45 protein-coding genes, 2 tRNA genes, 3 rRNA genes and 4 pseudogenes (2 of these 54 only partly in view) are annotated in these 56,539 nt (G+C 61.3%); 31 read left to right on the top strand and 23 right to left on the bottom strand.

Annotated elements, in window-relative coordinates; genetic code table 11:
• Both LOY54_RS21185 and LOY54_RS21180 read right to left on the bottom strand, forming a co-directional pair.
• On the bottom strand, positions 1-147 hold the beginning of the coding sequence (locus LOY54_RS21185) for a YchJ family protein (protein WP_258607814.1). 330 nt of this gene lie to the left of the window's left edge; only the first 147 of its 477 coding nucleotides appear in the window; the start codon lies at positions 145-147; its stop codon lies beyond the left edge, outside the window.
• Positions 148-151: 4 nt separating this feature from the next.
• Positions 152-646: a DUF6231 family protein gene (locus LOY54_RS21180; protein WP_093380171.1), complete on the bottom strand. Its 495-nt coding sequence runs from the start codon at positions 644-646 to the stop codon at positions 152-154.
• Between the two features lie 160 nt (positions 647-806).
• On the opposite strand from LOY54_RS21180, the gene LOY54_RS21175 reads away from it, so the two are divergent.
• From LOY54_RS21175 to LOY54_RS21160, 4 genes are all read left to right on the top strand, one after another.
• The gene (locus tag LOY54_RS21175; RefSeq protein WP_045197785.1) at positions 807-1,499 is read left to right on the top strand and encodes an OmpA family protein; all 693 of its coding nucleotides are present in this window, start codon (positions 807-809) and stop codon (positions 1,497-1,499) included.
• A 90-nt stretch (positions 1,500-1,589) separates the two neighbouring features.
• Complete coding sequence (locus LOY54_RS21170) at positions 1,590-2,309, top strand: OmpA family protein (RefSeq protein WP_258607813.1); 720 nt, start codon at positions 1,590-1,592, stop codon at positions 2,307-2,309.
• Positions 2,310-2,418: 109 nt separating this feature from the next.
• On the top strand, positions 2,419-2,694 hold the full coding sequence (locus LOY54_RS21165) for a DUF1145 domain-containing protein (protein ID WP_045197789.1): 276 nt from the start codon (positions 2,419-2,421) through the stop codon (positions 2,692-2,694).
• Entirely contained in the window at positions 2,687-3,445 is a 759-nt protein-coding gene (locus LOY54_RS21160; RefSeq protein ID WP_258607812.1) for a collagen-like protein, read from the top strand. Before LOY54_RS21165 ends, LOY54_RS21160 begins: the two co-directional genes overlap by 8 nt.
• A 70-nt stretch (positions 3,446-3,515) precedes the next feature.
• Here the strand turns inward: LOY54_RS21160 and LOY54_RS21155 are convergent.
• A pseudogene (locus LOY54_RS21155) lies at positions 3,516-3,973 on the bottom strand (CopD family protein).
• A 96-nt stretch (positions 3,974-4,069) separates the two neighbouring features.
• Here LOY54_RS21155 and dinG point away from each other — a divergent pair.
• From dinG to pdxH, 5 genes are all read left to right on the top strand, one after another.
• Complete coding sequence (gene dinG / locus LOY54_RS21150; RefSeq protein ID WP_045197794.1) at positions 4,070-6,214, top strand: ATP-dependent DNA helicase DinG; 2,145 nt, start codon at positions 4,070-4,072, stop codon at positions 6,212-6,214.
• Positions 6,215-6,294: 80 nt separating this feature from the next.
• The gene (locus LOY54_RS21145; protein ID WP_258607811.1) at positions 6,295-8,553 is read left to right on the top strand and encodes a beta-galactosidase; all 2,259 of its coding nucleotides are present in this window, start codon (positions 6,295-6,297) and stop codon (positions 8,551-8,553) included.
• 107 nt (positions 8,554-8,660) lie between these two features.
• Positions 8,661-9,806, top strand: coding sequence for a serine hydrolase domain-containing protein (locus LOY54_RS21140; protein WP_258594637.1), 1,146 nt, complete (start codon positions 8,661-8,663; stop codon positions 9,804-9,806).
• Positions 9,807-9,905: 99 nt separating this feature from the next.
• Complete coding sequence (locus LOY54_RS21135) at positions 9,906-10,886, top strand: OmpA family protein (RefSeq protein ID WP_045197802.1); 981 nt, start codon at positions 9,906-9,908, stop codon at positions 10,884-10,886.
• A gap of 18 nt (positions 10,887-10,904) precedes the next feature.
• Complete coding sequence (pdxH, locus tag LOY54_RS21130; protein WP_045197804.1) at positions 10,905-11,552, top strand: pyridoxamine 5'-phosphate oxidase; 648 nt, start codon at positions 10,905-10,907, stop codon at positions 11,550-11,552.
• Here the strand turns inward: pdxH and LOY54_RS21125 are convergent.
• Positions 11,549-11,785 carry a hypothetical protein gene (locus LOY54_RS21125; protein ID WP_038999159.1) on the bottom strand — a complete coding sequence of 79 codons (237 nt, stop codon included), beginning with the start codon at positions 11,783-11,785 and terminating at the stop codon, positions 11,549-11,551. The two genes, pdxH and LOY54_RS21125, sit on opposite strands and share 4 nt — an antisense overlap.
• A gap of 148 nt (positions 11,786-11,933) precedes the next feature.
• Here LOY54_RS21125 and LOY54_RS21120 point away from each other — a divergent pair, with 148 nt between their 5' ends.
• Positions 11,934-12,398, top strand: a complete 465-nt coding sequence (locus LOY54_RS21120) for a glycine zipper 2TM domain-containing protein (RefSeq protein WP_010221079.1) — start codon at positions 11,934-11,936, stop codon at positions 12,396-12,398.
• 67 nt (positions 12,399-12,465) lie between these two features.
• On the opposite strand, the gene nhaA is transcribed toward LOY54_RS21120, so the two are convergent.
• Positions 12,466-13,647, bottom strand: coding sequence for a Na+/H+ antiporter NhaA (nhaA, locus tag LOY54_RS21115; protein WP_045197808.1), 1,182 nt, complete (start codon positions 13,645-13,647; stop codon positions 12,466-12,468).
• A gap of 223 nt (positions 13,648-13,870) precedes the next feature.
• On the opposite strand from nhaA, the gene LOY54_RS21110 reads away from it, so the two are divergent.
• Positions 13,871-14,965 (top strand): PLP-dependent cysteine synthase family protein, encoded by a 1,095-nt coding sequence (locus LOY54_RS21110; protein WP_258607808.1) that lies wholly within the window; start codon positions 13,871-13,873, stop codon positions 14,963-14,965.
• Between the two features lie 123 nt (positions 14,966-15,088).
• Here LOY54_RS21110 and LOY54_RS21105 read toward each other — a convergent pair whose 3' ends face one another.
• The 3 genes from LOY54_RS21105 to LOY54_RS21095 all read right to left on the bottom strand — a co-directional run bounded on the left by LOY54_RS21105 (position 15,089) and on the right by LOY54_RS21095 (position 18,153).
• Positions 15,089-16,702, bottom strand: coding sequence for an NAD(P)/FAD-dependent oxidoreductase (locus tag LOY54_RS21105; RefSeq protein ID WP_045197811.1), 1,614 nt, complete (start codon positions 16,700-16,702; stop codon positions 15,089-15,091).
• Between the two features lie 106 nt (positions 16,703-16,808).
• Positions 16,809-17,483, bottom strand: coding sequence for a COG3650 family protein (locus LOY54_RS21100; protein WP_045197813.1), 675 nt, complete (start codon positions 17,481-17,483; stop codon positions 16,809-16,811).
• 70 nt (positions 17,484-17,553) lie between these two features.
• Positions 17,554-18,153: a short chain dehydrogenase gene (locus LOY54_RS21095; protein WP_045197815.1), complete on the bottom strand. Its 600-nt coding sequence runs from the start codon at positions 18,151-18,153 to the stop codon at positions 17,554-17,556.
• A gap of 107 nt (positions 18,154-18,260) precedes the next feature.
• Here LOY54_RS21095 and LOY54_RS21090 point away from each other — a divergent pair, with 107 nt between their 5' ends.
• Entirely contained in the window at positions 18,261-19,169 is a 909-nt protein-coding gene (locus tag LOY54_RS21090) for a LysR family transcriptional regulator (protein WP_093380195.1), read from the top strand.
• Between the two features lie 3 nt (positions 19,170-19,172).
• On the opposite strand, the gene LOY54_RS21085 is transcribed toward LOY54_RS21090, so the two are convergent.
• The 6 genes from LOY54_RS21085 to LOY54_RS21060 form a co-directional block, all read right to left on the bottom strand.
• On the bottom strand, positions 19,173-19,421 hold the full coding sequence (locus LOY54_RS21085) for a hypothetical protein (RefSeq protein WP_195884858.1): 249 nt from the start codon (positions 19,419-19,421) through the stop codon (positions 19,173-19,175).
• A 145-nt stretch (positions 19,422-19,566) separates the two neighbouring features.
• Positions 19,567-20,268 (bottom strand): ABC transporter ATP-binding protein, encoded by a 702-nt coding sequence (locus LOY54_RS21080; protein WP_045197821.1) that lies wholly within the window; start codon positions 20,266-20,268, stop codon positions 19,567-19,569.
• Positions 20,269-21,036: a high-affinity branched-chain amino acid ABC transporter ATP-binding protein LivG gene (gene livG / locus LOY54_RS21075; protein WP_045197823.1), complete on the bottom strand. Its 768-nt coding sequence runs from the start codon at positions 21,034-21,036 to the stop codon at positions 20,269-20,271.
• Positions 21,033-22,289: a high-affinity branched-chain amino acid ABC transporter permease LivM gene (locus LOY54_RS21070; RefSeq protein WP_045197825.1), complete on the bottom strand. Its 1,257-nt coding sequence runs from the start codon at positions 22,287-22,289 to the stop codon at positions 21,033-21,035. Before LOY54_RS21070 ends, livG begins: the two co-directional genes overlap by 4 nt.
• Complete coding sequence (gene livH, locus LOY54_RS21065; RefSeq protein WP_028943524.1) at positions 22,286-23,209, bottom strand: high-affinity branched-chain amino acid ABC transporter permease LivH; 924 nt, start codon at positions 23,207-23,209, stop codon at positions 22,286-22,288. The genes LOY54_RS21070 and livH overlap by 4 nt, the downstream gene beginning before the upstream one ends.
• Before the next feature lie 227 nt (positions 23,210-23,436).
• Positions 23,437-24,564 (bottom strand): branched-chain amino acid ABC transporter substrate-binding protein, encoded by a 1,128-nt coding sequence (locus LOY54_RS21060; protein WP_258607806.1) that lies wholly within the window; start codon positions 24,562-24,564, stop codon positions 23,437-23,439.
• Between the two features lie 362 nt (positions 24,565-24,926).
• Here LOY54_RS21060 and LOY54_RS21055 point away from each other — a divergent pair, with 362 nt between their 5' ends.
• Complete coding sequence (locus LOY54_RS21055) at positions 24,927-25,232, top strand: DUF2288 domain-containing protein (RefSeq protein WP_045197829.1); 306 nt, start codon at positions 24,927-24,929, stop codon at positions 25,230-25,232.
• Positions 25,233-25,411: 179 nt separating this feature from the next.
• Here LOY54_RS21055 and LOY54_RS21050 read toward each other — a convergent pair whose 3' ends face one another.
• Positions 25,412-27,592 carry a hypothetical protein gene (locus LOY54_RS21050; protein ID WP_045197831.1) on the bottom strand — a complete coding sequence of 727 codons (2,181 nt, stop codon included), beginning with the start codon at positions 27,590-27,592 and terminating at the stop codon, positions 25,412-25,414.
• 201 nt (positions 27,593-27,793) lie between these two features.
• Here LOY54_RS21050 and LOY54_RS21045 point away from each other — a divergent pair, with 201 nt between their 5' ends.
• Positions 27,794-28,681 (top strand): NAD(P)-dependent oxidoreductase, encoded by an 888-nt coding sequence (locus LOY54_RS21045; RefSeq protein WP_258607804.1) that lies wholly within the window; start codon positions 27,794-27,796, stop codon positions 28,679-28,681.
• Here LOY54_RS21045 and LOY54_RS21040 read toward each other — a convergent pair.
• Entirely contained in the window at positions 28,581-30,857 is a 2,277-nt protein-coding gene (locus LOY54_RS21040; RefSeq protein WP_045197836.1) for a bifunctional diguanylate cyclase/phosphodiesterase, read from the bottom strand. The two genes, LOY54_RS21045 and LOY54_RS21040, sit on opposite strands and share 101 nt — an antisense overlap.
• A 278-nt stretch (positions 30,858-31,135) precedes the next feature.
• On the opposite strand from LOY54_RS21040, the gene LOY54_RS21035 reads away from it, so the two are divergent.
• A complete protein-coding gene (locus tag LOY54_RS21035) occupies positions 31,136-32,488 on the top strand; it encodes an MFS transporter (RefSeq protein ID WP_093380206.1) in 1,353 nt (450 codons plus the stop codon).
• A gap of 116 nt (positions 32,489-32,604) precedes the next feature.
• Here LOY54_RS21035 and rapA read toward each other — a convergent pair whose 3' ends face one another.
• Complete coding sequence (gene rapA, locus LOY54_RS21030; RefSeq protein ID WP_045197840.1) at positions 32,605-35,451, bottom strand: RNA polymerase-associated protein RapA; 2,847 nt, start codon at positions 35,449-35,451, stop codon at positions 32,605-32,607.
• A 119-nt stretch (positions 35,452-35,570) separates the two neighbouring features.
• Here rapA and LOY54_RS21025 point away from each other — a divergent pair, with 119 nt between their 5' ends.
• From LOY54_RS21025 to LOY54_RS21000, 7 genes and pseudogenes are all read left to right on the top strand, one after another.
• Positions 35,571-36,257: a M949_RS01915 family surface polysaccharide biosynthesis protein gene (locus LOY54_RS21025; RefSeq protein WP_258607801.1), complete on the top strand. Its 687-nt coding sequence runs from the start codon at positions 35,571-35,573 to the stop codon at positions 36,255-36,257.
• A 91-nt stretch (positions 36,258-36,348) separates the two neighbouring features.
• A complete protein-coding gene (locus LOY54_RS21020) occupies positions 36,349-36,678 on the top strand; it encodes a hypothetical protein (RefSeq protein ID WP_045197844.1) in 330 nt (109 codons plus the stop codon).
• 76 nt (positions 36,679-36,754) lie between these two features.
• Positions 36,755-36,919: a hypothetical protein gene (locus LOY54_RS21015; protein ID WP_093380215.1), complete on the top strand. Its 165-nt coding sequence runs from the start codon at positions 36,755-36,757 to the stop codon at positions 36,917-36,919.
• 134 nt (positions 36,920-37,053) lie between these two features.
• Positions 37,054-37,170, top strand: coding sequence for a cytochrome c oxidase subunit CcoM (ccoM, locus tag LOY54_RS27480; protein WP_010221102.1), 117 nt, complete (start codon positions 37,054-37,056; stop codon positions 37,168-37,170).
• Positions 37,171-37,350: 180 nt separating this feature from the next.
• A pseudogene (locus LOY54_RS21010) lies at positions 37,351-39,336 on the top strand (FUSC family protein).
• Positions 39,323-39,528: pseudogene (locus tag LOY54_RS21005) on the top strand (DUF1656 domain-containing protein). The pseudogenes LOY54_RS21010 and LOY54_RS21005 overlap by 14 nt, the downstream one beginning before the upstream one ends.
• A gap of 11 nt (positions 39,529-39,539) precedes the next feature.
• A complete protein-coding gene (locus LOY54_RS21000) occupies positions 39,540-40,409 on the top strand; it encodes an HlyD family secretion protein (protein ID WP_093380221.1) in 870 nt (289 codons plus the stop codon).
• Between the two features lie 4 nt (positions 40,410-40,413).
• On the opposite strand, the pseudogene LOY54_RS27475 reads toward LOY54_RS21000, so the two are convergent.
• Together LOY54_RS27475 and LOY54_RS20990 are read right to left on the bottom strand one after the other, a co-directional pair.
• Positions 40,414-40,497: pseudogene (locus LOY54_RS27475) on the bottom strand (short-chain dehydrogenase); the annotation flags it as partial.
• Positions 40,498-40,587: 90 nt separating this feature from the next.
• On the bottom strand, positions 40,588-41,802 hold the full coding sequence (locus LOY54_RS20990) for an ATP-binding protein (protein WP_045197854.1): 1,215 nt from the start codon (positions 41,800-41,802) through the stop codon (positions 40,588-40,590).
• A gap of 189 nt (positions 41,803-41,991) precedes the next feature.
• Between LOY54_RS20990 and LOY54_RS20985 the strand changes: the two genes are divergently transcribed.
• Positions 41,992-42,315, top strand: a complete 324-nt coding sequence (locus tag LOY54_RS20985) for a DUF2025 family protein (RefSeq protein WP_045197857.1) — start codon at positions 41,992-41,994, stop codon at positions 42,313-42,315.
• Between the two features lie 34 nt (positions 42,316-42,349).
• Here LOY54_RS20985 and LOY54_RS20980 read toward each other — a convergent pair whose 3' ends face one another.
• Positions 42,350-43,792 (bottom strand): amidase, encoded by a 1,443-nt coding sequence (locus tag LOY54_RS20980; protein WP_258607797.1) that lies wholly within the window; start codon positions 43,790-43,792, stop codon positions 42,350-42,352.
• A gap of 105 nt (positions 43,793-43,897) precedes the next feature.
• On the opposite strand from LOY54_RS20980, the gene LOY54_RS20975 reads away from it, so the two are divergent.
• Positions 43,898-44,479 carry a TetR/AcrR family transcriptional regulator gene (locus LOY54_RS20975; RefSeq protein WP_258607795.1) on the top strand — a complete coding sequence of 194 codons (582 nt, stop codon included), beginning with the start codon at positions 43,898-43,900 and terminating at the stop codon, positions 44,477-44,479.
• Here LOY54_RS20975 and LOY54_RS20970 read toward each other — a convergent pair.
• On the bottom strand, positions 44,476-47,058 hold the full coding sequence (locus tag LOY54_RS20970) for an EAL domain-containing protein (protein WP_258607793.1): 2,583 nt from the start codon (positions 47,056-47,058) through the stop codon (positions 44,476-44,478). The two genes, LOY54_RS20975 and LOY54_RS20970, sit on opposite strands and share 4 nt — an antisense overlap.
• Before the next feature lie 58 nt (positions 47,059-47,116).
• Positions 47,117-48,190, bottom strand: coding sequence for a diguanylate cyclase (locus tag LOY54_RS20965; RefSeq protein ID WP_213604362.1), 1,074 nt, complete (start codon positions 48,188-48,190; stop codon positions 47,117-47,119).
• A 129-nt stretch (positions 48,191-48,319) separates the two neighbouring features.
• Here LOY54_RS20965 and LOY54_RS20960 point away from each other — a divergent pair, with 129 nt between their 5' ends.
• Complete coding sequence (locus tag LOY54_RS20960; RefSeq protein WP_258607792.1) at positions 48,320-49,420, top strand: MBL fold metallo-hydrolase; 1,101 nt, start codon at positions 48,320-48,322, stop codon at positions 49,418-49,420.
• On the opposite strand, the gene LOY54_RS20955 is transcribed toward LOY54_RS20960, so the two are convergent.
• Positions 49,417-50,310, bottom strand: a complete 894-nt coding sequence (locus LOY54_RS20955) for a formate/nitrite transporter family protein (protein ID WP_093380241.1) — start codon at positions 50,308-50,310, stop codon at positions 49,417-49,419. The two genes, LOY54_RS20960 and LOY54_RS20955, sit on opposite strands and share 4 nt — an antisense overlap.
• 693 nt (positions 50,311-51,003) lie before the next feature.
• Here LOY54_RS20955 and LOY54_RS20950 point away from each other — a divergent pair.
• The 6 genes from LOY54_RS20950 to LOY54_RS20925 all read left to right on the top strand — a co-directional run.
• Positions 51,004-52,540, top strand: a 16S ribosomal RNA gene (locus tag LOY54_RS20950).
• Between the two features lie 66 nt (positions 52,541-52,606).
• Positions 52,607-52,683, top strand: a tRNA-Ile gene (locus tag LOY54_RS20945).
• Positions 52,684-52,712: 29 nt separating this feature from the next.
• A tRNA-Ala gene (locus LOY54_RS20940) sits at positions 52,713-52,788 on the top strand.
• A gap of 214 nt (positions 52,789-53,002) precedes the next feature.
• Positions 53,003-55,893, top strand: a 23S ribosomal RNA gene (locus LOY54_RS20935).
• A gap of 135 nt (positions 55,894-56,028) precedes the next feature.
• Positions 56,029-56,144, top strand: a 5S ribosomal RNA gene (rrf, locus tag LOY54_RS20930).
• The 16S, 23S and 5S rRNA genes sit together here with 2 tRNA genes alongside, the layout of an rRNA operon.
• Positions 56,145-56,463: 319 nt before the next feature.
• Positions 56,464-56,539: the 5' end (the start) of an asparaginase gene (locus tag LOY54_RS20925; RefSeq protein ID WP_258607790.1), read on the top strand. Its footprint extends 917 nt past the window's final position; only the first 76 of its 993 coding nucleotides appear in the window; its start codon is at positions 56,464-56,466; the stop codon falls past the right edge of the window.

Raw genomic sequence — 56,539 nt, 5'->3', positions numbered from 1 at the left:
TAGATAGTCGACCAGCCCCAGCACGTAGGCGCTGTAGCGCGAACGCATCAGGGTCTGCGCGTCGGGGGCGGGGAGCCCAGCGTGATAATGCCCGCAGCAGGTATCGAGCAGATCGCCGCTACCGCAAGGACAAACCGAGACACTCATTGCTTCACCACCAGTACTTGCCAAAATTTTCCGGGTTGGCCCAGAACTTGGCGTTGAGCCAGTCCGGGACCTGTTTGTATTCACGTAGATCATAGGTGAACAGGTTCAAAACCTGCGCATCGCGCTGGAATTTTTCACTGGCTTGCAGGGCCAGGGCGAAGAAGTCGGTTTCTTGCCAATCGCAGGCGCTCAGGTCGGCCAGCACCGCCACGCGGCTGGCATTGAGGTTGCGGATGCCGCCGAGCAATTGCAGGCCATCGCGTTTGCTCAGGTGCTCGAGGCAATCGACCAGCAGCGCCAGGTCGAAGCGTTGCGCCGCAAGCTCGGCCGGCAGAGCGCCGGGGTTGGCCACGGCGATTTGCGCCTGCGGGTGCGCCTGGGCGAAAGCCTCCAGAGCCGGAAAGCGCTCACCTATCAATAGCAGGCGTTGTGGCGCATAGCGATCAAGCAGGGCGGCCAGGGCCTGTTGCGGGGTGCGCTGGGAAAAACCGTCCATCATCGGGAATCCTCGGTCAGATGGGGCAAGACTAACGGTCTGGCGCCACTTGGCATAGTGCCGCGGCGCCGCATCATGGCCTATTGCTGGCGGATATCAATGAGGCGGTCTTTACTCCCAGAGCATCGGTTTTGCACCGATTCCCCCTAGGAGATGCAACAAAATGAGCATAGTACGCACAGCATTACCTCTGGTTCTGCTAACCAGCGTGTTGACTGGTTGTGCAGGTTTGCAAAAAACCGACTGGCCGAAGTGTGCTGCCGTCGGGGGCGTAGGCGGCGCAGCCCTGGGCGCTATCGAGAGCTCCAGCTGGGCAGGCTGGGGCGCGCTGCTTGGCGCGGGCATGGCCGCCGGTTACTGCTGGGCCCACGGCGATGGCGACGAAGACGGCGATGGCGTGCCGGACAGCCGCGACAAGTGCCCGGGCACGCCACGTGGCGTGCAGGTCGATGCCAACGGATGCCCGCCGGAGCCTGTCGCCGTGGTCGAAGAAGTCGCCGTGGTCAAGGAAGAGGTCATTGTCATTCGCGATGTTCACTTCGAGTTCGATTCGGCCAAGCTGACCGCAACCGACAAGGAGCGCCTCAATACCATTGCCACGCGCCTGAAAAACGAAGCGGCGAGCGCGCGCTTGAGTGTCACTGGCCACACCGACAGCAAAGGCTCCGATGCCTATAACCAGAAACTCTCGGAGCGCCGCGCGCATTCGGTCACCGAATACCTGATCGAGAGCGGCGTGCCACGTGCCAGCTTCGTCTCGGTGCGCGGTGCCGGTGAGACCCAGCCGGTTGCCGACAACGCCACTGCCGATGGCCGGGCGCAGAACCGTCGTACGGAAATTCGCATCGAGCGCTGAAGCGCCAGCGGCCTGCGGCTTGAGAAGTACCGCAGGCCGGTCTTTACTCCTGTGTGACCGGTAGAGGCCGGTGACACAGGAGCAATTCTCATGAGTGTTCTCTTAAAGGCCACACTGCCGGTCCTTCTGGCCGCAAGCCTGCTCTCCGGTTGTGCGACCCACAGCGATGGCAGCGCCCCACTCAATCAAAGGACCTGGCCTATCTGCAGCCTGCTTGGCGGTCTGGTCGGTGGCGGTCTGGGTGCCATCGAAAGTTCCGCCTGGGCAGCCGGTGCCGGTGCTGCCGGCGCGATTGCCGGCGGCCTGATCTGTTATGCCCAGGACGGTGACGAGGATGAAGACGGCGTGTTCGACCGTCGCGACCTCTGCCCCGACACGCCGGCCAACACCCCGGTCAGCCATACCGGTTGCCCGCTGCCGCAATACCCGGCGAGCCAGAAAGCGCCGGAGCCTGCACCGACCTCGGAAGTGATTACCCTCAGCGACCAGGGCGCGGTGATGTTCGCCTTTGACTCGGCGCAGTTGACCAGCGCGGCCCAACAGCAGTTGCAGGCGCTGACCAGCAAGCTCAATGGCGCCAATGTAACCAGCGTCAAAGTCGTCGGCCATACCGACAGCCAGGGCTCGGACGCCTACAACCAGGCGCTGTCCGAACGGCGGGCCAGCAGTGTTGCCGAGTACCTGATCAGCCAGGGCCTGTCGCCCGCCAAGGTCACCAGCCAGGGCCAGGGTGAAAGCCAGCCGGTTGCCGATAACGACACTGATGCCGGGCGGGCGCAGAACCGCAGGGTGGAACTGCACCTTAATTGATCGGGCCACTGACACAAGGACTGGCACAAGGAGCGTGTCAGCCGTTACTGTTGCAGGCGATGCCAGCACCCCTGGCATCGCCACCGAAAAATAACAACGGGGGGCGCCTATGCAAGGGTTACTGGGGCTGGCCAAGGCCCTGACCGTGGTGTTCTGGTGGGTGGTACTGGTCAATCTGCTGATACCGCTGGAGCACCCCTTCCACCTGCTGATCAATGCCGCCGGTGCCGCCCTGCTTGGCCTGCACTTGCTGGAAGTATTGATGTTCAATGGTTGCCTGCGTGAGCGCAGCCATCGTTGGTTCGATCGCTTGCAGATCCTGCTGGTCGGTATTTTTCATGTTCTTTCAATTCCGGCACCCCGCAAGGAAGCTGCTAATGCGTAAATTGATCATTCTGGCTGCATTGTTCAGCCCCCTGGCCCTGGCCGACGCCATCAGCGTGGCGGCCCATTCGGTGCTGCGCCTGCCAAACAAGGCCAGCGTCGTGCATTTGCAGCGCCTGGAGGTTGCTGATTCCGCCACTCTGGTGCTGCCCGCCAGCTTGGTCGATCTCAGGGTCGATGAGTTGCACCTGGGCCAGGAGGCGCGAATTGCCATCGTGCCGGCCGAAACCACCCTGCAGCTTGAAGTGCAACGGGCCAGCTTAGGCGAGGGCAGCCAGATCGTTGCCCATGGTGCCCCGGGCACTTACGAAAAAGCGGCAAAGGCCGGGCGCAACCTGGAGCTGCAACTGCATGAACTCAAAGCCTCGACCCTGGCCATTGATGCCCGTGGCGGCGCCGGTGCGCCGGGTTATGTCGGCCTTGATGGCGCCAATGGCAAGCCGGGGGGCTGCACCTGGGGCCAGGCCAGCCGCGGCGCCAATGGCGACAACGGTGGCAATGGCCATGACGGCGCGCCGGGTGGCCGGGTGCGGCTGGCGTTGCCGGCAGGTTTTCCTGCTGAGCGCATCGTGGTCCAGCTTGATGGCGGTGCGCCAGGCGTGGCGGGTGCAGCCGGCAAGCCGGGGGCCGGTGGCGCAAGCAAGGGCTGCCTGGTGTACAGCACTGCGGGTGGTGCGGCAGGCAAACCTGGGGCTGCGGGTCAGCCGGGAGCGGCGGGTGCAGTTGGAGAGTTGATCTTGCAGCGCCTGTAAAAGCACGCGCCGGCCCCTGTTGGAGCCGGCTTTGCCGGCGACGGGCTGCAAAGCAGCCCCTTGACCTGGTTCACCACAGCACCCCACCCGACAACACCACCGCAATCCCCAGCACCAGGTTAAGCCCGACCATCCGCCGAATCCTCGCCATCACCGCCGCACCCGCCGGCCAGTCCTCAGCCTGCACCGCCTGGCGCAGTTCCGGGTACAGCAACGACTGGACACGAAAGAACACGGCAAACATCGCAATCGCACCGCCGATCATCACCTGGACATGCCGTGGCGTGGTCTCGAAGCTGGCAAAACGGGTGTTGACCATGAACATGCCGCTGATCGCCAGCACCGCGATTGCGATCCATACCCAGCCAAAAAAACGCTGAAACACTTCTACCCACAGGCGTAGGCGAGCGGGGCCTTCCAGGGCTGCAACCGCCGCCGGGCGCAGGATCAGCCAGGCAAAGAACATCCCCCGACCCACACCAGGGCGGCCAGAACATGCAGGCTGTAAGACAGGGCAAAGACGGGCATGGGGATCTCCATTCGGCGCAAAGGGCAATAGCGGGGTATGATAGCGACCCAATCGAAACACTGAAAATTTATCCAGCCCTTCGGGCGCCCGACACCATGATCAGCAACGAACTCAAAACCACGATTCAGGGCGCCTATTCGCGTTTTCTCGAAGCCAAGAGCCTCAAGCCGCGCTACGGCCAGCGTCTGATGATTGCCGAAGTGGCCAAGGTGCTTGGCGATATCGACTGTGACGACGAAGGCCGGCGCGTCGGTGAACCAGCGGTGGTCGCGGTCGAGGCCGGCACCGGTACTGGCAAGACAGTGGCCTATAGCCTGGCCTCGATTCCGGCGGCCAAGGCGGCCGGCAAGCGCCTGGTGATCGCCACTGCCACGGTTGCCCTGCAGGAGCAGATCGTCTTCAAGGACCTGCCCGACCTGATGCGCAACAGCGGCCTCAATTTCAGCTTCGCCCTGGCCAAGGGCCGTGGCCGCTACTTGTGCCTGTCGAAACTCGACGTGCTGCTGCAGGAAGGCCAGGCGCAATCGGCCACTGCCCAGCTGTTCGAGGAAGAAGGCTTCCGGATCGAGGTCGACGAGGCCAGCCAGAAGCTGTTTACCAGCATGATCGAGAAGCTCGCCGGCAACCGCTGGGATGGCGATCGTGACAGCTGGCCCCAGGCTCTGGAAGACCAGGACTGGGCGCGCCTGACCACCGACCACAGCCAGTGCACCGGGCGCCATTGCCCGAACTTCGGCCAGTGCACCTTCTACAAGGCCCGCGAAGGCATGGGCAAGGTCGATGTAATCGTCACCAACCACGACATGGTTCTCGCCGACCTGGCCCTGGGCGGCGGCGCCGTGCTGCCGGACCCGCGCGACACCATTTATGTATTCGACGAAGGCCACCACCTGCCCGACAAGGCCATCGGCCATTTCGCCCATTACACCCGTTTGCGCTCGACTGCCGACTGGCTCGAGCAAACCGCCAAGAACCTGACCAAGCTGCTGGCCCAGCATCCGCTGCCGGGCGACCTGGGCAAATTTATCGAGCAGGTGCCGGAGCTGGCCCGTGAGATCAAGGCCCAGCAGCAGTTCATGTTCAGCGCCTGCGAGCAGGTTGCCGATTTCCGCCCGGGCGAAGACATGGAAGGCCGTGAGCGGCCCCGTCATCGTTTCGAAGGCGGCGTGGTGCCTGAGCACATGCGCGAGATGGGCATCGAGCTGAAAAAGGGCTTTTCGCGCCTCAGCGACCTGTTCACCCGCCTGACCGAGCTGCTCAAGGAAGGCATGGATGGCGAGGTCAATATCGGCATCGCCAGCCATCAGGCCGAGGAGTGGTACCCGCTGTTCGGCAGCCTGCTGATGCGCGCCCAGGGCAACTGGGAGTTGTGGACCGCCTTCACCGCCGAAGACCCGGAAGACAGCCCGCCCATGGCCCGCTGGCTGACCCTGGCCGAAAGCGGCGCGTTGTTCGATATCGAGGTCAATGCCAGCCCGATCCTTGCCGCCGAAATGCTCCGGCGCAACCTGTGGAACGTCGCCCACGGCGCCCTGGTGACCTCGGCGACCCTGACGGCACTGGGCAAGTTCGATCGTTTTCGCATGCGTGCCGGGCTGCCCAAGACCGCCGTTACCAGTGTTGTGCCGAGCCCCTTCCACCACGTTGACGCCGGCGTACTGCGGGTGCCAGACCTGCGTGCCGACCCGCGCGATGCCGCCGCCCACACCGCGGCGATCATCCGCGACCTGCCGGAGCTGGTGGAAGGTTCGCGCGGTTCGCTGGTGCTGTTTTCCTCGCGCAAGCAGATGCAGGACGTGTTCGATGGCCTGGACCGCGACTGGCGCAAACAGGTGTTCATCCAGGGCAACCTGTCCAAGCAGGAAACCCTCAACAAGCACAAGGCGCGGGTCGATGGCGGTGATTCCAGCGTGCTGTTCGGCCTCGCCAGCTTCGCCGAAGGCGTCGACCTGCCGGGCGCATATTGCGAGCACGTGGTAATCGCCAAGATTCCTTTCGCCGTGCCGGATGACCCGGTCGAAGCCGCCCTGGCCGAATGGATCGAGGCCCGTGGCGGCAACCCGTTCATGGAGATTGCCGTGCCGGACGCCTCGTTGCGGCTGATCCAGGCCTGCGGGCGGCTGCTGCGCACCGAAGAGGACCGCGGCACCATCACCCTGCTTGACCGGCGGGTGGTCACCCAGCGCTACGGCAAGGCTATTCTCAATGCGTTGCCACCGTTTCGCCGGGAAATTTCCTGAAAACCCGGAGCGCAATGCTCCGGGCGTTGTCTATCACTCAGTTCAAGGCCCCATGGGCCCTCAAGGAGAGCTCCAGCCCTATGATTCGCCGTACCTTGCCTGCCGTATTCGCACTGTTGTTCAGCACGCCGTTGCTGGCTGGGCAACAGACGCTGTTCAGCTTCGTTCGCCCGGCCGCCGTGGTCAATGTGCTGACCGAAGATGCCAGCCTGCCGCAGTACAATGCAGAGCAGACGGCCGAGGGCGAGGTGCTGCGCCGCGTGGTGTTCAACCCGGTGGCGCAGCCCAAGCTGCGCCTGACTCCGCAGGCCGGGGCCTGGGACTGGTCCAGCGCCACGGCCCTGACCTTGCGTCTGCAAAGTGCCATGGACTGGGCACTGACCGTCGATGTCACGGTGCTAAGCAGCGACGGCAAGACCCTCACCAGCCGCATCGACCTGCCGGCGGGCCCGGCGCAAACCGTCTATGTGCCGCTCAAGGCCAGTTCGCCGCTGAGCCAGGGCATGCGCGCCGGGCCGCCGATGCCTTGGGTGCACGAGGGCCAGAGGGTACTGCTGACCAGCAGCGCTGGCGAGGTCGATCTCAAGCAGGTGGTGTCGGTGACCTTGTCGATGAACAAGCCCAACGTCGCCCAGAGCATCCTCATCGAGCGCGTCGGCACCCAGGATGACGAGCAACTGCAAAAGGCCGTGTACACCGGCCTGATCGACGGCTATGGCCAGTCGACCCGCGGTCGCTGGCCGGAAAAGATCGTCAGCGATGACCAGCTCAAGGCCGCCGCCGGCCGCGAACAGCAGCAGCTCAAAGGCTGGCTGGGCGAACGCAGCAAGCTCAAGCTCGACAAGTTCGGTGGCATCAGCGAAGGCCCGGCGTTCGAGGCCAAGGGCTTCTTTCGCACCGAGAAACGCGAAGGTCGCTGGTACCTGGTGACCCCCGAAGGCCATCCGTTCTATTCCCTGGGCGTCAACACCGTGGCAGCCGACGGTGGCCGCACCTATGTAGCAGGGCGCGAGAGCATGTTCAGCGCACTGCCGCAAGCAGGTGAGGCGCTGGCGCAGTTCTACGGTGAAGGCAACAACAACGACGGCAATGGCTCGGCCCGTGGTCGCAACTTCAACCAGGGGCGCTGGTTCGACTTCTATGCCGCCAACATCGAGCGCAGCCATGGCACGCCGTGCACGCCGGTGGCAGCCAGCGACAAGGCGCCGGCGCTGGAATGCCCGCCCGCGGGCCTGGACAAGCAGCGCTGGCAGGGCCACACCCTCGACCGCCTGCAGGCCTGGGGCTTCAATACCCTGGGCAACTGGAGCGAGCCGACGCTCGGCCAGGCCAACCGTATGCCGTACACCTTGCCGCTGTCGATCGTTGGTGACTACACCAGCATCAGCACCGGCATGGACTGGTGGGGCGGCATGCCTGACCCGTTCGACCCGCGCTTTGCCATGGCCACCGAGCGTGCGGTGGCGATTGCCGCCCGCGATCACCGCGACGACCCCTGGCTGATCGGCTACTTTGCCGACAACGAGCTGGCCTGGGCCGCCCCCGGTGACGATCCCAAGGCCCGCTACGCCCTGGCCTACGGCACCTTGCGCCTGACCACCGATGTACCGGCCAAGCGTGCCTTCCTCAAGCAGTTGCGCGACAAGTACCGCAACCAGGCCGGCCTGTCCAAGGCCTGGGGCATCGATCTGCCCGCCTGGGAGCTGATGGAAGACCCAGGGTTCGAACCGCCGCTGCCAAGCCCTGAGCACCCGGAAATCGAGGCCGACTTCAAATACTTCCAGAAGGTTTTCGCCGAAACCTATTTCAAGACCATTTCCGACTCGCTGAAGTGGCATGCGCCCAATCATCTGCTGCTTGGCGGCCGTTATGCCGTGAGCACCCCGGAAGCAGTCGGCGCCTGTGCCGAGTACTGCGACGTCATCAGCTTCAATTTCTACACGCCCAAACCGCAGGACGGCTACGACTTCAACCAGCTCAAGGCGCTGGACAAGCCGGTGCTGGTCTCCGAGTTCCAGTTCGGTTCCCGCGACCGTGGCCCGTTCTGGCCGGGGCCGATGGAGGTGGCCAAGGAAGAGGGCAGGGCGCCGGCCTATGCCAGCTTCATCAAGGCCGCGCTGGATGAACCGTCAATCGTCGGTGTGCACTGGTTCCAGTACCTCGACCAACCTGCCAGCGGGCGCCTGCTCGATGGCGAGAACGGCCATTTCGGCCTGGTCGGCATTACCGATGTACCGTTCCAGGGCTTTGTCGACGGCGTGCGCAAGAGCAATCTGCAAACCCAGGAACAGTTCGGTAAAACCCTGGTGACCCCGGAAAAAGCGCCGAAGACTCCCTGACACCTGCTGCCGGGCATGCACCGCCCGGCTTCTGTCTGTTCCCAAATCGTGCGCAGGCTGAAACAATGCACAGCCATTTGATAAGCCGGTTTCGCGGGAGTTGCTGGGTGCAGATTCAGGGTCATTACGAGCTTAAGTTTGAAGCGGTACGTGAAGCCTTTGCGGCGCTGTTCGACGATCCTCAGGAGCGTGGCGCGGCGCTGTGCATCCAGGTTGGCGGCGAAACCGTCATCGACCTCTGGGCCGGCAGCGCCGATAAAGACGGCGCCGAGGCCTGGCACAGCGATACCATTGCCAACCTGTTCTCCTGCACCAAGATGTTCACCGCCGTGACCGCCCTGCAGCTGGTCGGCGAAGGCAAGCTGGCCCTGGATGCGCCGGTGGCGCGGTACTGGCCGGAGTTCGCCCAGGCCGACAAGCAATCGATCACCTTGCGGCAACTGCTCAGCCATCGCGCCGGTGTGCCGGCCCTGCGTGAGCTGATGCCGGCCGAAGCCCTCTACGACTGGCACGCCATGGTCCAGGCACTGGCTGGCGAATCACCGTGGTGGACCCCGGGTACGGCCCACGGCTATGCGGCCATTACCTTTGGCTGGTTGATCGGCGAACTGATTCGCCGTGCCGATGGCCGCGAGCCAGGCGAATCGATCGTTGCCCGCACGGCCAGGCCGCTGGGCCTGGACTTTCATATCGGCCTTGGCGAAGAAGACTTCCCCCGCGTTGCGCATATCGCCCGCAGCAAAGGCAACATGGGCGACGAGGCGGCCCAGCGCCTGCTCCAGGTCACCCTGCGCGAGCCGCAAGCCCTGTCGACCCGGGCCTTTACCAACCCGCCGGGGATGCTTACCAGCGTCAACAAACCCGAGTGGCGGCGCATGCAGCAACCGGCGGCCAACGGCCACGGCAACGCCCGCAGCCTCGCCGGTTTCTACGCAGGCCTGCTCGATGGCAGTTTGCTGGAGTCGGAGCTGCTCGATGAGCTGACCCGCGAGCACAGCCTTGGCCAGGATCGGACTTTGCTGACCTCGACCCGTTTCGGTCTTGGCTGCATGCTTGACCAGCCGAGCGTCGCCAACGCGACCTTTGGTCTGGGCGCGCGGGCCTTCGGTCACCCGGGGGCGGGCGGTTCGGTGGGCTTTGCCGATCCGGAACACGATGTTTCCTTTGGTTTTGTTACCAATACCCTGGGCCCTTACGTGCTCATGGACCCTCGGGCGCAGAAGCTGGTGCGGGTATTGGCCAGCTGCCTTTGATCGGTTAACCCCCATGGGGCCTGAACCCTTTGGCTATTCTGAATTCCAAAGCCCTGCATTGCTGGGCCAAATTTCTTTCATTTTCATGGTGTATCGCTGATGTCTTCGCATAAATCCTTAGCTCTCGCCCTGTGCCTGGCCGTGACCGGCTGCGCGCAGCATCCTCAGAAAGATGGCGCCGCAGATGCCGGCTTCAACTGGTGGCCGTTTGGCTCGGACCAGGTCGTCGACAAGGAAGTTAAGGAAGTGGTCACCGAAAAAGTCGCCAAGGCCGACGCCAAGTCGGAAAGCGCCAGCCGCTGGTGGTGGCCGTTTGGTGACGACGCCAAGGGCAAGACCGCTGCCGTACCGAAAATCGACCACAAGGCCACCCAGGCCTGGCTGGACAGCTACGAGCCAAAGCTGCGCGAAGCGATCAAGGACAGCAAGTTCGAAGTCGAGCGCCGTGAAGACGTATTGGTCGTGACCGTGCCGGTCGACAGCTCCTACAACCCGGATCGCCCAGCGATGCTGCTGCCGGTCACCCTCGGCCCGATCACTCGCGTAGCCAAAGCCGTCGAGGCCGACAAGCAGACTGCCGTGCTGGTCCTGGGGCATGCCGACACCAGCGGTGTTGCCGCCGCCAACACCAAACTCAGCCAGGAGCGCGCCGGTTCCGTGGCGGCGATCTTCCGCCTCAGCGGCCTGGAGCGTGATCGCCTGATGCTGCGCGGAATGGGCTCGCAAATGCCGCGTGCAGCCAACGACAGCGTTGAAGGCCGTGCCTTGAACCGTCGCGTTGAACTGGTACTGACCCCGCAGAACACCATGGTTGCCCTGCTGGCCAAGTACAAGCAGCCAACCCCGAGCCCGGCCGAACTGGTTGCCGTACAGGATGCCAAGGCTCCGGCCAAGGCTGCTGCGAAACCGGCTGCCAAGCCTGCAGCCAAGGCCCCAGCGAAAAAGGCCACTGTGGCCAAGAAAGCCGCGCCGGCCAAGGCCGCTGCCAAGAAGCCTGCCGCCAAGCCTGCGGCGAAGAAGGCGGCGGCACCGGCGGCGAAAAAAGTCGCCGCCAACACCAGCCCTGCGAAGACTAACTGATCGTCAAGGAACGCAGTAATGACCCAGTCCCTGGCCGATATGCGCCGCGATTACACCCGCGATGGCCTGACCGAAGCCCAGGCTCCGGCGCAGCCGTTCGCGTTGTTTCGTCAATGGTTCGATGATGCCCTGAACACCGAGCAGCCACCGGTGGAAGCCAACGCCATGACCCTGGCGACGGTGGATAGCGAAGGCCGCCCGCATTGCCGGATCGTTCTGCTCAAGGGCCTGGACGAGGAGGGTTTTACCTTCTTCACCAACTACGACAGCGCCAAGGGCCAGCAGCTGCTGGCCAACCCGTTCGCGGCCATGACCTTCTTCTGGCCGGCGCTGGAGCGTCAGGTGCGTATTGAGGGCCGGGTGGTCAAGGTCAGCCCGCAAGAATCGGACGAGTATTACCAGGTGCGCCCGCTGGGCAGCCGCCTGGGCGCCTGGGCCTCACCGCAGAGCCGGGTGATCGCTAACCGCGCCGAGCTCGAGGGCCTGGTCAAGGCCACCGAACAGCGCTTTAGCGACAACCAGCCACACTGCCCGGAGCACTGGGGTGGCTACCGCCTGCTACCCGAGCGCATCGAGTTCTGGCAGGGCCGCGCCAGCCGCCTGCACGACCGCCTCAACTATCGCTTGCAGCAAGGTAACTGGCTGCGTGAGCGCCTCGCGCCTTAATCGGCCTGGTAACCGGCGGCCTCGCGTTCCAGCCAGGCCGCCAGTTCACTGCGTTTGACCTTTTGCGCCTTGGCGCTGTCCAGACGTTGTAGCATGAAGGCTTTCTTGCCTTCGTCCTGGCCTGCCAGCGACAAGGCCAGGTCACGGTCCATCCAGCGCTTGATGCGAACGTAGATCCACCAGTGGAAGTACAAGCCTGCCACGGTGGTTATGACGACGATGAAGTAATCCATGTCTATCCTTGCGCTAGAAGTTTCTACAGGCTGCCCCGATAGCAACAGGCTGTACGGAAGCTGAATGGAAGCAATTTTACCCCGCATGTGTCGTGACAGTCGTCAATGCGCGGAGTCTAATGAGCATCTGTCTTACGGAGATCATCCAATGCGTAAATCTGTTCTGCTGGTGGCAAGCTTCACCACAATGTCGCTGCTGCTTGGTGGTTGTGCCTCGAGCCTGACCGGCGATTCGTACTCCCGTGATGAAGCGCGCCGTGTGCAGACCGTGCGCATGGGCACCATCGAGTCCCTGCGGCCGGTAAAAATCGAAGGGACCAAGACCCCGATCGGCGGCGGCGCCGGTGCCATCGTCGGCGGCGTCGCCGGCAGTGCGGTAGGTGGTGGCCGCGGCAGTATCGTTGCCGCCGTGATCGGCGCCGTGGCCGGTGGCCTGGCAGGCTCCGCTGCCGAAGAAGGCCTGACCCGCACCCAGGGCGTGGAAATCACCGTGCGTGAAGATGACGGCAGCATGCGCGCCTACGTGCAGGCCGTGCAGCAGAACGAGATCTTCCGCGTCGGCGAGCGTGTGCGGATCATGACCGTCGACGGCACCAGCCGCGTCACTCACTGAGTTTTGCACCACCCATTAAAAACCCCGACTCGGCAAAGCCGGTCGGGGTTTTTTATTGCCTTGAGACTCAGGCCGTGACGGGCTTGCGACTCGACAGCGCGGTGATGCCATAGCCGATCAGCGCGGCCAGAATGGAACCGGTGAGAATGCCCATGCGGTCCATGCCGGCGTATTCGCTGCTACCCGGCACGAAGGCCAGGGAGCCGACAAACAGGCTCATGGTAAAGCCGATGCCGCAGAGAATCGCCACACCCAGCACCTGGCCCCAGTTGGCACCCGCCGGCAAGGCGGCCATGCCGGCCTTGATCATCAGCCAGGCGAAGCCGAACACGCCGAGGGTCTTGCCCACCAGCAAACCTACGGCAATGCCCATCGGCACGTGATGGGTGAAGCTTTCGAGGCTGACCCCGGCCAGTGACACACCGGCGTTGGCGAAGGCGAACAGCGGCAGGATGCCATAGGCAACCCAGGGGTGCAGGGCGTGCTCCAGGCTCAGCAGCGGCGAAGGCTCGGCGTTCTTGGTGCGCAGCGGAATGCACAGCGCCAGGGTGACACCGGCCAGGGTGGCGTGCACACCGCTCTTGAGCACGCAGACCCAGAGGATCAGGCCGACCACCATGTACGGGCCAAGCTTGACCACGCCCATGCGGTTCATCGCGATCAGTACCAGCAGGCAAGCTGCCGCCAGGCCCAGCGACAGGCTCGACAGGGTACCCGAGTAGAACAGGGCGATAACGATGATCGCCCCCAGGTCGTCGATGATCGCCAGGGTCATCAGGAACAGCTTGAGCGAAACCGGTACGCGCTTGCCGAGCAAGGCCAGCACGCCGAGGGCGAAGGCGATGTCGGTGGCCATGGGGATTGCCCAGCCAGCCACGGCAGCCGGGTTGTCCTTGTTGAGGAACCAGTAGATCAGCGCCGGTACCACCATGCCGCCGATAGCGGCTGCGCCGGGCAAGACGATCTGCGAAGGCTTGGACAGATGCCCGTCGACCACCTCGCGCTTGACCTCCAGGCCAATCAGCAGAAAGAACAGGGCCATCAGCCCGTCGTTGATCCACAACAACAGGGGCTTGGCGATTTTCAGCGCGCCAATCTGGGCGACTACGGGAACATCCAGCAAGCCGTTGTACAGGTACGACAAGGGCGAGTTGTTGATGATCAAGGCCAGGGCAGCTGCAGCAATCAGTAATAGACCGCTGGCAGCTTCCAACTGAAAGAAACGAGTGAAAGTGCTACGCAGGGGCAAGGGCGCTCTCCATCCTGAAGGTTCTGATAGGGGCACACCCTACCCTGTGGTGATATTCTTTAAAACAAAAACTATATTCGTTTTTGTTATAAGCTGTAACCAACTCACGCCATGCAGCCTAGCAGTTGCAGTCGATAATTCACCGTGGCTGTATCTGTAGCAATTATCGGAATTTTCCTAACATGTTCTGCTGAACTTCGAACTTTTTGCCCGAGAATCGACCATGACCGATCACCGCCAGTGGGCCCGTGAAGCCATCCGCATCATCGAAGCGGACTTCCAGCGCAGCGCCGATACCCACCTGATCCCGCTGCCGCTGCCTGGGTTTCCTGAGGTTGAGCTGTATTTCAAGGATGAGTCGAGCCACCCCACTGGCAGCCTCAAGCACCGGCTCGCGCGTTCGTTGTTTCTTTATGCCCTGTGTAACGGCTGGTTGCGTCCGGGCGCGCCGGTAATCGAGGCGTCGAGCGGCTCGACGGCGATTTCCGAAGCCTACTTTGCGCGCTTGCTTGGGCTGCCCTTCATTGCCGTGGTACCAGCCAGTACCTCGCAGGAAAAGATCGCCCAGATCGCCTTCTATGGTGGCCAGAGCCACCTGGTGCAGGATCCGACGCAGATCTACGCCGAGTCCGAGCGTCTGGCCCGGGAAAGCGGCGGACACTTCATGGACCAGTTCACCTATGCCGAGCGCGCTACCGACTGGCGGGCGAACAACAACATCGCCGAGTCGATCTTTGCCCAGATGCGCTTCGAGCAATTTCCCGAACCGAGCTGGCTGATTTCCAGCCCCGGTACCGGTGGCACTACCGCGACCCTGGGCCGTTACGTGCGTTATCGCCAGCACGCCACCCGGGTGTTGTGCGCCGATGCCGAGCGCTCGGTATTTTTCGACTGCTATAAGAGCGGTGACCGCTCGCTGCGCCTGGACTGTGGTTCGCGCATCGAAGGCATCGGCCGACCGCGGGTCGAGGCGTCGTTCCTGGCGCAGGTGATCGACGCCATGGTCAAGGTGCCGGACGCCCTGTCACTGGCGGCCATGCATTACCTGGCTCAGCGCCTGGGGCGGCGGGTCGGCGGCTCCAGCGGCACCAACCTGATCGGTGCCCTGGCGGCGGCGCAACACATGCGCGCGGCGGGGGAGGCCGGCTCGATCGTGGCGATCCTCTGCGACGGCGGCGATCGCTACGCCACTACCTACTATGACCAGGACTGGTTGAGCGGGCAGGGGTATCAGCTGGAGGGGATGATTGCGGCGGTGACGGCGTGTGTCGAGCGCGGTGAAGCGCTGCCGGCGTCGGTATTGCGCGAGGGTGTTTGAAGGCGGGCTGCCTTGCAGCCCATCGCGGATCACGTCGAGTCGTCGCACCGCCGTTCCCACAGGATTGCAGATATCTCTGTGGGAGCGGCGGTGCGGCGACCCGACTTGACCCGCGATAGCTACTTAGGCCTGCAGACCGAGCATGCTGCGCGCCACCGCTTCAGCAATGCGAATCCCGTCGACACCTGCCGAAAGGATCCCGCCGGCATAACCAGCACCTTCACCCGCCGGGAACAGGCCCTTGAGGTTCAGGCTCTGCATGCTGGCATCACGGGTGATGCGCAGCGGCGATGAGGTGCGGGTTTCGATCCCGGTCAACACCGCGTCTGGCAGGTTGTAGCCCTTGATCTGCCGATCGAAGGCTGGCAATGCTTCGCGAATGGCTTCGATGGCAAAATCCGGCAGGCTTGGCGCCAGGTCGCCGAGGTTCACCCCCGGTTTGTAGGACGGCTCGACACTGCCGATGGCGGTGGACGGCCGCCCGGCAACGAAGTCACCGACCAGTTGCGCAGGTGCCTGGTAGTTGCTGCCGCCCAGCACGTAAGCGTGGGCTTCGAGTTTTTCCTGCAGCTCGATACCGGCCAGCGGGCCACCCGGGTAGTCCTGCTCGGGGGTAATGCCGACAACAATACCGGAGTTGGCATTGCGCTCGTTACGCGAGTACTGGCTCATGCCGTTGGTGACTACCCGGCCCGGCTCGCTGGTAGCGGCAACCACGGTGCCGCCCGGGCACATGCAGAAGCTGTAGACCGAACGGCCGTTCTTGGCGTGGTACACCAGCTTGTAATCGGCTGCACCGAGTTTCGGGTGGCCGGCATACTTGCCCAGGCGCGCCTGGTCGATCAGCGATTGCGGGTGCTCGATCCGAAAACCGATGGAGAACGGCTTGGCTTCCATGAACACGCCACGGGCGTGCAGCATGCGGAAGGTGTCACGGGCACTGTGGCCCAGGGCCAGGACGACGTGGCGCGAGTGCAGCTGTTCGCCACTTTCCAGGACTACGCCATTGAGCTGGCCGTCGTCCATCAACAGGTCGGTGACCTTCTGTTCGAAGCGTACTTCGCCGCCCAGTGCCTGAATTTCCTGGCGCATGTTTTCGACCATGCCGGTCAGGCGGAAGGTACCGATGTGCGGCTTGCTGACGTAGAGGATCTCGTCCGGTGCACCGGCTCTGACGAACTCGTGCAATACCTTGCGGCCGTGGTGCTGCGGGTCCTTGATCTGGCTGTACAGCTTGCCGTCGGAGAAGGTCCCGGCGCCGCCTTCGCCGAACTGCACGTTCGACTCGGGATTGAGCACGCTTTTGCGCCACAGGCCCCAGGTGTCCTTGGTGCGCTGGCGAACTTCCTTGCCGCGCTCGAGGATGATCGGCTTGAAGCCCATCTGCGCCAGCAGCAGGCCGGCGAAAATCCCGCACGGGCCGAAGCCGACCACAATGGGCCGCTCCTGCAGGTCGGCAGGTGCTTGGCCAACCACTTTGTAGCTGACATCGGGGGCGACGTTGACGTTGTGATCGTCGGCGAACTTTTGCAGCAGTTCGGCTTCGTTGCTCGCCTGCAGGTCGATGGTGTAGATGAACAGCAGCTCGCTGTTCTTCTTGCGCGCATCGTAGCTGCGCTTGAACAGGGTGAAGTCCAGCAGTTGCTCGTCGCTGATCCCAAGGCGTTGCACGATGGCCTCGCGCAGGGCTTCATCAGGATGATCCAGCGGCAGCTTCAGTTCGGTGATTCGTAACATGGCAGGGTCCAGTATCCCGGCCATGAACGGCCGGCGGCTTTACACAAACCGCCAAGTATAAGCTGTTCGCCGCCTTTGCAGGCAGGTTAAACGCAGGCGCCGATGATCAGTCGTTGCGTGAGCCACCGTAGTAGGCGCAGCCGCGCAGGGTCTGGCCGTCCACCCGTAGCTCGGCGATCAGATGCTGGACACTGCCGGTGGCGCTGTCGACGCAGCGTTGCGGAGCGACCCAGAGCTCGACTTTCTGGCCGTTGGCCTCGGTGTTGAGGCTGAAGCGCCCGTCGGGCAGCTGTTCTTCCAGGAAAGGGACCGCCAGTGTTGGCTGGCCGAGGCGTTCGAGGACCATGCCCTTGCCGCCGGCCTTGAGGTTCCAGTCCGGCTCGTGGCCACTGGCGCGCAGGGTCAGGCGCTTGAAGTTGGGGTCGCTGCAGGCGCTGCTGGAGTGTTCGATGCGGTACAGGCGTTGTACGTTCAACTGGCCGTCGTTGCCGGCCTTTGCGCTGGCCGACAAGGTACCGCGCACGTCGGCGAACAGGGTGCCGGGGGTGGCCGCCAGCGCGCTGGCTTCCTGCAGCAGGCCGGTGTTGCCGCTGTCGGTCACGGCAAAGCGGCGGGTCTCTTCGCAGGGCTTGAACAGCAGCTGTCCGCCCTGGGCCGTCAGTTCGCCCTGCATGCGGGTCTGGCCGGCGGTAGAGGCGGCTTGCGGTTTTTCAGCCAGCATCTGGCAGCCGGCGAACAGCGGCAACAAGGCGACAAGCAACAGCGAAGGGGCGGCACGCATCAAGCAAACTCCAGCATCTCGAGCAAAAGGTGCCGCCACGTTACGCAGGCTGGTCGCCGATCACAAGGCCTTAGCCCACCTGGTAGGTCTGGCCGGTTTGCAAACCTTCGACGCTCTTGGCATAGGCCAGCGCCACGTCGGCGGCCGGAACGGGTTTGAATCCGCGAAAATATGGCGCATAGGCCGGCATGGCTTCGACCAGTACAGTGGGGCTGATGGTGTTGACCCGCAGGCCACGGGGCAGTTCGATGGCGGCAGCTTTGACGAACGCATCGAGGGCGCCGTTAACCAGCGCGGCCGAGGCCCCGGTGCGAATCGGGTCGCGGTTGAGGATGCCGCTGGTAAAGGTGAACGAGCCGCCATCATTGATGAACTCGCGGCCGATCAGCAGCAGGTTGACCTGGCCCATGAGCTTGTCGTTCAGGCCCAGGGCGAAGTGCTCTGCGTTCATTTCATCGAGGGCGGCGAAGGTGACATTGCCGGCGGCGCAGACCAGGGCATCGAAGCGGCCGGTTTGCTCGAACAGGCGCCGGATCGAGGCACTGTCGCTGATGTCCACCTGATAGTCGCCGCTGCTGCGGCCGATGCGCAGCACTTCATGACGTTGCTCCAGCTCTTTGGCAACCGCCGAACCGATGGTACCGCTGGCGCCGATCAACAGGATTTTCATTGAGCCATTCCTCGTAGGGTGTGTAGACAAGGCTCAAGTCTAGGGTGGATTTTTCTGTAGATAAGCGTGCTAATAGGCAACCTTTGGTTTTCATCTGGAAACAATCCATGAGCGACCTCGATGACCTGGCGGCCTTTGCCGTGCTGATGGATGCCGGCAGCTTTACCTTGGCCGCGCAACAACTGGGCTGGAGCAAGGGGCAACTGTCCAAGCGCATCAGTGCTCTTGAGGCCAGCCATTCGGTGAAGTTGCTGCACCGCACTACCCGGCGGCTGAGCCTGACTGCGGCTGGCGCCATGTTGCTGCCCCAGGCGCAGGCACTGGTGCGGCAAATGGAAGGGGCGCGGCAGACCCTGGCCATGCTCAAGGACGAACTGGCGGGACCGGTGCGAATCACCGTGCCGGTGTCGTTGGGCGAGACGTTTTTTGAAGGATTGCTGCTGGAGTTCGCCGCTCGCTACCCGGACCTGCAAGTGGAGCTTGAGCTCAATAACGGCTATCGCGACTTGTTGGGCGACGGCTTTGACCTGGCGATTCGCACCGATGTCCAGGATGACGCGCGACTGGTTGCCCGCCCGGTGCTGGCCATGCAGGAGCTGACATGCGCCAGCCCGGCCTACTTGCAGCGCTATGGCGAACCGATGGTGCCGGGCGAACTGAGCAGCCATCGCTGCCTGCTCAACAGCCATTACAGCGGCCGTGAAGAGTGGTTGTATCACCAGCAGCACGAACTGTTGCGGGTGCAGGTGGCGGGCAGCTTTGCCAGCAATCATTACAGTTTGCTGAAGAAGGCGGCGCTGCTGGGCGCCGGGGTCGCCCGTCTGCCGTCGTACATGCTCCATGCAGAACTGGCTGACGGCCGCTTGCAGTGGTTGCTGCGCGACTATCAGACGCGCAGCGTGCCGTTGTTCCTGGTGCACCCCTATCAAGGCGGGATGCCGCAGCGGGTCCAGGTGCTGGCCGATTACCTGCTGGCCTGGTTCAGGCGCAGCAGCCAGGCCTTGCGGACCCTGTAGGGGTTACATCTTGTCGTCGTGCATTTCGTTTTTCATCATCTTGTCGTTCTTTTCCATCTTCTTTTCCATCTTCATGTCGTTGCTCATGTCCATCTTCTTGTCGTCGGCCATTTTCTTGTCCATTTTCATGTCTTTCTCCATGCTTGCTTCCTTGCTCATTTTCATGTCGTCGGCGGCGTGGACAACAGGCAGGAAGGCCAGGCTCGAGCCCAGGGAGAGGATAAGTGCGGCGGCGCTGAGGGACTTGTTCATGATGAGGCTCCAGTAGTAAGGGGAGGTTAGAGCCAGCGCTTCTGGCCCACCTGCAGCACTAGAGTCCGGTGCCCTGGAGGCGTTACAGCAGGCAAGAAAAAAGGCCCGAAGGCCTTTTTTCATTTGTGGCATATAGCGTCTGGCATCAACCGCCCAGGTAGGCGTCGCGGACTTTCGGGTCGGTCAGCAGCGCTTCACCGGTGCCTTCCATCACCACCCGGCCGTTTTCCAGCACATAGGCACGGTCGGCGACTTTCAGCGCCTGGTTGGCGTTCTGTTCGACCAGGAACACCGTTACGCCATCACGGCGCAGTTGCTCGATGATGTCGAAGATCTGCTGGATGATGATCGGTGCCAGGCCCAGCGATGGCTCGTCGAGTAGCAGCAGCTTGGGTTTGCTCATCAGCGCCCGGCCGATGGCGAGCATCTGCTGCTCGCCGCCGGACATGGTGCCGCCACGCTGGCTGAAGCGCTCCTTCAGGCGCGGGAACAGTTGCAGGACCTTGTCCATCTGCTCCTGGTAATCGCCCTTGTCGGTGAAGAAACCGCCCATGGCCAGGTTTTCTTCCACGGTCAGGCGGGCGAACACGCGGCGGCCTTCAGGGACCACAGCGATGCTCTTGCGCATGATGTGCGAGGACGGCTGGCCGACCAGCTCTTCACCCAGGTAGCGGATGCTGCCGCTGCTCGCTTGCGGCGAGCCGCAGAGGGTCATCAGCAGGGTCGATTTGCCGGCACCGTTGGCACCGATCAGGGTGACGATCTCGCCCTGGCGGATCTCGACGTTGACGCTGTGCAGTGCCTGGATCTTGCCGTAGAAGGTGGAAACGTTTTCGAACTGCAGCATTTACGCTTCCCCCAGGTAGGCTTTGATCACTTCAGGGTTGTCGCGGATCTGTTCCGGCGTACCGTCGGCCAGGGGCGTGCCCTGGTTGATCACCACGATGTGGTCGGAGATGCTCATGACCAGTTTCATGTCGTGCTCGATCAGTAGCACGGTGACGTTATGCTCTTCACGCAGCACGCTGATCAGCGCCTTGAGGTCTTCGGTCTCTTTCGGGTTGAGCCCGGCCGCCGGTTCGTCGAGCATGATGATCCGAGGACGGGTCATCATGCAGCGGGCGATTTCCAGGCGCCGTTGCTGGCCGTAGGCAAGTGTACCGGCAGGGCGGTTGGCGAACTCGAGCAGGTCGACCTTCTCCAGCCAGTACCGTGCGTACTCTTTTGCTTCGAGCTCGCTGCGGCGGAAGGACGGGGTCTTGAGCAGGCCGGCGAAGAAGTTGGTGTTCAGGTGCCGGTGCTGGGCGATCAGCAGGTTTTCCAGGGCGGTCATCTCTTTGAACAGACGCACGTTCTGGAAGGTCCGCACCACACCCTTGCGGGCGATCTGATGGCCGGCCAGGCCCTGGATCGGCTGGCCGTCGAGCAGGATGCTGCCGGCACTCGGCTTGTAGAAACCGGTCAGGCAATTGAACACCGTGGTCTTGCCGGCGCCGTTCGGGCCGATCAACGCCACTACCTGTTTTTCCTTGACGGTCAGGGCTACGCCGTTGACCGCCAACAAGCCGCCGAAGCGCATGCTCAGGCCGCTGACTTGCAGAATTTCGCGGCTCATCGACGCAGCTCCATATGTGGACGTTGCATAGGCAGCAGGCCTTGCGGACGCCAGATCATCATCAACACCATCAGCGCACCGAACATCAACATGCGGTATTCGCTGAATTCACGCATCAGCTCAGGCAGCAGGATCATCACGATGGCCGCAAGGATCACGCCCAGTTGCGAGCCCATGCCGCCGAGCACGACGATGGCGAGGATGATGGCCGATTCGATGAAGGTGAACGACTCCGGTGTCACCAGACCCTGGCGTGCGGCGAAGAAGCTGCCGGCAAAACCGGCGAAGCAGGCACCCAGGGTGAACGCCGAGAGCTTGATGATGGTCGGGTTCAGGCCCAGTGCGCGGCAGGCGATTTCATCTTCACGCAGGGCTTCCCAGGCGCGACCGATCGGCATGCGCAGCAGGCGGTTGATCACGAACAGCGCCAGCAAGGCCAGCAGCAGCGCCACCAGGTAGAGGAAGATCACCTTGTTGATCGAGTTGTACTGCAGGCCGAAGAACTCGTGGAAGGTCTGCATGCCCTCGGCGGCCTTGCGTTCGAAGGTCAGGCCGAAGAAGGTTGGTTTCTCGATGTTGCTGATCCCGTTGGGGCCGCCGGTAAGACCGGTGAGGTTTCGCAGGAATAGGCGGATGATTTCACCGAAACCCAGGGTCACGATGGCCAGGTAGTCACCGCGCAGACGCAATACCGGGAAGCCGAGCAGGAAGCCGAAGGTTGCCGCCATCAGGCCGGCAATCGGCAGGCAGATCCAGAAGCTCAGGCCGTAGTAGTGCGACAGCAGGGCGTAGCTGTAGGCGCCGACGGCATAGAAGCCGACGTAACCCAGGTCGAGCAGGCCAGCCAGGCCGACCACGATGTTCAGGCCAAGGCCCAGCAACACGTAGATCAGAATCAGGGTGGCGATGTCGACCGCGCCGCGTGAGCCGAAGAACGGCCACACCAGTGCAACCATGATCAGGCCGATGATGATCCAGCGCTGGGTCTTGGGCAGGGTCAGGAAGTTGCTCATGGCCGGCGAGATCAACTTACGGCCCGAACGGCGGCTGGTTGCCGCGCTCCATTGCTTGTCGAACAGCACGCGCAAGAACATCAGCACCGAACACACGGCGATGACCGTGAGGGTGAAAGGCCCTTGGCTGTGAACGATCAGGTTGATGCCGTCGATGCTGAGTTTCAGGCCCAGCACCGGGAAGGCGACAGCCCAGACCAGCAAGGCGCTGAAGAACGCCTGTTTAAGATTTTTGTTCATACTTTTTCAACCTCCGGACGGCCGAGGATGCCGGTCGGACGGAACAACAGCACCAGAACCAACAGGCCGAATGCCACGACGTCCTTGTACTGGTCACCGAAGATATCGGCGCCAAAGGCTTCAGCCACCCCCAGCACCAGCCCGCCGAGCATGGCGCCCGGAATGCTGCCGATGCCGCCCAGCACCGCCGCGGTAAAGGCCTTCAGGCCCACCAGGAAACCGGCGTTGGGGTTGATCACCCCGTACTGCATGCTCAGCAGCACGGCCGCCACGGCCGCCAGGGCGGCACCGATGACGAAGGTCAGGGCGATGATGTTGTTGGTGTTGATGCCAAGCAGGTTGGCCATCTTGATGTCTTCGGCACAGGCCCGGCAGGCCCGGCCCAGACGCGAGCGGGAGATGAACAGGGTCAAACCGGTCATGGCCACCAGGGTGACTACGAAAACCAGGATCTGCATGTAGGAGATCAGCACTTCCTCTGCGCCGCCCGGGCCGAAGGAGATACTCCCAGGGATCAGGTTGGGGATGGACTTGTCCTTGGAGTCCTGGGATAGCAATACGGTGTTTTGCAGGAAAATCGACATACCGATGGCAGAAATCAGCGGGATCAACCGGTTGCTGTTACGCAACGGACGGTAGGCGACCCGTTCGATACTGTAGCCATAGGCACTGGTAACGAAGATCGTGGCGACGAAGGCGACGGTCATCAATATCGGCAGTGAATCGATCCCCATCATGGCCAGGCCCGCAAGGGCGATGAAGGCCACGTAGGAACCGATCATGTACACCTCGCCATGGGCGAAGTTGATCATTCCAATGATGCCGTAAACCATTGTGTAGCCAATGGCTATCAAGGCATAGGTGCTGCCAATGGTCAGACCATTAACCAGCTGTTGGAAGAAGTGATAGATCTCAGGCATTACAGCGCTCCTAAAAACCTGATACGCATTTCACTGGTGGGGATGCCCCCGGCCTGGTCTTGTGGTCTTGGCCACTTCGGCACAGGCAACTGCCAGCGAACCGCTGGTGACGGTTTTAAGATTTTCAGGTGAACCTGCTCCCGGATCGCGGGAATCAGGCCCATGAACCTCGTAAAACAAAGCCCACTGCTCGCACAGTGGGCTTGTAGTCATATAGTCAGACGGGATTACTGAGGGGAAACTTCGGTTTTAGGTTTGCCGAAATGCCATTCGTAGACCACGAATTTGAAGTCTTTCAGGTCGCCTTTGGCGTCGTACGACAGGTCGCCGGTCGGGGTCTTGAAGGTGCCGGCATGGATGGCTGCAGCCACTTTGTCGGTGTCTTCGGACTTGGCCGCCTTGATGCCTTCGGCGATCAGTTCGACAGCCGAGTAGGCCGGGAACACGAACGGGCCGCTTGGGTCTTTGCCGTCAGCCTTGATGGCATCGGCGATGGCCTTGTTCGCAGGGTCGGCGTCGAAGGATTTCGGCAGGGTCACCAGCAGGCCTTCGGAAGCGCCTTGGGCGATCTGCGAGATGGAGTCGTTACCGACACCTTCAGGGCCCATGAACTTGGCGTTCAGGCCTTTCTCTTTGGCTTGGCGCAGGATCAGGCCCAGCTCCGGGTGGTAGCCGCCGTAGTAGACGAAGTCGACATTGGCTTGCTTGAGCTTCTGAATGATCGAGGAGAAGTCCTTGTCGCCGGCGTTCAGGCCTTCGAACACGGCAACCTTGACACCTTTGCCTTCGAGGGTGGTTTTGACCGCGCTGGCGATGCCTTCACCGTACTGCTGTTTGTCGTGCAGTACCGCAACCACTTTCGGTTTCACATGGTCGGCGATGTAGTTGCCAGCCGCAGGGCCCTGGGCGCTGTCCAGGCCGATGGTGCGGAAGATCAGCTTGTAGCCGCGGGCGGTGATTTCCGGGCTGGTGGCAGCCGGGGTGATCATGATCACGCCTTCGTCTTCGTAGATGTCGGACGCAGGCTGGGTGGAGCTGGAGCACAGGTGGCCGACCACGTATTTGACGCCGTCGTTGACCACTTTGTTGGCGACTGCCACGGCCTGTTTAGGGTCGCAAGCGTCATCGTATTCTTTGGCTTCAAGCATCTTGCCGTCGACGCCGCCCTTGGCGTTGATGTCCTTGATGGCCTGTTTTGCACCGATGAACTGCATGTCGCCGTACTGAGTGACCGGGCCGGTTTTCGGGCCGGCGATGCCGATCTTGATGGTATCGGCTGCAAACGAATGGCTGGCAACCCCGGCCAGAACCATTGCGGCAAACAGTTTGGAAATCTGCTTAGTAGCCTTACTCATAGTGCTCCACTCATTCTGTTGTAATTTTTATAGTCCTGGCGGCCAGAGCTTGAGGACCGGATCAGGTTCCATGAGAGGCCACGCCTCGTCACGGACCCGGATAACCCCCGGAACGGCCCTGGCAACTGTACCGGCACAGTGTAGAGCGCTGCTTTGTCGCTTGAAAAGCAGGCCCGCCGGGGCAAAAACCAGGGGTGTCGCCTAATCGACAGAAAGTTATAGAAAAACGCCGTTGTTTTGCCAGTTTCTCTGGTCAAACCCGGGCATTTACTACCTTGTCGATCAATTACTTATTTTGAAACTGGGTTTTTCTGCAAAAATACCGACCTTTATCGCGGTCGAATTATTTCTGGTAGGAACCCATGACAGATCAACCAAGCACCCTCTATGCCAAATTGCTCGGCGAGACAGCAATAATCGAGTGGAAAGCGCTGGAGCGTTTTTGGGCCAAGGGTGACCTGATTTGGGTCGAGCCGACCCTGGACCTGATCGATGTTGCACAGGCAATGGCCGAAAACCGTAGCGAAAGCGTCGCTGCATGGCGTAATGCTGGCACTGTCGGAGCGGTCACTGCAGAGCAGGCACTAGACCTTCAGAGCCGCGATCCAGAGATCTGGGCCGTGGTGGTCTCGCCGTTTATTGTGATTCAGGAAAAGACCAACGGCTGATCACGCGCCAAAATGGTGCGTGAAAATGCACAGCGGGATGGTTTTGGTGCGCGGGACTGTTCAGCCGGGGTGGCTGTTGGTAACAGTTGGGTGTGCCAAGGCAGTGCGGTAACAGTCTGATCGCGGGGCAAGCCTGCTCCTACCGATGTAGGAGCGGGCTTGCCCCGCGATGCTTTCGATCAGTAATCCACTTTGCCGGTATGGCTGTTCAACGAGATCACCCGGGTCTTGCCGATGCGGTGACGGTAGATCTCACGCAGGTATTTCACCGCTTTCTTCACGCATTCGCGTGATAACCGGATGTCATTGATCGAGACGAACTTGCTCTTGTCGTTGATCAGCTCGCGGTATTTCTTCTCGTACATCGGTTTGATCGCGTACCAGTTGGTATCGAGGATCTTCGCCGGGTTCTCGAACTCGTTGAGCAGGTCATCGATGCGGTCTTCATCGAAGGCATCGCTGGTGATGAACTCAAGGATGGCATTGTCCAGAGTATCGTCGAAGCGGTACGGGTTACGCGCAAAACAGCGCTTGATAAAGGCCACGATCAGGGTCAGGAAGTCGTCCGACAGGCACGGGCTCTTGGCGATCAGGGTGGTCAGCGACAGGTTCGCCGAGGCACCGATCACCAGCGCATAGCGTTTGAGCGTGGTGTTGGGGAACAGGCTGTTGAGGTGAGTCTTGAGCCGGTTCAGGTCCATGTACGACAGCTTGTAGTCCTTGGGCAGCGACACGATCGACACCACCGACGAGCAGTTCTTGAAAAAATGCAGGTCGTGCAGCGCCGCCGCGTCGTAGCCGGAGGCCTGGTATTGCTCAAGGGCGGCGCGGTAGCGGCGGGATTCAATCGGCAGCAGGCTGATGCCTTCGATCGCCTGGGTCACCTTGTTGAAGTGCGGCAGGTCGATGGAGCGGAAGAACAGGTCGTCGATATTCAGCCGCGGCTGCTCTTTCTCGAACACCTTGAATTTGTCCGAGCTGGGCGAGGGCTGTTCCGGCACTACCGATTCGGCGTAGGCGATGGCCACGGGGCCTGCCAGGCTCATGAACAGGTCGTTGGCATCCAGGCGGATGGTTTCGCCGATATCGATGCCGGCACGACGGAAGTAGTTCTGGTCGTAGTCGGTGGTTACTGCCTGGGCGGTGAGGATGTTGAAGATCTGCTGGGAGATGTACTGGTTGGCGTGCTTCTCCATGGCGTTGACGTCGATGTTCTGGATGTTGCCGTCATCGTTCTCTTCGGCGTAGCGCATGATGTCGTTGGAGATCAGCATCATCGCGTTCCACGGGCGGATGCGGCCCATGACGCTGGCTTCGCTGCTGTCTTCATTGTCGAAGTTGTACGAGAAGTCCCATTCCTCGGACAGGTACTTGCACAACAACCGGCCGGCGTTGATGTGCAGGGCTTCGGACATTTCGCTGCGATGATCGGAGATGTTCGGCAGCACGCAGATACCGCTGGTGAAGATCGGCTCGAAGACGAACGAATGACCGCTCTTGCCGTCGTTCTCGTCGGCCGGCTTGGTGTCGAACGTCTTGTTCATGTACGAATATTGCTGGGCCAGGCCGAACTCCGAAGCCATGCCCGAGCCGGTACCGCCACCGGCGCTGAAGATGTAGAAATACAGGCGTGACTGGTTGGCCTTGATCCCGCAGGAGTCGATCAGGTACGAGTGGATCAGCTTCCAGTCGGCGCTGGAGAAGCGGTGGGTTTCCTTGTTGAGGATGATCTTGGCCAGGTACTGGCCGAGGATCGGCGCGTTACCGGCGCCACCGGCATGGACTTCCGACAGGTCCATGATTTTCATCTTGCTGTAGTCGCGGATAAAACCGCTCTTCTCACCCTTGCGCGAAAAACGGATGCGTCCGGCGATGTCCTTGTCGAGGTCGCCGAGCATCACCAGCGGCTCTACCAGGAACACCGGCTTGGTGCCCTTGTTCTGCACCAGGCGCAGGTTGTTGCGAATCCAGCGCGCCGGGCTGTAGTTCGGTTCGCTGCCGGCGCGGTCTTCGTTGTTGAATTCGTTGAGGTAGAAGGTCCTGGCGTTGTATACAAGTTCTGCGACATCCAGGGCGATGTTCGAGCCACAACGGCCCAGGCCAATCAGGCACACCGAGGGGAACTGCTGGTCCAGGCGCAACTGGGTGTCGTCTTCGACATGCACGCTGGGCGGGAACACCAGGTCACGCAGGCCATCGAGGTTGTCGAGGATGCGCTGGATATCGGTTTCGGTGAAGTACAGGTACTGCTGCGGGTTGAGCGCCCGCGGGCTGTAGTAGCTCGAGCCGGGAGCGCTGTACGCGGGAGTGGGTGATGTCAGCTCGGAAACCGCGTTGGCAGAAGTAGTCTTGGAGGTCATTTTGCGCCATTTGCCTGGGGGTGGGTGGCTGTTCTAGTAGGTAGCATAGAGCCATCACTGGATGAGGTTCGCGACTGTATCAGTGCGCATTTGGCGTGGGCGATAGGGGTTAACCCGATGCCTGTGTAGGAGTTTTCCTTGCCACGCCTGCAAACTGAATCGTCCGATCAGTCAACTTCTTTAATCTGTCTGGAGCTGTACATGAGCACTGCACGTCCTTCGTTGGGGTTTGCCGGTATCGGGCTGATGGGCTTGCCCATGTGTCGGCGGTTGCTGGCCGCAGGTTATCCGCTGACGGTGTGGAACCGCTCGGCGGACAAATGCGCCGAACTGGTCAAGGCCGGTGCCCGCCAGGTGGCGACTCCGGCCGAGCTGTGCCAGCACGCCGAGGTGCTGATGCTGTGCCTGGCCGACACGGCGGTGGTGCGCGAGGTGGTGTTTGGTGAGCAGGGCATTGCTGGCGCAGGCAAGGCCGGCCAGTTGCTGGTGGACTTTTCCAGCCTCGAGCCGACCGCTACCCGTGAGATGGCCAGCGAACTGGCGGCGAAAACCGGCATGCACTGGCTCGACACCCCGGTCTCCGGCGGCACGCCAGGCGCCGAAGCCGGCACTTTGGCGATCATGGTCGGTGGTGAGGCGGCCGACCTTGAGCGCGTGCGCCCGCTGTTGTTGACCCTTGGTCAACGCGTGACCCACATGGGGCCGGTCGGGGCAGGGCAGGTAACCAAGGCCTGCAACCAGATGATCGTTGCCTGCAATGCGCTGGTGATTGCCGAGGTGGTGGCGCTGGCCGAGCAATCAGGCGTCGACGCCAGCCTGATCGCCGAGGCCCTGGCGGGTGGTTTCGCCGATTCAAGGCCGCTGCAGATCCTGGCCCCGCAAATGGCCGCCAGTCGCTTCGAGCCGGTGAAGTGGCACGTGCGCACCTTGCTCAAGGATCTGGACAGCGCGGTGAAATTTTCCCGCGAACAGGGTTCGTCGACCCCGATCAGCGGCCTGGCCGCCCAACTGATGCGCTTGCATGGTAGCCAGGGCTATCTGCAAAAAGATCCGGCGACACTGATTGATCTGTACCGGCGTAAGGATTGATGCTGCTCAGCGCCTGTTCATGGCGCTGGTTGAGTTCGCCCAGGATCGGCCGCAGTTCACCCAGTGGCACGGGCCGGCTGAGCAGGTAGCCCTGGAGGTAATCGCAGCCTTGCTGGGCGAGGAACTGGTACTGCTCGGTGGTTTCAACGCCTTCGGTGATCACCTGCAGGTGCAGGGTGTGGGCCATGACGATGATGGCCTGGACGATTTCCATGTCCTGGCGGCAACGCGGTACATCCTGAATGAACGAGCGATCGATCTTCAGGGTGTCCAGCGGCAAGCGCTTGAGGTAGGCCAGTGACGAGTAGCCGGTGCCAAAGTCATCGATCGACAGCGACACGCCCTGGGCGCGGATGCGCTTGAGCAGGGCGATGGTGTTGTGAATGTTGCCCATCAGCGCGTTTTCGGTGACTTCCAGCTCCAGCTGGCGCGCCGGAATGCCGGCCTGACGCAGGGCATCTTCGACTTCCTGGGCCAGTTCTTCGCGGGCCAGGGTCAACGCCGAGCAGTTGACGGTTACCTTGAGCCCGTCGTAACCGTGGCGGTTGAGCTGGGCCAGGTCTTCGCAGGCATGGCGCAACACCCATAGGTCGAGTTCGGCGATCAGGCCGTTGGCTTCGGCAATGCCGATGAAGCGGTCCGGGCTGAGCAGCCCGTGCTGTGGATGTTGCCATCGCACCAGGGCCTCGAGCTTGGCCACCTGGCCGCTGTGAAGGTCGAAAATCGGTTGGTAGTGGATGCGCAGGCCACGTTCTTCGAGCAGGGCGATGCGCAGTTCTTCTTCCAGTTGCAGCTCGAGGGTGGCGCGGGTTTTCAGGTTGCTGTTGAAGAAGTTCAGGTTGTTGCGCCCGCAACCCTTGGATTGATACAGGGCCAGGTCGGCGTTTTTCAACAGCTCGTCACAACTGCGGCCATCATCGGGGAACACGCTGATACCGATGCTGGTGGTCATGACCATGCGCCGACCGGCCAGGTCGATCGGCTCCTTCATCTTCTGCATGATGCGCTGGGCCAAGTGCCGGGCCTCATCGCGGCTGTGCAGGGCGGTGAGGATACAGAACTCGTCGCCCCCGAACCGGGCGACCACATCCTGGCTGCGGGTGGCGGTCTTGATGTGCGCGGCAATCACCTTGAGCAACTCGTCGCCTGCATCATGGCCGAGGCTGTCGTTGATGCGCTTGAAGTGATCGATGTCGAGGAACATCACCGCCAGCATGCCGTCATTGGCGGTTTGCTCGGCCAGGCGCTCGGCGAACACCTGGTTGAAGCCGCGGCGGTTGACCAGGTTGGTCAGGGCGTCGTAGTGGGCGGCCTGCTGCAAGGACACCCGGGCCTGGTCGAGCTGGCTGAGCAGCACGTTGACCCGGCGCAGGTCGTGCTCCTTGCTTTGCAGCTTCTTGTCCGAGAGCGCGGCGCTGATGCTACTGGCGCTGATCAACAGGGTAATGAAGGCGATGGTCAGGCTCAGTTGCAGGCTGTTGTCGCTGACCGGCAGCGACAGCGCGGTGTCCGCGGGTAGTACCAGGGTCAAGGCGGCCATGCCCAGCAGATGGGTCGCGACAATGCCGCCGGCCATCAGCAGGCTGGCGCCGTATTTCATCAGTTGAAAGAGGGTGCCGCTGCCATTGCGCAAATAACGGGCGAACAGCAGCGCCGCGAGGCTGGTGGCGATGGCGGCAGCGACCGAGGCGGCGAACAGGTCGGGGCGATAGAACTGCTGGGCGCTGGAGCGCATGGCGGCCATGCCGGTGTAGTGCATGGCAATGATCCCCAGGCCGAAGCACACCGCCGCTTGCAGGTAGTGGCGCGGCAGCAGTTGCTGGCGGCTCAGGGTATTCATGGCCATCCAGCCGGCCAGCAGCATGATCAGCAGCGAGACGCCGGTCAGGGCCACGTCGTAGTGAACCTCCAGCGGCGTTTGCAGGGCCAGCATGCTGATGAAGTGCATGGCCCAGATGCCGCCAGCCAGACAGCAGGCGCCGAGCAAGCGCCATTGCCGCTGGGCCGCGGGTTGCTCGACGTGGCTCAGGCGCTCGGCCATGTCGAGGGTGGCGAAGCTACCGGCACAGGCGATCAGAAAGGCAAGCAGCACCAGGTAGGGGTTGTGCCTGCAATCGAGAAGGATCTGTCCGGTTGCCGGAAGTTCGGCGAGCATTTGCAGCCCCAGCCACTCCATAGCATGCCTCTTTTTCGAGTTGGCACTCGTCCCCCTATAGCCCGCTTGGAGACCGTTGTGCAGGAGTATAGGAACTCAGCATTAGTCCATCCTGAATAATGGCATATTGATTCCTACGATTTGGTCATTGAACCAATAGCGCCAGGTTCTAAAACCGCGAATGGTTACAATTACCCGGTATCAGTCCGGTCAATGGTGGCAGACAGATCGGCAAGTGCCCTCTAGATTCAGTTCGGCGTGCTGGAAAGCCCCGAACAATAATAACGAGGGACTGATCGATGCAGAGCTCCACTCAAGCGGCCAACGCCTGGCGAATCCTGTTCCTGCTGTTTCTGGCCAACCTGTTCAACTTCTTCGACCGCACCATTCCCGCCATCATCATCGAGCCGATCCGCCTGGAATGGCACCTGAGCGACTTTCAGATCGGCTTGATCGGTACCGCCTTCACCCTGGTCTATGCCATTGCCGGCCTGCCGCTGGGGCGCCTGGCCGATAATGGTTCACGCAGCAAACTGATGGGCTGGGGGCTGATGGCCTGGAGCGGGCTGACCGCGGTCAACGGCATGGTCGGCAGCTTCTGGAGCTTTTTGCTGGTGCGCATGGGCGTAGGCATCGGTGAGGCCAGCTATGCGCCAGCCGCCAACTCACTGATCGGCGACCTGTTCCCCGCCGAGAAGCGCGCGCGGGCCATGGGCATTTTCATGCTCGGCCTGCCGTTGGGCCTGTTGCTGGCGTTCTTCACCATCGGCGCGATGGTGCAGGCCTTTGACAGCTGGCGGGCGCCGTTCTTTATCGCCGCAGTGCCCGGGTTGTTGCTGGCGCTGTTCATGTTCATGATCCGCGAGCCGGCGCGCGGCGCGGCGGAATCGGTGGCGATCTCCCAGGCGCCCGTGGACCGGCCGTTGCGCCGGGTTCTGAGTGTGCCGACCTTCTGCTGGCTGGTGCTTGCGGGCCTTACCTTCAACTTCGCCACCTACGCCTGCAACTCGTTCATGGTGCCGATGCTGCAGCGTTACTTTTTGCTCTCGCTGCAGCAGGCCGCGGTGGCCACCGGGGTCATTGTCGGCCTGACCGGGCTGGTTGGCCTGACCCTTGGCGGCTGGATTGCCGACAAGGTACACCAGCGCTTTGCCAACGGGCGCTTGTTGTTCGGTGCCCTGAGCATGCTGATCGCCACCCTGGCCACCGCCTGGGCGTTGCACGCCGGGCGGATCGAGATCGGCGTATTCGTGGCGGTGTTCGGTGTCGGCTGGTTGTTTGCCTACAACTTCTATACCTGTGTCTACACCGCGATTCAGGATGTGGTGCAGCCGCGTCTGCGGGCCACGGCCATGGCGCTGTTCTTTGCCGGGCTTTATCTGCTCGGTGGCGGCCTGGGGCCGGTGGTGGTGGGGGCGCTTTCGGACCATTTTGCCGTGGCGGCCATGCAGGCAGCGGGGGCGGTGCAGATGAGCGAGGCATTCAAGGCTGAAGGCCTGCACGGGGCGATGTACCTGATACCGGTGGCGTTGATGTTGACGCTGGTGTTCCTGCTGCTGGCCTCGCGGTGCTTCAGCCGGGATGCGCAGAGGATGCGCGAGGGGATGGTGGCTGACAGCGAAATGATGGCCGCCAAGCCTGTGGTGGCTTGAAAAAGCATCGCGGGTCAAGTCGAGTCGTCGCACCGCCGCTCCCACAGAATCACCAATATCTCTGTGGGAGCGGCGGTGCGACGACTCGACTTGACCCGCGATTGAACCGATGCAAATTATCCGGCGACCAGCACCCGAATCGCTTCCAGGCGCAGCGCCGCTTTATCAAGCATCGCCAGGCCTTGTTCACGCTGCTTGCGCAGGGCGTCGATTTCGCTGTCGCGAACGGTCGGGTTGACCGCTTGCAGGGCGATCAGGCGCGCCAGCTCTTCATCGGTTTGCGCCGCCAGCCGGCGTTGGGCTTGGGCGACACGTTCGGCATGGCGCGGCATGATCTTGGCTTCGCCGTCGTTGATCCGCGGCGCCAGCACGTCGCGCTGGGCCTGGATGAACTTGTTGGCGCTGGCCTTGGGCACGCTCTCGAGCTGGTCGTTGAGGGTCTCGAAGGACACCCGCGAAGCCAGGTCGTTGCCGTTGGCGTCGAGCAGGCAGCGCAGCGCGGCCGGCGGCAAGTACCGGCCCAGCTGCAGGGCGCGCGGAGCCACCACTTCACTGACGTACAGCAGCTCCAGCAGCACGGTGCCGGGCTTGAGCGCCTTGTTCTTGATCAGCGCCACCGAAGTGTTGCCCATCGAACCGGACAGCACCAGGTCCATGCCGCCCTGGACCATCGGGTGCTCCCAGGTGATGAACTGCATGTCTTCACGTGACAGCGCCTGGTTGCGGTCGTAGGTGATGGTCACGCCTTCGTCGTCGCCCAGCGGGAAGCTGGCGTCGAGCATTTTTTCGCTCGGCTTGAGGATCAGGGCGTTTTCCGAGTGGTCTTCACTGTCGATGCCAAACGCGTCGAACAGGGTTTCCATGTAGATCGGCAGGGCGAACTGGTCATCCTGCTCAAGGATCGCCTCGACCAGCTCCTGGCCTTCACCGGCGCCACCGGAGTTGAGCTCCAGCAAACGGTCGCGACCACTGTGCAGCTCGGCTTCGAGGCGCTCGCGTTCGGCACGGGCCTCGTCGACCAGCGCTTGCCACTCATCGTCATCGCCGCTTTCGAGCAGCGGCAGCAGGCGCGGGCCAAACTGGTGCTGCAGGGCGTTGCCGGTCGGGCAGGTGTTGAGGAAGGCGTTCAGGGCCTGGTTGTACCACTGGAACAGGCGCTCTTGCGGGCTGTTCTGCAGGTGCGGCACGTGCAGCTCGATGGTGTGCTTCTGGCCGATGCGGTCCAGGCGGCCGATTCGCTGCTCGAGCAGGTCCGGGTGGGCTGGCAGGTCGAACAGCACCAGGTGGTGGGCGAACTGGAAGTTGCGGCCTTCACTGCCGATTTCCGAGCAGATCAGCACCTGGGCGCCGAATTCTTCGTCGGCGAAGTAGGCCGCAGCGCGGTCGCGCTCAAGAATGCTCATGCCTTCATGGAACACCGTCGCGGGGATACCGGAACGCACGCGCAGGGCGTCTTCCAGGTCCATGGCGGTTTCGGCGTGGGCGCAGATCACCAGGACCTTGACCCGCTTGAGCATCTTCAGGGTGTCGATCAGCCAGTCGACCCGAGGGTCGAAGCGCCACCAGCGCTCTTCTTCGCTGCCTTCGCTCTGGGACTGGAAAGCAACCTCAGGGTACAGCTCGGCGTGCTCGCCCAGCGGCAGCTCCATGTACTGGTCGGGGTTGGGCAGCGGGTAGGGGTGCAGGTTGCGCTCAGGGAAACCCTGGACCGCCGCGCGGGTGTTACGGAACAGCACGCGGCCGGTGCCGTGGCGGTCGAGCAACTCGCGAATCAGGCGGGCGCTGGCCTGGGTATCGCCATCGTTGACCGCAGCCAGCAGGGCTTCGCCTTCGGCACCGAGGAAACCCTCGATGGTGGCGTGGGCCTTGGGCGACAGGCGGCCTTCGTCGAGCAGCTCCTGGACCGCTTCGGCTACCGGGCGATAGTGCTCGCTTTCGGCGCGGAACGCGGCCAGGTCGTGGAAACGGTTCGGGTCGAGCAGGCGCAGGCGCGCGAAGTGGCTGTCCTGGCCCAGTTGCTCCGGGGTCGCGGTGAGCAGCAGCACGCCGGGGATGACCTCGGCCAGTTGCTCGACCAGGGCGTACTCGGGGCTGACCTGGTCTTCATGCCAGACCAGGTGGTGCGCCTCGTCGACCACCAGCAGGTCCCAGCCGGCGGCAAACAGCGCGTCCTGGGCCTTTTCGTCTTCAGTCAGCCATTCTAGGGCAACCAGCGCCAGTTGGGCATCCTCGAAGGGGTTGCTGGCGTCGCTTTCGATAAAGCGCTCGGCATCGAACAGCGCAACCTGCAGGTTGAAGCGCCGGCGCATTTCCACCAGCCACTGGTGCTGCAGGTTCTCCGGGACCAGGATCAGCACACGGCTGGCGCGGCCCGAGAGCAACTGGCGATGGATCACCAGGCCGGCTTCGATGGTCTTGCCCAGGCCTACTTCGTCGGCCAGCAGAACCCGCGGGGCGATACGGTCGGCCACTTCACGGGCGATATGCAACTGGTGGGCAATCGGTTGCGCGCGGGTGCCGCCCAGGCCCCAGAGCGACGACTGCAACTGACGGCTGGTGTGCTCGAGGGTGTTGTAGCGCAACGAGAACCACGGCAGCGGGTCGATCTGCCCGGCGAACAGGCGGTCACTGGCCAGGCGGAACTGGATGAAGTTCGACAGCTGGGTTTCTGGCAGGGTGCGCGCCTGGTTCTGCGCGTCCAGGCCATGATAGACCAGCAGGCCGTCGACATCCTCGACCTCGCGCACGGTCAGCTTCCACCCTTCGAAATGGGTGATCTGGTCGCCAGGCGAGAAGCGCACCCGGGTCAGGGGCGCATTGCGCAGGGAGTACTGGCGGGTGTCGCCAGTGGCCGGGTAGAGCACGGTCAACAAGCGGCCGTCCTGTGCCAGAACGGTCCCCAGACCTAGCTCGGCTTCGCTGTCGCTGATCCAGCGTTGCCCCGGTTGATACTGCTGCGCCATACTGCCTGACTCCCGCCATGAAAAAGCCGACTATCTTAACGGATAGCTCTGTGCAGACCAAAGAGTCTAGCAACTTCATCGACGAAAACCGCTGTCGCCATTGAGGGCCCGATACAGCCATGCCGATCTCCAACCCGTGGTTCATCCGAACGCTGGCCGTGGCGGGCGTGCTTCTGCTGGCTGCCTGTGACAACAAAGGTTTCGAAATTCTGGCGCCGATTCCCGCTGCGCAACTCGAGGCCCTGGGCGTGCAATCGCCGCTGCAGAGCGTGCATTACCACGACCGCGAGGGCGAAGGTTTGCTGGTGCTCAGCCGCAATGACGACCAGGTCAGCGATGAAGAGACCGATCAGGACGTCGATCGCGTGGTGCTCACGGCAACGCTGTATGAGCGCCAGGGCGATGACAGCTTCAAGCCGCGCTGGAAGATCGAGAACGAGACCACCTGCTCCGGGCTCGACCTGGATGTCGGCTTTTATACCGACGTCAGCGGCGTCAGTGACCTCGACAACAACGGCCTGACCGAGCTGACGGTCGCCAGCCACGCCTTTTGTGGCGGCGGCGTCGACCCCCATGAACTGCGTGTCGAGTTGCGTGAGGGCCAGGCCAGCTATGCTATCAATGGCCAGTCGCTGATCGCCATCGAGGGCGAGCAGCCATATGGCGGTGAGCGCGAAGACAGCCCGTCGCTCAAGGATGCACCACAAGTGTTGCGCGATCACGTGAACGACGTCTGGAACAAAGTGCTCAAACGGCCGTGGAGCGAAGCCCAGCCCGCTCCGACGGACGAGGACGAAGAACAGTAGCCGGCAACTGTGAAGCGCCCCGCACATTTTGCCGGCACTGGCTCAAGGCCCGTGGCCATCAGCCGACACACTGGCGACAGGAGATCATCCCATGCTGCCGCCCCTCATCCCGCTCAGCGCTGCACCCGTGACACAACAACTGGACCCGGTAAAGCCGACGCCAGACATCAAGCCCGTGGTCCCGGCGCAACCGAGCTCCAGCGACAGTACCATTGACCTCAAGCAGCGTGACCCGGAGCAGGCCGCGATCCTCTTGCGCGAAGAGCAGCGCCGCCAGCAGCGCCGACGCCCGTCGAGCCAGGACGAAGAGCTGTACCAGGCGTTGCCCGGCGATGAAGTCAACGCCGACAACACCGTGCCGGTGGCACCGTTGATGGGTGAGCAGCCGCGCCAGGGGCTGCTGGTGGACATCGAAGTCTGAAGATACAAGCGCCACTGGTCAGCGCCGGCTGCAGCCTGCATGATTGCAGCACTGCAGTCAGCTTTCCGAGCCCGCCATGAGCCAAGAAAACAACCTGATCGACCTCGGTGCCGAACGTGCACGCCGGGTCCACGACCTCAATGAAAAGCGTCTGAACGAAGTTCGTCAGGCGTTCGAGCAGGCCATGCCGCTGGGCAAGGCCAAGAAGAAAAAGCCCAAGGGCAAACCCAAGAAGCGTTGAAAACTTGATGCAGGTCAAGCCTGCACCCGCCTTGCGCGCCCGGTTCCGGGCGCTATTGACCTCGGTCAATTTCCTCCCCCGAGCCATTCGCTACCTTAAGCCCATCGGACAGGTTCAGGCGAATGGAGGCCGACATGTTCTTCGATAATGTGGTTATCGCTGGAGTGATTACGGTCGGTCTGATGCTGATGTTCTTCGTCGGATTCGGAATATTCATCTGGAAAGACTCGAACAAGCGCAAAGAGCGCTGATCCTTTCCAGTCACGAGCACGCAAGGCATTTAGGGCGACTTCGGTCGCCCATTTTTTTGTCTGGTGAAAAAACCTTTCAGCACCTCTGGACTATTAATAGTTAGCTAGCTAATAATTAAGCCCTGAACTTCTCGCTTCATCCTGACTATCTTTACTACACCGTCGTTCAAGGTGCGTCCCGTGCCCATCACGTTGCAGGCCCTGCTGGCGCCAAACAAAACCGCTGTGCAATTTGCCCTCAAAACCCTGCTTGGTGGCGGCCTAGCCCTGTGGCTGGCGCTGCGCTGGGGCTTGAGCAGCCGGCCTGGGCACTGATGACCGCGTTTATCGTTGCCCAGCCGCTGTCGGGGATGGTGGTGCAGAAGGGCCTGGCGCGTCTGCTCGGCACCCTGGTCGGCACGGTCATGTCGGTGCTGTTCATTGGCGCCTTCGCCCAGACCCCGTGGCTGTTCCTGTTCGCCCTGGCCTTGTGGCTGGCGCTGTGCACCGCCTGCTCGACCTTGCTGCGCAGTGCCTGGGCTTATTCGTTCGTGCTGGCCGGTTACACCGTGGCAATCATCGCTTTGCCGGCCATCAACCATCCGCTGCTGGTGTTCGACCAGGCGGTGGCACGTTGTACCGAGATCTGCCTGGGGATTGTCTGCGCCACGGCCACCAGCGCCTTGCTCTGGCCGATGCGCGTCGAGCAACAGCTGAGCGGGCAGGCGCGCCAGGCCTGGCAAAGCGGGCTGCAGGCCGCCAGCGCCGCCTTGAGTGGTGAAGAACAGGGGCGCAAGGGCCTGCTGGAGATTCTCGGGCGCATCGTGGCGGTGGATTCCCAGCGTGAACATGCCTGGTTCGAAGGCAGCCTCGGCCGTCAGCGCGCCCGGGCGATTCGCGGGCTGAGCCAGAAACTGCTGGTGCTGCTGCGCATTTCCCGTTCGGTGCGCCGGCAATGGCGGCAACTGGATGAACAGCAGGCGCAGCACCTGGCGCCGTGGCTGGAACAGGTTCAGGCGCTGCTGGCCAGCCCCGACCAGGCCAGCCTGTTGCTGTTGCGCCAGCGCGTCTGGGATGCAGCCCACGATGAGCAAATCAGCTCCGCCGAGCATTACTGCCTGGCGCGCCTGACCTTGCTGCTGGACAACGCCATGGCTGCGACTCTGGCCCTGCGTGGGGTAGAGGAGGGCAAGCCGGCCGTCGATGTACCCGACAGCCTGGCGGTTCACCGCGATGTATCGCTGGCGCTGCTGTTCGGCTCGCGCAGCGCCCTGGCGTTCCTGGCCATGGCCAGCTTCTGGTTGGCCACTGCCTGGCAGGCTGCCCCGGTGGCCTGGTGCTGACCTGCGTGGTCTGCAGCTTGTTCGCCAGCCGCGAGAATGGCGCGCAGATCGGCATGAGTTTTTTGCGCGGGATACTGTTGGCGATACCGGTGGCGTTCGTGGTCGGGCAGATCCTCCTGCCGGAGCTCAGCGGTTTTGCCATGCTCTGCCTGGCCATGGGCGTGCCGCTGTTCTTTGGCGCCCTGGGCATGGCCAATCCGCGTATTGGCGCCACCGCTACTTCTTATTGCCTGCACTTTATCGTGCTGGTGGCGCCGCTCAATGTCATGAGTTTCGATGTCGCCAACTTCTTCAACAGCGCCCAGGCCATGCTCATGGGTGTCGGCGCCGCAGTGCTGGCGTTCAAGTTGCTGGTGCTGCGCAACCCGGCCTGGCATGGCAAACGCCTGCGCGCTGCCACCCAAAGCGACCTGGTGCGCCTGACCCGCCGCGACCTGCGCGGCGCCGACAGCTGGTTTGGTGGACGCATGGCCGATCGCCTGTTGCAACTGGCCCGGCACTACGGCGCCTTGCCCGAACAGGAGCGCGGGCGTTGGGACGATGGCCTGCACGGCCTGGATATCGGCGACGAGCTACTGCACCTGCGCATGTGCCTGGCAGTCGCCCAGGCGCCGGTAGCGGCGGCTGAGCGCCAGTACCTGCAACAACTTGAATCAGTATTGGCCAGCGGCCCGGCCCCGGGCGTGGCCAGCGCCTGGATGCGGCCAGCGAGCAGTTCATCGACGCACTGCAGAGCGTGCCTTCGAGTGACCCGCTGCGCCTGGCCATCGGTGCTGTGCTGCAATTGCAGAAGAGCTGGGGCAAGTGGTGCCGTCGACAGGAGGAAATCCATGGGCTTGCGTGAATGGGCGCTGGGCGGTGTGTTGCTCAGTCCGTTTCTGCTGTATGTGTTGTTGGCCTTGCTGCTGACCGGGTGTTGCGCCTGTTGTTGCGCTACACGCCGTTGGGGCGCTGGGTCTGGCATGAGGCGTTGTTCGACTGCGCGCTGTTCGTTTGTATTCTGACCCTGGTGACCCACGTGCTGGGGCCGTTATAAGGAGTGTGACCATGCGTGCTGCTGTACGTATCGCAGTAACCCTGTGCCTGGTGGCGGTGGCGATTTTTGCCGGCTGGAAGCTCTGGCAGTACTACATGCTCACGCCCTGGACCCGTGATGCGAAGATTCGCGCCGACGTGGTGATCATTGCCCCGGACGTATCTGGCTGGGTACGTGAGCTGAAGGTGCGTGACAACCAGCAGGTCAAGGCCGGCGAGTTGCTCATGTCGATCGACCGTGACCGCTTCGAGGCCGCTCTGGACAAAGCCAACGCCGTGGCCGAAACCCGCCAGCAACAACTGCGCCTGCGCGAACACGAAGCTTCGCGCCGTGCCGCCCTTGGCCCTCAGGCGATCAGCGCGGAACTGCGCGAAAATGCCCAGATCAACGCCGCCGTTGCCCGTGGCGAATTGCGCGAAGCGTTGGCCGAGGTCAAGGTCGCGGCCATCAACCTGGCGCGCAGCCAGGTCAAGGCGCCGCGCAGCGGACATATCACCAACCTGCGCCTGGCCGAAGGCAACTACGTTAATGCCGGGCAGTCGGTGATGGCCCTGGTGGACGACTCGACCTTCTACGTCCAGGCCTACTTCGAAGAGACCAAGCTGCCACGCATCCGCGTCGGTGACCCGGTCAAGGTCTGGCTGATGAGCGCTGGCGAGCCGATGCAGGGGCATGTCGAGAGCATCAGCCGCGGCATCACCGACCGTAACGCCAACCCCGACAGCCAGTTGCTCGCCGAAGTTGAACCGACCTTCAACTGGGTGCGCCTGGCCCAGCGCATTCCGGTGCGGATCAAGCTTGATCAGGTGCCCGAAGGGGTCAACCTCAGCGCCGGCATGACCGCCAGTGTGCAGGTGCGCGAGGACCAAGTGCAGCGCTGAGCGCTTAAAGGAACATGCCGCCGGAGACTTCCAGACGCTGGCCGGTAATCCAGCCGCCGCCATCGCCAAGCAACTGGGCGCCCGCGGCCCTGGCTTCGAATATCAACAGGACGGTGCCACGCGGTACGAGGCAATGCCGGGGGTCATCACCGTCAACAGCAGCAACGGGTGCGGGCATTCATGGACTGGCTGGCGCAGTTGCTTCAGGCACCACTCGGTCAAGCGGCAAGCGAAAGGTAAACAGCGTACCGGCTTCGGCGCTCGACACCACCTCCATGCGCCCGCCGTGGGCCAGGGCAATCTGGTTGGCGATATACAGGCCCAGGCCCAGGCCGGGTTGCGGCGCATCATCGCGTGGCCGTGAAAAGGGCTGGAACAACTGCGCCATCACCTGGGGTGCAATCGGTTCACCGAGGTTGTGCACACCGAGGACGAACACCCGCTCGCGGATATCGGCCATGACATTTACCGGGCTGTCGGCGGCGCCGTGGGTGAGGGCGTTGGCAATCAGGTTGGACAGCAATTGGGTGACCCGTTCACGGTCGCATTGGATGTCGCCGAGATCGCCGATGTTCAGCCGAATCAAGCGCTGCGGATGCACCCGTTGCAGCTCCGAAGCCACGTGGCTGAGGGCGTCGGCCAGATCCGGGCAGGGTTGGACGTTGATCATGATGCCGTTGCCCAGGCGGCCACGGGCAAAATCCAGGACATCGCGGACCAGCTGGTTGGCGCGCCGGCCACAGGTCAGGATGTGCTGGGCGATGGCGCGGCTTTTTTCGTCTTGCAGGCGCTGGCTGAGCAGTTCGGCACCGGCGGTGATGGCGAACAGCGGATTGCGCAGGTCGTGGCCGAGCACGGCGATGAACTGTTCACGCAAGTCGGCGATGGCGCGTTCTTCTTCCAGGGCCTGTTCGGTTTGCTGGGCGTTCTCTTCGCTTTCGATCTGGATCGACAGCAGGCGGGCGAAGGACTCCATCATCGGCTGGATGGCGCTGCCCTTGAGATTGGCCGGCAATGGGTCGAGGGCGCAGATGGTGCCGAAGAAGCTGCCGTCGGTGCGAAACACCGGCACCGAAATATAGCTTTCGAACTTGTAGATACGCGGGGTGTGGTGGTTGCAGTACAGCTCGTCTTCGCTGGCCTTGTCGATCACGATGGTCTGGTGGCTGGCGCGGATCTCGTGACACAGGGTGGTGATCAGGTCCAGTTCGCCGCCGACCTCCAGGCCAAAGCCCAGCGAGTCGAGCACCGCGCAGGCCGTCCAGCTGCTGTCGGTGACCCGGGCGACGGCGGCGAAACGCAAGCCGGTGGTCTCGCAGATCACCTGCAGGATGGCCGGTACTGCGTTGATTCGGCTGATCGTGGCGATATCGGAAGTGACGGCGGTGCTCATGAATCATCCACGTTCGCTGACTACTGGAAGGCGTTGAGAAAGATAAGTCTAGCGAGCAACTGCCGCTTGGGTAAAAAAATCCTTTACCGAATGCGATGAATTTCCATTAACCTTGGTCCCCGAGTTGCCCGCCAGAGCGCAACCCCTATCGCCCAGCGTGCCAATCCCCTTTTTCAAGTGAGGTTTGACATGCACATCACATCCCAGGACATCTGCGCCGCTGCTGACCAGCTCAAGGGCTTTGTCGGCTTTCATCGCAAGCTTGGCAAGCACATCGTGCGTTTCAGCGAAGACTCGTTCGGCATGGACGTGGCTGACGACAGCATCACCCCGAGCAACGAATTCGTCTGGCAGGCCGCCGAGGCCGAGGTCATGACCTTGAGCCGAGCCTTGATCGAGATTCTTCTGGCGCAGAACGTCGATGAACGGTTGAATGTGACCGAGCCGTTGCGGGTTTACCTGCGCCGCAAGGATTTGCCGGAGATCGCCGCGCAGCGACGGCTGCGGGCCTGAGCGGCCACATCGCCGGCGTTGCCGGCGGTGCTTTTCAACTATGCGCCGCCCAGACCGGCGGGGTGCGCCCGCGCCAGGGCAACGCCTGCTCCAGTTGCCCGGCCAGGCTCAGCAGCAGGCGCTCCCCCGCAGCCCCGGCGGTAAACTGCATACCCACCGGCAAGCCGCTGGCCGGATCCTGATACAGCGGCAGCGACATCGACGGCGTACCGCCGATGTTGGCCAGGGCGGTGAAAGGCGAGTGGTTGAACACCCGGTGCATCCAGCCCAACCCGTCGAGCTGTTCCTGGCCGGCGTTGTAGGCGCCGATCACCGGCGGCAACTGGCTCAGGGTCGGGCTCAGCAGCAGGTCAAAACGCTTGAAGAACCCGCCCAGTTGCCGGCTGACCTGATTGCGCTGGTCCATCGCCGCCAGCAGGTCGGTAGCCGGCAGCGCCTGGCCGTAACGGTTAAGCGCCAAGGTTGCCGGTTCCAGCCAGTCAGCATCGAGCGGGCGACCCGTTTGGGCACTCAATGCGTCCAGCCAGGCTGCGGTATTGCTGCCCCAGAAGCGCGCGTTCATCTCGACGAAAGCATCCCACGACAGGCCGATGTCCAGGTCTACCTGCTCGCACCGGTGGCCAAGACCTTCAAGGGTGCGGACCAGGCCCTGTAGCGCCTCGAGCATCAGCGGATTGCTGCGCTGGCCATTGAGCGGATGTAACTGCACGGCAATTTTCAACGGCCCAGGCGCTTGCTTGAGCGCACTCAGGTAACTGCCCTGTGCTGGCGCCACCTGGAACGGGTCACCGGGTTCTGCCCCGGCCATGCAATCGAGCAGCAGGGCGCTGTCACGCACCGAACGGCTGAGCACCCCCTGTACCGCCAGGCCGTTCCAGGCCTCGTCCAGGAACGGCCCCATGGAAATCAACCCGCGGCTGGGCTTCAAGCCAAACAAGCCGCAGGCTGCAGCCGGCACCCGGATCGAACCGCCGCCATCGGTGGCATGGGCCACCGGCACCATGGCGCTGGCTACCGCTGCTGCCGAACCGCCGCTGGAGCCACCGGCGCTGCGGTTCAGGTCCCAGGGGTTGCGGGTCGGGCCGCACAGGCGCGATTCGGTGGTGGTGCTGATCGCCAGCTCCGGGACGGTAGTGCGCCCCAGGGTGAGCAATCCTGCGCGGCGAAACCGCTGCATCAGGAACGAGTCGGCACTGCTGCCGGTGCCCTGGGCCAGGCGGCTGCCGAACTCATGAGCACGGCCCTGCATGCTGATCGCCAGGTCCTTGATCAGAAACGGCACGCCATACAACGGACCTTCAGCAGCGCTTGGCAGAGGTTCGTCCTGCCAATGTTCAGCCAGCGCATTGAGCCGGGGTTCGACGTTGGCGATGGCCTGTTGCGCCGCCGCCTGCACTTCAACGGCACTGACTTGCCTTCGAGCAATCAGCTCGGCCAGGCCGATGGCATCGAATTGCACATATTCACTCACCTTCATTGCGCACTCCCGGGGCAATTGACGATAAAATACCGATGGGTATCGATCGATACTCAAGAGTATAGAGTGATACTGATTAGTATCGTCGTCAACCGGAGTCTGCCCATGCGTTCGCAACGAATCGCCCGCTTGCCCCCGCGCGAGCGGGTCCTGGATGCCGCCCACGAGCTGTTTTTCAACGAGGGCATCAGCCGCGTCACCGTCGATGCCATTGCTGCCAAGGCAGAAACCACCAAGATGACCGTGTACCGGCATTTTGAATCCAAGGACCTGCTGGTGTTGGAGTGGTTGCGTCTGTTGATGGCCGAATACGATGAGCTATGGGCGCGCCTGGCCGAACAGTTCAACGGCCAGCCGGCGCGACAGATCCTCGGATTTGCCGAATTCCTGGTCCAGGAACCGCTGCTGTCTTCGCACCGTGGCTGCGCCTATACCAACACCCTGGCGGAGTTGCCGGTGTGTGACAGCCCGGCACGCGAGTTGATCGAGGCGCACAAGCGTCGTCAGGCGGCGCGCCTGGTGCGCTTGTGCAAAGAGGCAGCGATGGTCGAACCGCAGCAGGCAGCGTTCGAACTGACGCTGCTGCTTGAGGGGGTACAGATCGTTGCGCAGAACAAGGGCTTCGACCAGGTCGGGCCGAACCTGCTCAAGCTGGTGCGGGCGCGGTTGGGGTTACCTGCGGCCTAGGAGACGCTGGCGCGGTTGTTGTCGGCAGATTGCAGCAGCGCCTCGAAAGCCAGTTTGTCGATCGGTTTGCTCAGGTAGTAGCCCTGCACCTCGTGGCATTGCTCCTTGCCCAGGGCTTTGAGTTGCTGCTCGGTCTCCACCCCTTCGGCGGTTACGGTCAGGCCCATGGCCTTGCCCAGGTTGATGATCGCCTGCACCACGGCGCGGTCGTTGCCATCGCTGCTGAGCCCGGCGATGAAGCGCTTGTCGATCTTGATGCTGTCGAACGGGTAGGTGCGCAGGTAGCCCAGCGACGAGTAACCGGTGCCGAAGTCATCCATGTTCAGGCGCACGCCCAGTTCCTTGAGCGCGTTCATGGTACCCAGCGCGCCTTCGATATCGTTGAGCATCACGTTCTCGGTGATCTCCAGCTCCAGGCGCTGGGCCGGGAAGCCGGTCTCGACCAGAATCTGGTGTACATCCCTGACCACGTCGCTGCGCGAGAACTGCGCAGGCGAAAGGTTGACCGAAACCAGCAGGCCGGCCGGCCAGTTGCGCGCGGTTTCGCAGGCTTCGCGCAGCACCCAGCGGCCCAGGGGCACGATCAGGTCGGTCTGCTCGGCCAAGGGGATGAAGGTGTCCGGGCCTAATAGACCCTCGACTGGATGCTGCCAGCGCACCAAGGCCTCGACCGAGACGATCTCGAGGGTCTCGAGGCGGTAGCGGGGCTGGTAGTGAAGGATGAACTCGTTGTTTTTCAGCGCCTTGCGCAAGTCGTTTTCCAATTGGCGGCGGTACTGGATCTGCTCGTTCATCTCTGGCGAGAAGTAACGCCAGGTGTTCTTGCCCTCGGCCTTGGCCTGGTACAGGGCGATGTCGGCGCAGCGGATCAGCTCGCCGGCATCGAAGCCCTGCAGGCGCGTTTGCGCCACACCGAGGCTGGCGCCGATGTGCAGGGCCTGTTCTTCGAAGTAGATCGGCTGGTGCAGGCTGTCGATCAAGCGCGCGCAAAAGCGGTCGATTTCGTTGCGGCTGTCCATGCCGTTCATCACCAGCACGAACTCGTCGCCACCCAGCCGCGCCACCAGGTCGCCGTCGCGGGTCGATTCGCGCAGGCGCGCGGCTACCTCAAGCAGCACGGCGTCGCCGGCAGCGTGGCCGAGGGAATCGTTGATCGGCTTGAAGCTGTCCAGGTCAAGCAACAGCAAGGTCAATGGAGTGGCGTCCTGGCCCTTGAGCAATGCCTGATCAAGAAAGCGTGAGAGCTTGTTGCGGTTGGCCAGGCCCGTCAGCGCGTCGTGCATCGACAGGTGCTGGATGCGCGCATGGGCCGCCACCTCATCGGTAATGTCGCTGGCGGTGCCGCGATAGCCGACCAGCTTGCCATCGAACACGATCGAGCGCGCCGAGACCCGGCAGAAGCGCACCTGGCCGGTGTGGTCGCGGTAGGCGCAGCGCAGGTTGGCGACCTGCTGCGAGTCGGAATCGGCCTGGTTGTCGAGCCACTGGATCAGCGGCGTGGTCTCGCAACTGAGCAATTGATTGAGCGGCTGGCCCAGCCAGTCTTCACTCTGAAAACCGGTCACGGCGACGAAGCGCTGGGACAGGTAGCTGAGGCGGTGATGGCTGTCGGTTTCCCAGATCCAGTCCGAGGCCGCCTCGGCCACGGCGCGAAAGCGTTGCTCGCTGGCTTCCAACGCCAGGTTGCTGGCTTGCAGGCGGCGCAGGTTGGCATCGATTTGCCGTGAAGTGCGCAGGGCATAGCGGAAGAAGTACACCATCAGCAGGCCCAGCACCAGCATGGCGCCAAGCAGCGGCGGCAACACGGCCCAGAGCAGTTGGTCGCCAGGGCGCGGGGTGATCCAGTCGAGCCGGTAGCCGGTGTCGCCGAGCATCAGGCTGGGCTGGTCCGCCAGCGGCGCGTCGGCTTTTTCGATGTGCATGCCGGCAAGGCCGACACCGGTGCCCAGGCGGGTGAGTTTTTCCGGGGTCAGCTGATCGACGAAGAGCATGACCGAGGTGGTTTGCGGGTCGATGCTCAGCACCTCGTCGTCCGGGCGAATGGCGGCGGCAACCAGCACGGCGGGCCAGCCGTTGAACAACACATGCTCGGTGATCTGCTGGCGCTCGGCTGCAACTTTGCGCGCCTTGGCGATAATCGGGCCCAACGGGTTCTCTATATAGGTGCTCGCTGGCGCCTTGCTCAACTGGCCTTTGAACAGGGCGTATTTGGTGGTTTGGTCATCGACGACGAACACCCCTTCGTAGCCGCTGGCGGTGTACAGCGAATCGCCGACGTTCTTCTCGTCATAGGCCCAATGCAGGTCGGGGCTGGCATTGAGGTGCTCGTAAGCGGCGTTCCATACCGCATAGCTGGAGAGAAACTGGCGCGACGACTCCAGGCGCTGGTCCAGGGCTTTATGGGCGTAGAAACTGCTTTTTTCCCGCTCGTTGGCATTGAGCGTGGTGGCGATGTTGAACAATGCCCCCAGGGCGATCAGGCAGGCCAGGGCGAACAACGCGGCAATCGCGGCAATAAGCTTGCGCGTCTGCAGGCTGGGGCGCTGGCTGGCTGGCGGAACATCGGCAATCCTGTCCATACGCGAGCTGTTCCTTAATGAAGCAGCATCCCTGCGGCCGTACCGCAAGGACGAACGTTCAGTCAGGATAGGCCAGCTTCAGCGCGCTGAGGTCCGAATGGGCGAAATTGACCTGGTTACGCCCGGCTTTCTTCGCGCAGTACAGGGCTTTGTCGGCCTCGTTGAGCCAGGCTTCAGGGTCGGGCAGGGCCGCGCTGCAACTCGCCAGGCCGATACTGAGGCTGATGCGCAGCTCCGGCAGTTGCGGGTTGCGGTAGCTGCCAACCCGCTCGCGCAGGCGTTCCATGGCCTGACTGGCGTGTTCCATGCGGGTATCCGGCAGAATCACGCAGAACTCGTCACCGCCGTAGCGTCCGGCCAGGTCATCTTCGCGCAGGGTGCGTTTGAGCTCATTGCTCAACTGGTGCAGGACGCAATCGCCGACCACATGGCCGTAGGTGTCGTTGATGGCCTTGAAATGGTCAATATCGATGATCGCGATCACCGCCTCGCGGCCTTGCTGCTGGCAGATCTGGAACTTGAGCTGCAGCAGGTCCTTCCACGAGCCGTGATTGAGCAGGCCGGTGAGGCTGTCGGTGCGGCTCAGGGCGCTTAGCCGGCGCTTGTGCTCAGACAGCTTCATCGCCAGGCGGTAGCAGACCCAGCCAACGGCCATGGGATACAGGGTCAGCATCGGCAGGCAGGCATAGACCTGCAGGGTGCTGGCATGCAATTGCAGCCCGGGGCCGAACAGGGCCATCGACAGCAGCATGCCCAGGCCCTGGATCAGCAGGCCCTTGATGAACAGGCGCTGGCCGCCGGCAGCGAAGTTGTTCATGGCCATCATCGCCAGGATGGTCACGCTGGGCAGGGGATTGAACTGCAGGGTGGCGGTCCAGAACCCGCCCATCAGCGAGTCCAGTTGCAGGTTGCGGTACTCGGCGTGATACGGAACCTTGGCGCGCAAGGCAATCTGATAAGCCAGGTGCGGCCACACCAGGCCGTTGAACAGCAGCAGGCCCCATACCCAGGCGGGCACCGGCAGGCTGGAAATCCCGGCCATAACGCTGAGCATGCCGATCCCCAGGCCGATGATGCGCGGCAGGTAGATCCGCTTTACAAATGAAAGTCCCTTGCCGTTTTTCTTTTCCATCTTGGATGCTGGTCTGTTCCGGGGCGCCGTTTATCGCATAAATGCTGTCAATATTGTTGAACAATCGCAGGCTGTTGAAAAATGGCCTTACAAGCCATTTCACGGTTGATGCAATCACTGTGGGGTACCATGAAACTTACCTTCATCCTTGGAGTGTTTCTGCTCATGGCCCCGCTGACTCCCCAGGCCGGTGAACCGGCGCAACGCCAGGATGGGCGTTATCGCAACCAGGCGCAGTTGCCCCAGGACGGGGTGATAAAAAAACTGCGTATCGGCCTCAAGTACCTGTTCCTGAAAAAGCCCGCCGATACCCGCCCCAGTGTCAGCATCGCCGTGCAGCCACTGAGCCGCCAGCAGTTACTCGAGGCCCCGGACCACAGCGTCTGGCGACTGGGGCATTCCACGGTACTGCTGAAACTGCGCGAGCGCTTCTTCATTACCGACCCGGTGTTCGCCGAGCGCGCCTCGCCGGTGCAATGGGCCGGGCCCCTGCGCTTTCACCCGCCACCGCTGAAACTCGAGGAGCTGCCGCCGTTGACCGCGGTGATCCTCTCCCATGACCACTTTGACCACCTCGACGAGCAGGCCATACGCCAGCTGGCCGTTAGCGCCGAGCACTTTATTGCGCCTTTGGGGGTGGGCGATATTCTGATCGGCTGGGGCGTACCGGCGGCCAAGGTCAGGCAGCTGGATTGGTGGCAGGAAACCAGCGTCGAAGGTGTGCGATTTGTCGCCACCCCGGCGCAGCATTTTTCTGGCCGCGGCCTGTTCGACAGCAACAGCACCCTGTGGGCCTCCTGGGTGATGATCGATGACCAGCTGAAAGTGTTCTTCAGTGGCGATACCGGCTATTTCGACGGCTTCAAGGAAATCGGCAGGCAGTACGGTCCCTTTGACCTGACCCTGATCGAAACCGGCGCCTACAACGTCAATTGGCCTGATGTACACATGCAGCCCGAGCAAAGCCTGCAGGCGCACCTCGACCTGCGCGGGCGCTGGCTGTTGCCGATTCATAACAGCACCTTCGACCTCTCCACCCACAGCTGGCATGAACCCTTCGACCGTATCCTGGCCCTGGCCAACGCGGCGCAGGTACCTTTGAGCACGCCGCAGATCGGCGAGCGGGTCAGTATCGAGCAGCCACACAGCGGGCCGGCCTGGTGGCAGCCCAAGCCACAACGGGAATTACGCAAGGGCGGTGAGCGGGCGCTGGCGGCGCGTGAGCCCTAGGGCTCCTTGTCTGCCGACGGTTGTTTGTGCTGCTCACGGCGGGGCAGGGCGGAGGGTGGCTTGCCGCTATCGCTGCGCACCTGGGCGTGGCTGATCAGGGCGAATATAAAGCTGCCGCCTATGATGTTGCCGATCAGCGTCGGTGCTGCGAAGTCCAGCCAGAAGGCCGCCCAGCTTACCTCTCCGGCCCAGACCAGGTAGGAAACTTCCACCGAGCCTACAACAATATGGGTGAAATCACCCAGGGCCATCAGGTAGGTGATCATCAGGATGATCCATACCTTGGCAGTCTCCATCGACGGGATCATCCACACCATGGTGGCGATCATCCAGCCCGAGATGATGCCCTTGGCGAACATCTGGTTCAGGTCGTTCTCCATCACCTTGCGGCCAACGTCGAGAAAGGCGACGTCGGTCTTGCTGTCGAAGATCGGCAGGTTGAGCATCACGTAAGACACCAGGATGGTGCCGGCCAGGTTACCGACCAGCACCACCGACCATAAACGCAGCAAGCGGCCGAAGTTGCGCACGGTCGGTTCGGTCATTACCGGCAACACCGCCGTCAGGGTGTTTTCGGTAAACAGTTGCTGGCGGGCGAGGATCACCGCGAGAAACCCGGCCGAGTAGCCGAGGCTGGCAATCACCTGGCTGCTGTCGCCTTGCGGCAGGCGCGAATAGAACAGCCCCATGGCCATCAGCGACAGGCCCATGGTCAGGCCGGCAGCCAGCGCCGACCAGAACAGTGCGGCAATGGTGCGCTCCAGTTCCTGGTCACCCTGATAACGAATGATCTCGTGTAGCACCGCCGCGCGGGGCGGCTGGTTGTGGCTGACTTCCTGCTCTTCGTCTGCAGACAGGCCCGGGGTCTTGCCGCTTTGCGCTTCACTCATGGCGGTGGCTCATCTTGTAGGGTGCCTTATCTACAGATCAACGCGGCTTTGAATAGTTGCTTTAAAGGATGGTAGCTACAAGCTACAAGCTACAAGCTACAAGCTACAAGCTACAAGCTTCAAGTTGAGCGCGGTGCCTCTGCTTTTACTTGCAGCTTGAAGCTTGCTGCTTATAGCCAAAACGCCCCTTCTGAAACAAAGTTGAAATAAGTCCTTGACGCCCCTGCAGATCTCTCTATAATTCGCCCCACTTCCGGCGCAGTCGGAACTGAAAACTCCTTGGGTTTCAAAGAGTTAGCGGTTCCAGGGTCATCCGGAGGTGCTTCGATCGAAAGATCGGCAGCGGTGAAAAAGGCAGTTGACAGCGGTTTGAAACGCTGTAGAATTCGCCTCCCGCTACGAGAGATCGCAGCGAGTCAAGTGTTTGAAGTGAAACGAAAAACTTCAAAATAAACGCTTGACAGGCTCTGAGGAAAGCGTAGAATGCGCGCCTCGGTTGAGACGAAAAGCTCTTAACCAAACGCTCTTTAACAACTGAATCAAGCAATTCGTGTGGGTGCTTGTGAGCTCAGACTGATAGTCAAAAAGATTATCAGCATCACAAGTGGCTACACGAAAATCGAAAGATTTGAAAGTAAGTCATTTGAGATTGCTGAGCCAAGTTTAGGGTTTTCTCAAAACCCAAGCAGTATTGAACTGAAGAGTTTGATCATGGCTCAGATTGAACGCTGGCGGCAGGCCTAACACATGCAAGTCGAGCGGATGAGAAGAGCTTGCTCTTCGATTCAGCGGCGGACGGGTGAGTAATACCTAGGAATCTGCCTGGTAGTGGGGGACAACGTTTCGAAAGGAACGCTAATACCGCATACGTCCTACGGGAGAAAGCAGGGGACCTTCGGGCCTTGCGCTATCAGATGAGCCTAGGTCGGATTAGCTAGTTGGTGAGGTAATGGCTCACCAAGGCGACGATCCGTAACTGGTCTGAGAGGATGATCAGTCACACTGGAACTGAGACACGGTCCAGACTCCTACGGGAGGCAGCAGTGGGGAATATTGGACAATGGGCGAAAGCCTGATCCAGCCATGCCGCGTGTGTGAAGAAGGTCTTCGGATTGTAAAGCACTTTAAGTTGGGAGGAAGGGTACTTGCCTAATACGTGAGTATTTTGACGTTACCGACAGAATAAGCACCGGCTAACTCTGTGCCAGCAGCCGCGGTAATACAGAGGGTGCAAGCGTTAATCGGAATTACTGGGCGTAAAGCGCGCGTAGGTGGTTTGTTAAGTTGGATGTGAAATCCCCGGGCTCAACCTGGGAACTGCATCCAAAACTGGCAAGCTAGAGTAGGGCAGAGGGTGGTGGAATTTCCTGTGTAGCGGTGAAATGCGTAGATATAGGAAGGAACACCAGTGGCGAAGGCGACCACCTGGGCTCATACTGACACTGAGGTGCGAAAGCGTGGGGAGCAAACAGGATTAGATACCCTGGTAGTCCACGCCGTAAACGATGTCAACTAGCCGTTGGAATCCTTGAGATTTTAGTGGCGCAGCTAACGCATTAAGTTGACCGCCTGGGGAGTACGGCCGCAAGGTTAAAACTCAAATGAATTGACGGGGGCCCGCACAAGCGGTGGAGCATGTGGTTTAATTCGAAGCAACGCGAAGAACCTTACCAGGCCTTGACATGCAGAGAACTTTCCAGAGATGGATTGGTGCCTTCGGGAACTCTGACACAGGTGCTGCATGGCTGTCGTCAGCTCGTGTCGTGAGATGTTGGGTTAAGTCCCGTAACGAGCGCAACCCTTGTCCTTAGTTACCAGCACGTTATGGTGGGCACTCTAAGGAGACTGCCGGTGACAAACCGGAGGAAGGTGGGGATGACGTCAAGTCATCATGGCCCTTACGGCCTGGGCTACACACGTGCTACAATGGTCGGTACAGAGGGTTGCCAAGCCGCGAGGTGGAGCTAATCTCACAAAACCGATCGTAGTCCGGATCGCAGTCTGCAACTCGACTGCGTGAAGTCGGAATCGCTAGTAATCGCGAATCAGAATGTCGCGGTGAATACGTTCCCGGGCCTTGTACACACCGCCCGTCACACCATGGGAGTGGGTTGCACCAGAAGTAGCTAGTCTAACCTTCGGGAGGACGGTTACCACGGTGTGATTCATGACTGGGGTGAAGTCGTAACAAGGTAGCCGTAGGGGAACCTGCGGCTGGATCACCTCCTTAATCGACAGACATCAGCTGTCTTATGAGCTCCCACACGAATTGCTTGATTCATTGAAGAAGACGATTGGGTCTGTAGCTCAGTTGGTTAGAGCGCACCCCTGATAAGGGTGAGGTCGGCAGTTCGAATCTGCCCAGACCCACCAATTACATGTGGTGCAGCCTGTAGCAATACGGGGCCATAGCTCAGCTGGGAGAGCGCCTGCCTTGCACGCAGGAGGTCAGCGGTTCGATCCCGCTTGGCTCCACCACCTTACGTCAAAGCTTAGAAATGAATATTCGGATCGAATATTGATTTCTGAACTTTTTCAGAATCGTTCTTTAAAAATTTGGGTATGTGATAGAAAGATAGACTGGACAGCACTTTCACTGGTGTGTGTTCAGGCTAAGGTAAAATTTGTGAGTCATTACAAGTTTTCGGCGAATGTTGTCTTCACAGTATAACCAGATTGCTTGGGGTTATATGGTCAAGTGAAGAAGCGCATACGGTGGATGCCTTGGCAGTCAGAGGCGATGAAAGACGTGGTAGCCTGCGATAAGCTTCGGGGAGTCGGCAAACAGACTTTGATCCGGAGATCTCTGAATGGGGGAACCCACTCAGCATAAGCTGAGTATCTTGTACTGAATACATAGGTGCAAGAGGCGAACCAGGGGAACTGAAACATCTAAGTACCCTGAGGAAAAGAAATCAACCGAGATTCCCTTAGTAGTGGCGAGCGAACGGGGACTAGCCCTTAAGTGGCTTTGAGATTAGCGGAACGCTCTGGAAAGTGCGGCCATAGTGGGTGATAGCCCTGTACGCGAAAATCTCTTAGTCATGAAATCGAGTAGGACGGAGCACGAGAAACTTTGTCTGAATATGGGGGGACCATCCTCCAAGGCTAAATACTACTGACTGACCGATAGTGAACCAGTACCGTGAGGGAAAGGCGAAAAGAACCCCGGAGAGGGGAGTGAAATAGATCCTGAAACCGTATGCGTACAAGCAGTGGGAGCCTACTTTGTTAGGTGACTGCGTACCTTTTGTATAATGGGTCAGCGACTTATATTCAGTGGCGAGCTTAACCGAATAGGGGAGGCGTAGCGAAAGCGAGTCTTAATAGGGCGTTTAGTCGCTGGGTATAGACCCGAAACCGGGCGATCTATCCATGGGCAGGTTGAAGGTTAGGTAACACTGACTGGAGGACCGAACCGACTACCGTTGAAAAGTTAGCGGATGACCTGTGGATCGGAGTGAAAGGCTAATCAAGCTCGGAGATAGCTGGTTCTCCTCGAAAGCTATTTAGGTAGCGCCTCATGTATCACTGTAGGGGGTAGAGCACTGTTTCGGCTAGGGGGTCATCCCGACTTACCAAACCGATGCAAACTCCGAATACCTACAAGTGCCGAGCATGGGAGACACACGGCGGGTGCTAACGTCCGTCGTGAAAAGGGAAACAACCCAGACCGTCAGCTAAGGTCCCAAAGTTATGGTTAAGTGGGAAACGATGTGGGAAGGCTTAGACAGCTAGGAGGTTGGCTTAGAAGCAGCCACCCTTTAAAGAAAGCGTAATAGCTCACTAGTCGAGTCGGCCTGCGCGGAAGATGTAACGGGGCTCAAACCATACACCGAAGCTACGGGTATCACTTAGGTGATGCGGTAGAGGAGCGTTCTGTAAGCCTGTGAAGGTGAGTTGAGAAGCTTGCTGGAGGTATCAGAAGTGCGAATGCTGACATGAGTAACGACAATGGGAGTGAAAAACTCCCACGCCGAAAGACCAAGGTTTCCTGCGCAACGTTAATCGACGCAGGGTTAGTCGGTCCCTAAGGCGAGGCTGAAAAGCGTAGTCGATGGAAAACAGGTTAATATTCCTGTACTTCTGGTTATTGCGATGGAGGGACGGAGAAGGCTAGGCCAGCTTGGCGTTGGTTGTCCAAGTTTAAGGTGGTAGGCTGAGATCTTAGGTAAATCCGGGATCTTAAGGCCGAGAGCTGATGACGAGTTGCCTTTAGGCGACGAAGTGGTTGATGCCATGCTTCCAAGAAAAGCTTCTAAGCTTCAGATAACCAGGAACCGTACCCCAAACCGACACAGGTGGTTGGGTAGAGAATACCAAGGCGCTTGAGAGAACTCGGGTGAAGGAACTAGGCAAAATGGCACCGTAACTTCGGGAGAAGGTGCGCCGGTGAGGGTGAAGGACTTGCTCCGTAAGCCCATGCCGGTCGAAGATACCAGGCCGCTGCGACTGTTTATTAAAAACACAGCACTCTGCAAACACGAAAGTGGACGTATAGGGTGTGACGCCTGCCCGGTGCCGGAAGGTTAATTGATGGGGTTAGCTAACGCGAAGCTCTTGATCGAAGCCCCGGTAAACGGCGGCCGTAACTATAACGGTCCTAAGGTAGCGAAATTCCTTGTCGGGTAAGTTCCGACCTGCACGAATGGCGTAACGATGGCGGCGCTGTCTCCACCCGAGACTCAGTGAAATTGAAATCGCTGTGAAGATGCAGTGTATCCGCGGCTAGACGGAAAGACCCCGTGAACCTTTACTATAGCTTTGCACTGGACTTTGAATTTGCTTGTGTAGGATAGGTGGGAGGCTTTGAAGCGTGGACGCCAGTTCGCGTGGAGCCATCCTTGAAATACCACCCTGGCAACTTTGAGGTTCTAACTCAGGTCCGTTATCCGGATCGAGGACAGTGTATGGTGGGTAGTTTGACTGGGGCGGTCTCCTCCTAAAGAGTAACGGAGGAGTACGAAGGTGCGCTCAGACCGGTCGGAAATCGGTCGTAGAGTATAAAGGCAAAAGCGCGCTTGACTGCGAGACAGACACGTCGAGCAGGTACGAAAGTAGGTCTTAGTGATCCGGTGGTTCTGTATGGAAGGGCCATCGCTCAACGGATAAAAGGTACTCCGGGGATAACAGGCTGATACCGCCCAAGAGTTCATATCGACGGCGGTGTTTGGCACCTCGATGTCGGCTCATCACATCCTGGGGCTGAAGCCGGTCCCAAGGGTATGGCTGTTCGCCATTTAAAGTGGTACGCGAGCTGGGTTTAGAACGTCGTGAGACAGTTCGGTCCCTATCTGCCGTGGACGTTTGAGATTTGAGAGGGGCTGCTCCTAGTACGAGAGGACCGGAGTGGACGAACCTCTGGTGTTCCGGTTGTCACGCCAGTGGCATTGCCGGGTAGCTATGTTCGGAAGAGATAACCGCTGAAAGCATCTAAGCGGGAAACTTGCCTCAAGATGAGATCTCACTGGAGCCTTGAGCTCCCTGAAGGGCCGTCGAAGACTACGACGTTGATAGGTTGGGTGTGTAAGCGCTGTGAGGCGTTGAGCTAACCAATACTAATTGCCCGTGAGGCTTGACCATATAACACCCAAGCAATTTGAGCGAAAGCCAGATTGCGGTGTTGTGAAGACTGCAAAGCCGAGAATTTGTAACTCACAAAACATCACATACCCGATTCGCTGGAGTGTCTAACAAGACCTTCTGGCAACAGAATTTCTTGACGACCATAGAGCATTGGAACCACCTGATCCCATCCCGAACTCAGCAGTGAAACGATGCATCGCCGATGGTAGTGTGGGGTTTCCCCATGTGAGAGTAGGTCATCGTCAAGATTAAATTCCGAAACCCCTATCTGCATCTGCAGGTAGGGGTTTTGTCTTTCTGGCGATTCAACTGCTAGTCGCGATCCCTGTGGGCGCCGGCCTTGCCGGCGATGCCTGATTAGCTGGAAACACTCGCTAGCATGATTGCCCTTTCCCCAACCCAAGACCATTCCCGCCCCGGCTTCAGACCCGCCTGACTGTCTTATCTAACCGAGTGTCCGCTTAACTGGCGTCCCTCCATAATGATAAGAAGGCCAACGCCCATGTCTGCAAATGCTGCCCCGATCAGTCTCTCTCGCGCCTGCCATCTGGTTACAGGAGCTGGCGTATGACCCTGCCCAAACTCGCCATAGGAACCCTGGGCGGAACCCTGAGCATGCTCCAGTCAGCGTCAGGCGAAGGTG

Source organism: Pseudomonas sp. B21-032 (assembly GCF_024748965.1).
In the GTDB taxonomy this organism is placed as follows: domain Bacteria; phylum Pseudomonadota; class Gammaproteobacteria; order Pseudomonadales; family Pseudomonadaceae; genus Aquipseudomonas.
Note: the sequence above shows the minus strand (reverse complement) of the source record. Positions and strands in the feature narration are given on the sequence as shown.

What these genes read in the sequence shown, in the direction of transcription:
- LOY54_RS21095 (WP_045197815.1), bottom strand. Translation starts at nt 18,153, where the DNA reads ATGAAAATCCTGTTGATCGGCGCCAGCGGTACCATCGGTTCGGCGGTT.
- LOY54_RS21080 (WP_045197821.1), bottom strand. Translation starts at nt 20,268, where the DNA reads ATGCTGCAGTTCGAAAACGTTTCCACCTTCTACGGCAAGATCCAGGCA.
- LOY54_RS21070 (WP_045197825.1), bottom strand. Translation starts at nt 22,289, where the DNA reads ATGAACAAAAATCTTAAACAGGCGTTCTTCAGCGCCTTGCTGGTCTGG.
- livH (WP_028943524.1), bottom strand. Translation starts at nt 23,209, where the DNA reads ATGCCTGAGATCTATCACTTCTTCCAACAGCTGGTTAATGGTCTGACC.
- LOY54_RS21145 (WP_258607811.1), top strand. Translation starts at nt 6,295, where the DNA reads ATGATTCGCCGTACCTTGCCTGCCGTATTCGCACTGTTGTTCAGCACG.
- LOY54_RS21055 (WP_045197829.1), top strand. Translation starts at nt 24,927, where the DNA reads ATGACAGATCAACCAAGCACCCTCTATGCCAAATTGCTCGGCGAGACA.
- livG (WP_045197823.1), bottom strand. Translation starts at nt 21,036, where the DNA reads ATGAGCCGCGAAATTCTGCAAGTCAGCGGCCTGAGCATGCGCTTCGGC.
- LOY54_RS20985 (WP_045197857.1), top strand. Translation starts at nt 41,992, where the DNA reads ATGCACATCACATCCCAGGACATCTGCGCCGCTGCTGACCAGCTCAAG.
- pdxH (WP_045197804.1), top strand. Translation starts at nt 10,905, where the DNA reads ATGACCCAGTCCCTGGCCGATATGCGCCGCGATTACACCCGCGATGGC.
- LOY54_RS21110 (WP_258607808.1), top strand. Translation starts at nt 13,871, where the DNA reads ATGACCGATCACCGCCAGTGGGCCCGTGAAGCCATCCGCATCATCGAA.
- LOY54_RS20990 (WP_045197854.1), bottom strand. Translation starts at nt 41,802, where the DNA reads ATGAGCACCGCCGTCACTTCCGATATCGCCACGATCAGCCGAATCAAC.
- LOY54_RS21105 (WP_045197811.1), bottom strand. Translation starts at nt 16,702, where the DNA reads ATGTTACGAATCACCGAACTGAAGCTGCCGCTGGATCATCCTGATGAA.
- LOY54_RS21135 (WP_045197802.1), top strand. Translation starts at nt 9,906, where the DNA reads ATGTCTTCGCATAAATCCTTAGCTCTCGCCCTGTGCCTGGCCGTGACC.
- LOY54_RS21085 (WP_195884858.1), bottom strand. Translation starts at nt 19,421, where the DNA reads ATGAACAAGTCCCTCAGCGCCGCCGCACTTATCCTCTCCCTGGGCTCG.
- LOY54_RS21040 (WP_045197836.1), bottom strand. Translation starts at nt 30,857, where the DNA reads ATGGAGTGGCTGGGGCTGCAAATGCTCGCCGAACTTCCGGCAACCGGA.
- LOY54_RS21175 (WP_045197785.1), top strand. Translation starts at nt 807, where the DNA reads ATGAGCATAGTACGCACAGCATTACCTCTGGTTCTGCTAACCAGCGTG.
- LOY54_RS21100 (WP_045197813.1), bottom strand. Translation starts at nt 17,483, where the DNA reads ATGCGTGCCGCCCCTTCGCTGTTGCTTGTCGCCTTGTTGCCGCTGTTC.
- LOY54_RS21060 (WP_258607806.1), bottom strand. Translation starts at nt 24,564, where the DNA reads ATGAGTAAGGCTACTAAGCAGATTTCCAAACTGTTTGCCGCAATGGTT.
- LOY54_RS20955 (WP_093380241.1), bottom strand. Translation starts at nt 50,310, where the DNA reads ATGAGTGAAGCGCAAAGCGGCAAGACCCCGGGCCTGTCTGCAGACGAA.
- LOY54_RS20975 (WP_258607795.1), top strand. Translation starts at nt 43,898, where the DNA reads ATGCGTTCGCAACGAATCGCCCGCTTGCCCCCGCGCGAGCGGGTCCTG.
- LOY54_RS21025 (WP_258607801.1), top strand. Translation starts at nt 35,571, where the DNA reads ATGCCGATCTCCAACCCGTGGTTCATCCGAACGCTGGCCGTGGCGGGC.
- LOY54_RS21020 (WP_045197844.1), top strand. Translation starts at nt 36,349, where the DNA reads ATGCTGCCGCCCCTCATCCCGCTCAGCGCTGCACCCGTGACACAACAA.
- LOY54_RS21045 (WP_258607804.1), top strand. Translation starts at nt 27,794, where the DNA reads ATGAGCACTGCACGTCCTTCGTTGGGGTTTGCCGGTATCGGGCTGATG.
- LOY54_RS21125 (WP_038999159.1), bottom strand. Translation starts at nt 11,785, where the DNA reads ATGGATTACTTCATCGTCGTCATAACCACCGTGGCAGGCTTGTACTTC.
- LOY54_RS21090 (WP_093380195.1), top strand. Translation starts at nt 18,261, where the DNA reads ATGAGCGACCTCGATGACCTGGCGGCCTTTGCCGTGCTGATGGATGCC.
- LOY54_RS21170 (WP_258607813.1), top strand. Translation starts at nt 1,590, where the DNA reads ATGAGTGTTCTCTTAAAGGCCACACTGCCGGTCCTTCTGGCCGCAAGC.
- LOY54_RS20970 (WP_258607793.1), bottom strand. Translation starts at nt 47,058, where the DNA reads ATGGACAGGATTGCCGATGTTCCGCCAGCCAGCCAGCGCCCCAGCCTG.
- rapA (WP_045197840.1), bottom strand. Translation starts at nt 35,451, where the DNA reads ATGGCGCAGCAGTATCAACCGGGGCAACGCTGGATCAGCGACAGCGAA.
- LOY54_RS21000 (WP_093380221.1), top strand. Translation starts at nt 39,540, where the DNA reads ATGCGTGCTGCTGTACGTATCGCAGTAACCCTGTGCCTGGTGGCGGTG.
- LOY54_RS20960 (WP_258607792.1), top strand. Translation starts at nt 48,320, where the DNA reads ATGAAACTTACCTTCATCCTTGGAGTGTTTCTGCTCATGGCCCCGCTG.
- LOY54_RS21165 (WP_045197789.1), top strand. Translation starts at nt 2,419, where the DNA reads ATGCAAGGGTTACTGGGGCTGGCCAAGGCCCTGACCGTGGTGTTCTGG.
- LOY54_RS21035 (WP_093380206.1), top strand. Translation starts at nt 31,136, where the DNA reads ATGCAGAGCTCCACTCAAGCGGCCAACGCCTGGCGAATCCTGTTCCTG.
- LOY54_RS20980 (WP_258607797.1), bottom strand. Translation starts at nt 43,792, where the DNA reads ATGAAGGTGAGTGAATATGTGCAATTCGATGCCATCGGCCTGGCCGAG.
- LOY54_RS20965 (WP_213604362.1), bottom strand. Translation starts at nt 48,190, where the DNA reads ATGGAAAAGAAAAACGGCAAGGGACTTTCATTTGTAAAGCGGATCTAC.
- LOY54_RS21160 (WP_258607812.1), top strand. Translation starts at nt 2,687, where the DNA reads ATGCGTAAATTGATCATTCTGGCTGCATTGTTCAGCCCCCTGGCCCTG.
- LOY54_RS21015 (WP_093380215.1), top strand. Translation starts at nt 36,755, where the DNA reads ATGAGCCAAGAAAACAACCTGATCGACCTCGGTGCCGAACGTGCACGC.
- LOY54_RS21120 (WP_010221079.1), top strand. Translation starts at nt 11,934, where the DNA reads ATGCGTAAATCTGTTCTGCTGGTGGCAAGCTTCACCACAATGTCGCTG.
- ccoM (WP_010221102.1), top strand. Translation starts at nt 37,054, where the DNA reads ATGTTCTTCGATAATGTGGTTATCGCTGGAGTGATTACGGTCGGTCTG.
- LOY54_RS21180 (WP_093380171.1), bottom strand. Translation starts at nt 646, where the DNA reads ATGATGGACGGTTTTTCCCAGCGCACCCCGCAACAGGCCCTGGCCGCC.
- dinG (WP_045197794.1), top strand. Translation starts at nt 4,070, where the DNA reads ATGATCAGCAACGAACTCAAAACCACGATTCAGGGCGCCTATTCGCGT.
- LOY54_RS21050 (WP_045197831.1), bottom strand. Translation starts at nt 27,592, where the DNA reads ATGACCTCCAAGACTACTTCTGCCAACGCGGTTTCCGAGCTGACATCA.